This window comes from Flavobacterium pectinovorum, from assembly GCF_022802975.1.
GTDB lineage: Bacteria > Bacteroidota > Bacteroidia > Flavobacteriales > Flavobacteriaceae > Flavobacterium > Flavobacterium pectinovorum_B.
This window is the reverse complement of the sequence record NZ_JAFEVZ010000001.1, coordinates 230,686-288,356: the sequence shown is the minus strand read 5'-3', so window position 1 is coordinate 288,356 and position 57,671 is coordinate 230,686. Positions and strand designations below refer to the sequence as shown.

44 protein-coding genes (2 of these 44 only partly in view) are annotated in these 57,671 nt (G+C 34.3%); 23 read left to right on the top strand and 21 right to left on the bottom strand.

Features of this window, described 5'->3' with window-relative positions; genetic code table 11:
• Positions 1–260, top strand: the 3' end of a protein-coding gene (locus FLV_RS01195; protein ID WP_243230205.1) for a hypothetical protein. It extends 274 nt beyond the left edge of the window; only the last 260 of its 534 coding nucleotides appear in the window; its start codon lies beyond the left edge, outside the window; the stop codon is at positions 258–260.
• Positions 261–275: 15 nt separating this feature from the next.
• Here the strand turns inward: FLV_RS01195 and FLV_RS01190 are convergent, their stop codons facing one another.
• Positions 276–815 (bottom strand): hypothetical protein, encoded by a 540-nt coding sequence (locus tag FLV_RS01190; RefSeq protein WP_243230203.1) that lies wholly within the window; start codon positions 813–815, stop codon positions 276–278.
• 178 nt (positions 816–993) lie between these two features.
• On the opposite strand from FLV_RS01190, the gene FLV_RS01185 reads away from it, so the two are divergent.
• From FLV_RS01185 to FLV_RS01170, 4 genes are all read left to right on the top strand, one after another.
• Complete coding sequence (locus FLV_RS01185) at positions 994–1,407, top strand: helix-turn-helix domain-containing protein (RefSeq protein WP_243230202.1); 414 nt, start codon at positions 994–996, stop codon at positions 1,405–1,407.
• A 361-nt stretch (positions 1,408–1,768) separates the two neighbouring features.
• Positions 1,769–3,781, top strand: coding sequence for a histidinol-phosphatase (locus tag FLV_RS01180; RefSeq protein ID WP_243230201.1), 2,013 nt, complete (start codon positions 1,769–1,771; stop codon positions 3,779–3,781).
• On the top strand, positions 3,762–4,058 hold the full coding sequence (locus FLV_RS01175) for a hypothetical protein (protein WP_243230200.1): 297 nt from the start codon (positions 3,762–3,764) through the stop codon (positions 4,056–4,058). The genes FLV_RS01180 and FLV_RS01175 overlap by 20 nt, the downstream gene beginning before the upstream one ends.
• A gap of 541 nt (positions 4,059–4,599) precedes the next feature.
• On the top strand, positions 4,600–5,577 hold the full coding sequence (locus FLV_RS01170) for a helix-turn-helix transcriptional regulator (protein WP_243230199.1): 978 nt from the start codon (positions 4,600–4,602) through the stop codon (positions 5,575–5,577).
• A 6-nt stretch (positions 5,578–5,583) separates the two neighbouring features.
• On the opposite strand, the gene FLV_RS01165 is transcribed toward FLV_RS01170, so the two are convergent.
• Genes FLV_RS01165 through FLV_RS01155 form a run of 3 tightly spaced genes read right to left on the bottom strand, consistent with a single transcriptional unit; the run spans position 5,584 to position 9,335 of the window.
• On the bottom strand, positions 5,584–7,422 hold the full coding sequence (locus FLV_RS01165) for a heme ABC transporter ATP-binding protein (RefSeq protein WP_243230198.1): 1,839 nt from the start codon (positions 7,420–7,422) through the stop codon (positions 5,584–5,586).
• Between the two features lie 18 nt (positions 7,423–7,440).
• Positions 7,441–8,484 carry a FecCD family ABC transporter permease gene (locus FLV_RS01160; protein WP_243230197.1) on the bottom strand — a complete coding sequence of 348 codons (1,044 nt, stop codon included), beginning with the start codon at positions 8,482–8,484 and terminating at the stop codon, positions 7,441–7,443.
• Positions 8,484–9,335: a hemin ABC transporter substrate-binding protein gene (locus FLV_RS01155; protein WP_243230195.1), complete on the bottom strand. Its 852-nt coding sequence runs from the start codon at positions 9,333–9,335 to the stop codon at positions 8,484–8,486. The genes FLV_RS01160 and FLV_RS01155 overlap by 1 nt, the downstream gene beginning before the upstream one ends.
• Before the next feature lie 368 nt (positions 9,336–9,703).
• On the opposite strand from FLV_RS01155, the gene FLV_RS01150 reads away from it, so the two are divergent.
• The 10 genes from FLV_RS01150 (at position 9,704) to FLV_RS01105 (ending at position 20,002) form a co-directional block, all read left to right on the top strand.
• Positions 9,704–12,091, top strand: a complete 2,388-nt coding sequence (locus FLV_RS01150; protein ID WP_243230193.1) for a TonB-dependent receptor — start codon at positions 9,704–9,706, stop codon at positions 12,089–12,091.
• 131 nt (positions 12,092–12,222) lie between these two features.
• On the top strand, positions 12,223–12,936 hold the full coding sequence (locus FLV_RS01145) for an HmuY family protein (RefSeq protein WP_243230191.1): 714 nt from the start codon (positions 12,223–12,225) through the stop codon (positions 12,934–12,936).
• 9 nt (positions 12,937–12,945) lie between these two features.
• The gene (locus FLV_RS01140; protein ID WP_243230190.1) at positions 12,946–13,743 is read left to right on the top strand and encodes an HmuY family protein; all 798 of its coding nucleotides are present in this window, start codon (positions 12,946–12,948) and stop codon (positions 13,741–13,743) included.
• A gap of 145 nt (positions 13,744–13,888) precedes the next feature.
• Positions 13,889–14,563, top strand: a complete 675-nt coding sequence (locus FLV_RS01135) for a DUF5018 domain-containing protein (RefSeq protein ID WP_243230188.1) — start codon at positions 13,889–13,891, stop codon at positions 14,561–14,563.
• Positions 14,564–14,620: 57 nt separating this feature from the next.
• Positions 14,621–15,334 carry a hypothetical protein gene (locus FLV_RS01130; RefSeq protein ID WP_243230186.1) on the top strand — a complete coding sequence of 238 codons (714 nt, stop codon included), beginning with the start codon at positions 14,621–14,623 and terminating at the stop codon, positions 15,332–15,334.
• Positions 15,335–15,734: 400 nt separating this feature from the next.
• Entirely contained in the window at positions 15,735–16,667 is a 933-nt protein-coding gene (locus FLV_RS01125) for a hypothetical protein (RefSeq protein WP_243230185.1), read from the top strand.
• Positions 16,668–17,040: 373 nt separating this feature from the next.
• Complete coding sequence (locus tag FLV_RS01120) at positions 17,041–17,604, top strand: biliverdin-producing heme oxygenase (RefSeq protein WP_243230183.1); 564 nt, start codon at positions 17,041–17,043, stop codon at positions 17,602–17,604.
• A 103-nt stretch (positions 17,605–17,707) separates the two neighbouring features.
• On the top strand, positions 17,708–17,806 hold the full coding sequence (locus tag FLV_RS01115; RefSeq protein WP_243230181.1) for an IS1 family transposase: 99 nt from the start codon (positions 17,708–17,710) through the stop codon (positions 17,804–17,806).
• Between the two features lie 431 nt (positions 17,807–18,237).
• The gene (locus FLV_RS19990; RefSeq protein ID WP_243230180.1) at positions 18,238–19,374 is read left to right on the top strand and encodes a helix-turn-helix domain-containing protein; all 1,137 of its coding nucleotides are present in this window, start codon (positions 18,238–18,240) and stop codon (positions 19,372–19,374) included.
• Positions 19,375–19,462: 88 nt separating this feature from the next.
• Positions 19,463–20,002, top strand: coding sequence for a DUF3575 domain-containing protein (locus tag FLV_RS01105; RefSeq protein WP_243230179.1), 540 nt, complete (start codon positions 19,463–19,465; stop codon positions 20,000–20,002).
• 156 nt (positions 20,003–20,158) lie between these two features.
• Here the strand turns inward: FLV_RS01105 and FLV_RS01100 are convergent, their stop codons facing one another.
• Together FLV_RS01100 and FLV_RS01095 are read right to left on the bottom strand one after the other, a co-directional pair.
• Positions 20,159–20,695 carry a GNAT family N-acetyltransferase gene (locus FLV_RS01100; protein WP_243230178.1) on the bottom strand — a complete coding sequence of 179 codons (537 nt, stop codon included), beginning with the start codon at positions 20,693–20,695 and terminating at the stop codon, positions 20,159–20,161.
• Between the two features lie 479 nt (positions 20,696–21,174).
• Positions 21,175–21,555 (bottom strand): hypothetical protein, encoded by a 381-nt coding sequence (locus FLV_RS01095; protein WP_243230177.1) that lies wholly within the window; start codon positions 21,553–21,555, stop codon positions 21,175–21,177.
• Positions 21,556–21,607: 52 nt separating this feature from the next.
• Between FLV_RS01095 and FLV_RS01090 the strand changes: the two genes are divergently transcribed.
• Positions 21,608–23,110, top strand: a complete 1,503-nt coding sequence (locus tag FLV_RS01090; protein ID WP_243230176.1) for a S41 family peptidase — start codon at positions 21,608–21,610, stop codon at positions 23,108–23,110.
• Between the two features lie 444 nt (positions 23,111–23,554).
• Here FLV_RS01090 and FLV_RS01085 read toward each other — a convergent pair whose 3' ends face one another.
• The 8 genes from FLV_RS01085 to FLV_RS01050 form a co-directional block, all read right to left on the bottom strand.
• Entirely contained in the window at positions 23,555–23,803 is a 249-nt protein-coding gene (locus FLV_RS01085; protein ID WP_243230175.1) for a hypothetical protein, read from the bottom strand.
• 167 nt (positions 23,804–23,970) lie between these two features.
• On the bottom strand, positions 23,971–24,465 hold the full coding sequence (locus FLV_RS01080; protein WP_243230174.1) for a hypothetical protein: 495 nt from the start codon (positions 24,463–24,465) through the stop codon (positions 23,971–23,973).
• Between the two features lie 24 nt (positions 24,466–24,489).
• Positions 24,490–24,759, bottom strand: coding sequence for a hypothetical protein (locus FLV_RS01075; RefSeq protein ID WP_243230173.1), 270 nt, complete (start codon positions 24,757–24,759; stop codon positions 24,490–24,492).
• 436 nt (positions 24,760–25,195) lie between these two features.
• Positions 25,196–25,720: a hypothetical protein gene (locus FLV_RS01070; RefSeq protein ID WP_243230172.1), complete on the bottom strand. Its 525-nt coding sequence runs from the start codon at positions 25,718–25,720 to the stop codon at positions 25,196–25,198.
• A 39-nt stretch (positions 25,721–25,759) separates the two neighbouring features.
• Positions 25,760–26,176: a hypothetical protein gene (locus FLV_RS01065; protein ID WP_243230170.1), complete on the bottom strand. Its 417-nt coding sequence runs from the start codon at positions 26,174–26,176 to the stop codon at positions 25,760–25,762.
• A gap of 340 nt (positions 26,177–26,516) precedes the next feature.
• The gene (locus tag FLV_RS01060; RefSeq protein WP_243230168.1) at positions 26,517–27,422 is read right to left on the bottom strand and encodes a WG repeat-containing protein; all 906 of its coding nucleotides are present in this window, start codon (positions 27,420–27,422) and stop codon (positions 26,517–26,519) included.
• A gap of 17 nt (positions 27,423–27,439) precedes the next feature.
• Positions 27,440–28,621: a hypothetical protein gene (locus FLV_RS01055; RefSeq protein ID WP_243230166.1), complete on the bottom strand. Its 1,182-nt coding sequence runs from the start codon at positions 28,619–28,621 to the stop codon at positions 27,440–27,442.
• A gap of 98 nt (positions 28,622–28,719) precedes the next feature.
• Positions 28,720–29,475: a LuxR C-terminal-related transcriptional regulator gene (locus FLV_RS01050; RefSeq protein WP_243230165.1), complete on the bottom strand. Its 756-nt coding sequence runs from the start codon at positions 29,473–29,475 to the stop codon at positions 28,720–28,722.
• A gap of 486 nt (positions 29,476–29,961) precedes the next feature.
• Here FLV_RS01050 and FLV_RS01045 point away from each other — a divergent pair, with 486 nt between their 5' ends.
• The 7 genes from FLV_RS01045 to FLV_RS01015 are packed head-to-tail and all read left to right on the top strand — an operon-like array spanning position 29,962 to position 45,175.
• Complete coding sequence (locus FLV_RS01045) at positions 29,962–32,169, top strand: fasciclin domain-containing protein (protein ID WP_243230164.1); 2,208 nt, start codon at positions 29,962–29,964, stop codon at positions 32,167–32,169.
• 1 nt (position 32,170) lies between these two features.
• Complete coding sequence (locus FLV_RS01040) at positions 32,171–35,458, top strand: SusC/RagA family TonB-linked outer membrane protein (RefSeq protein ID WP_243230163.1); 3,288 nt, start codon at positions 32,171–32,173, stop codon at positions 35,456–35,458.
• Positions 35,459–35,474: 16 nt separating this feature from the next.
• Positions 35,475–36,974: a RagB/SusD family nutrient uptake outer membrane protein gene (locus FLV_RS01035; RefSeq protein WP_243230162.1), complete on the top strand. Its 1,500-nt coding sequence runs from the start codon at positions 35,475–35,477 to the stop codon at positions 36,972–36,974.
• Between the two features lie 13 nt (positions 36,975–36,987).
• Complete coding sequence (locus FLV_RS01030; RefSeq protein ID WP_243230161.1) at positions 36,988–38,679, top strand: fasciclin domain-containing protein; 1,692 nt, start codon at positions 36,988–36,990, stop codon at positions 38,677–38,679.
• 48 nt (positions 38,680–38,727) lie between these two features.
• Positions 38,728–40,200 carry a fasciclin domain-containing protein gene (locus FLV_RS01025; RefSeq protein ID WP_243230160.1) on the top strand — a complete coding sequence of 491 codons (1,473 nt, stop codon included), beginning with the start codon at positions 38,728–38,730 and terminating at the stop codon, positions 40,198–40,200.
• A 20-nt stretch (positions 40,201–40,220) separates the two neighbouring features.
• A complete protein-coding gene (locus tag FLV_RS01020) occupies positions 40,221–43,403 on the top strand; it encodes a SusC/RagA family TonB-linked outer membrane protein (RefSeq protein WP_243230158.1) in 3,183 nt (1,060 codons plus the stop codon).
• Positions 43,404–43,432: 29 nt separating this feature from the next.
• The gene (locus FLV_RS01015) at positions 43,433–45,175 is read left to right on the top strand and encodes a RagB/SusD family nutrient uptake outer membrane protein (protein WP_243230156.1); all 1,743 of its coding nucleotides are present in this window, start codon (positions 43,433–43,435) and stop codon (positions 45,173–45,175) included.
• 677 nt (positions 45,176–45,852) lie between these two features.
• Here FLV_RS01015 and FLV_RS01010 read toward each other — a convergent pair.
• The 7 genes from FLV_RS01010 to FLV_RS00980 form a co-directional block, all read right to left on the bottom strand.
• Positions 45,853–47,343, bottom strand: coding sequence for an aminotransferase class V-fold PLP-dependent enzyme (locus FLV_RS01010; RefSeq protein ID WP_410745945.1), 1,491 nt, complete (start codon positions 47,341–47,343; stop codon positions 45,853–45,855).
• 216 nt (positions 47,344–47,559) lie between these two features.
• Positions 47,560–49,563 carry a protein-disulfide reductase DsbD family protein gene (locus tag FLV_RS01005; RefSeq protein WP_243230154.1) on the bottom strand — a complete coding sequence of 668 codons (2,004 nt, stop codon included), beginning with the start codon at positions 49,561–49,563 and terminating at the stop codon, positions 47,560–47,562.
• Between the two features lie 349 nt (positions 49,564–49,912).
• Positions 49,913–52,702 carry a M16 family metallopeptidase gene (locus FLV_RS01000; protein ID WP_243230153.1) on the bottom strand — a complete coding sequence of 930 codons (2,790 nt, stop codon included), beginning with the start codon at positions 52,700–52,702 and terminating at the stop codon, positions 49,913–49,915.
• 209 nt (positions 52,703–52,911) lie between these two features.
• Entirely contained in the window at positions 52,912–54,045 is a 1,134-nt protein-coding gene (locus FLV_RS00995; protein ID WP_243230152.1) for a TlpA disulfide reductase family protein, read from the bottom strand.
• 118 nt (positions 54,046–54,163) lie between these two features.
• Entirely contained in the window at positions 54,164–55,357 is a 1,194-nt protein-coding gene (locus FLV_RS00990) for a TlpA disulfide reductase family protein (protein ID WP_243230151.1), read from the bottom strand.
• Positions 55,358–55,425: 68 nt separating this feature from the next.
• Complete coding sequence (locus FLV_RS00985; RefSeq protein WP_243230150.1) at positions 55,426–56,835, bottom strand: RagB/SusD family nutrient uptake outer membrane protein; 1,410 nt, start codon at positions 56,833–56,835, stop codon at positions 55,426–55,428.
• A 14-nt stretch (positions 56,836–56,849) separates the two neighbouring features.
• Positions 56,850–57,671 carry the 3' portion of a SusC/RagA family TonB-linked outer membrane protein gene (locus FLV_RS00980; RefSeq protein ID WP_243230149.1) on the bottom strand. It continues 2,757 nt past the right edge of the window, so the window shows 822 of its 3,579 coding nt (coding positions 2,758–3,579); the start codon falls outside the window, past its right edge — the gene reads right to left on this strand; the stop codon is at positions 56,850–56,852.

Sequence of the window (57,671 nt, the reverse complement as noted above, 5' to 3'; positions counted from 1 at the left end):
AAGCTGCATGTTTAGCAGTAGCTAAGCATACAAACGATTTTATCGCCAGCAGTAATCTGAAAGACATAAAAAACTATTGTGATTTACATGGAATTGTTTATTTAACAACAATGGATATCTTACTGCATGCCTTCACTTCTAATATTATGAGCGAACAACAATGTAATGAATTTATAAAGGAGGTAAAAGACAAAAAAAGTAAACTTATACATGATATAGACAGTATCACTGATTATCTCAGCTATAAAAATAAAAAGTAAAAAATCTTTTTCAGCCTAATCCGTTTTGCTGATTCTCTCAACACCTCTCTTTTTAATTAATTCACCGGCATCCAGCATTTTTATTAAATGAATGTAAGGTGTCACGAGGTCGGTTTCAGGATCGTTATTATAAGAAGAGAGCGAATACTCTATAATTTCACATAAGAAAAACTCAAACTGCTGTAGTGTTCTCTCTTCAAATGCATTTTGAAGTACCAAAAAAGGATTGTCGAATTCTTCCTTTGTCAGCGAAGAAAGATGAAATACGTCTTCTGATCGGGCTGACTGTTTTACTTTCCATTTTTTACTTTTTCCCTTTAAGGAATAGCAGACTTTGAGAAAAGAGCTGATGCCAGTATAAAAGACAAAAACATTGCTGGGATCCTCCTGCTTATAGACTTTGCTTTTATAACAGTGAAGCACCACTTCAGTTAAATACTGTTTATAATAATCGAGATGTGCAAAGTCAAAAAGAGCATCAAATGCCTCAAATGGATTTCCTGCCACAAACCCCGCCCAAAACCTTGTTTCAAAAGATATTTTATTCTTTTTCATAGTGGAAGATTTAAAATTGAAAAGCGAAGTTCTACTCTTATAAAAGGATAAACTATTCTAAAAGCAGATATACTATCTTACAAAAAGGATATTTTACAGATATTTTTTTATCTTTGAAATTCACACTTTTTAATGCAGATGGCTTTATCTTTGAGCCTTTAGAAAACTAACATTCATTATGGAACAGAAAATTCATCAGGGAAGAAACGTAAAACGTTTTAGAGAAATGCTTGGCATCAAACAGGAAGCACTGGCTTATGATCTGGGTGAAGACTGGAACCAGAAGAAAATTTCTATGCTGGAGCAGAAAGATGTTATTGAGGCTAGTTTGCTAAAACAGATTTCTAATTCTTTGAAAATTCCTGTTGAAGCATTTCAGAATTTTGATGAGGAGCAGGCTATAAATATTATTTCGAATACTTTTCATGAAGGAGCAATAGCTGTTGGTAACAATTCTGGACATGTCAGTTCTATTGTTAATCCAATTGATAAAATTGTACAGCTTCATGAAGAAAAAATTGCGTTGTATGAAAGGATGCTGAAAGAGAAGGATGAAATGATGGTTAGGCTTGAGAAATTGGTTAGTAAATAATCTCTTGTTTTAAAAGTATAATTTACTGACGTTGCTCATGCCTGAGAACTGCTTGGGCTCTACTTACAACAGTTAGGCATTTTATAAGTACACTAAAATAAATTTGATGTAATCAAAAAACCTCACAAATTGCGAGGTTTTACTTTTATATACTTTATAGAGTCTCTTTGTCGGCACGGAAAAAATTTCCGCGCTATCGTTGAGCATATCCGAGCAATCGGGTATTGTCAGACATAGTGGCAAGCTTTCAGACGACGACTATGGTATCAACAAAAATCAATATTTACGGATAACCGTAAAGTTTCGTATTTATAAAATACTAATTTCACTTATCTAATGAACAATAACTAATAAAGAGAAAATGAAAAAAATTGATTTGCATATTCACACTGTAGCTTCCATAAGCGATTATCCGTTTTTCTTTAGTTTAAATTCACTTAAAGAATATGTTGAGAAATTGGAAATTGATTGTATAGCAATTACTAACCATAATCTTTTTGATAAAACACAATTTGAAGAGATTTCCAAAGAAGTGTCTGCAAAAGTTTTTCCCGGAATCGAAATAGATTTGGAGTCTGGTCATATTCTCCTAATTTCTGAAAATGAAGAACTCGATGATTTCAATTCTAAATGTAAAAAAGTCACTGATTTAATCAAAACGAAAAATGATAGTATTACATATGAACAATTGATAGAAATTTTTCCTCTATTAAGTAAATATCTTTTAATTCCTCATTATGATAAGAAACCAAACATTAAAGAAGAAACATTAAAAAAACTAGGTGAAAATATTTTTGCAGGTGAAGTTACAAGTTTAAGAAAGTTCAAAGCATGTATTGCTGAAGTAGACAAACTAACTCCTGTAATTTTTAGTGATTGCCGTTTCGTTGAAGATATGTCAATTTATCCCACTAGACAAACCTATGTAGATGCAGAAGAATCAACGCTAAGGGCTATTAAAGGATGTTTATTCGACAAGTCAAAAGTATTTTTATCTAAAGAAGAAGGTAATAATTCATTTCAGGCAACTGATGATGGAGTTATTTTATCCACAGGTTTAAATGTCATAATTGGTGAACGCTCAACTGGCAAAACTTACACTTTAAATAAAATAAGTCACAGTTTCGATAATATCAAATATTTAAAACAATTCTCATTACTTCAAAACGATGAAGAAAAATTTAAAGAACTTGTAACAACAAGACACAGCCTTGTTTCCGAAAATTATCTAAAAGAGTTTAAAGATGTTGTATATGATATTAATGAAGTTGACATAAAAAGCAATAATATTAGCATTGAAAAATATGTAGATTCGCTCAAAAAATATGCATCAGAGAATGATAAATTAGATGCTTTTTCAAAATGTAAATTATATAACGAATCAAATTTAGAAATTGATGATTTAGAGAATTTAAAGAAGTTAATTAAGGCTGCTGAATTATTACTTGAAAATAAAGAATATAAAAATATTGTTAGCAAACATATTTCGGATGAAACATTAAAATCATTAATTCTTGAGTTAATTGAAAATCATAATGAAATCTATTTAAAAAACTTAAAGAAAAATTGGACTAATGATTTAGTTGAGCGTATTAAAGGTGATTTAAGGATTAGATCATCTACAACTGCAATAGAAGACGTAGATTTCACTAAGATTCAAATGGATAAAGTTAGAGCTTCAAAGTTTAAAACCTTGGTAAAAGCGTTGCAGAATGAAAAAGAAATTGACAGCAAAGAAATAAGAGGTTTTAGAGTGGTTGCTAGAACGAGAAAATATACCGGCGCTGGTCAAATGAAGACTAAAAGTAAAAGACAATTATCTTTTAGCGACGCATTTAATAATTATAACGAACCCTATAAATTTCTAATTGCGTTGAAAACCGTAGGACTTGAAGAAACTGAATACTATAAATATTTTGTTGATATTGAATATAAAACTTTGAACAAATATGGTTTTGAGGTGTCTGGAGGAGAGCGTTCTGAATTTAATCTTTTGCATGAAATAAGTGATGCTTTAAAACATGACATATTATTGATAGACGAGCCCGAATCATCATTTGACAATATATTTCTAAAAAATGAAGTAAATGAACTTATCAAAGAAATATCACGCGAAATACCTGTAATTGTTGTAACTCACAATAGTACAATTGGAGCATCTATCAAACCCGATTATTTATTATATACGCAGAAAATAATTAAGGATGGAAATGTAGAATATAAAATTTACTTTGGCCATCCATTGAGTAAGACATTAAAAAATATTGATGGAGAGCAAATTCAAAATTTGGATATTTTATTTAATTGCTTAGAAGCTGGGCAGGAAACTTATTACGAACGAAAAACTAGATCATATGAAATACTTAAAGATTGAAGATAACAAAGGTTATTTTATAAAAGATAAAAATCAAAATGAAGATTGGACAGAAATCGATCAAATCGAAAAAGATGATTTATTAAAACTTCTAGATTATGCTACTAATGAGGAATTTGAATTAGACATTTACAATGAGGGTTTGCTAGGCAATAAAGCGCACCAAATTATTTACAAGCATCTATCTGAAAAATTCACGAGTTTTTTACTCAATAAAGAAAGGTTTACCGATGAAGTTGAAACAGTGTATCGAGAAGCTATCGAGAAGTATCAATAACAAAGCCAGCCAATGACCGCCGTTTCGAGACATTACCGGTTTCTTGGTAGCCGGAAGTTGTAGTCATGAAAACATTATCTTTGGCAGAGAGAGCTCTGTCCGCTTTGACCAGCAACGTCGCGAAGCGACCTAACGTTCTTTTTAAAACTAAAATTTAGACAAAATATTTTCCGAATCACAAAAAAGCCTGAGAATATAGATTTTCAGGCTTTTCAATTTTTTCTAATAACCTTGATAGAAAATGAAACACTTGATTTATATTTTTAAGATGAGAATGCAAAAATTTCATAGTAATCTGCAATAAGGTAGTTAGATAATTAAATGCTTCTCGCTACAACGACAAAACTTTAGAGAAATCCGAAGTTTTTTTTATGTTTAGTTTATTTCTCCCGACAAATAACATGTTTCTAATTTTATACTATCAACATGGAATTGAGTAAGTCTTAAAAATAATTATCGTTAAAATTTTTCTTATTTAGAATATTTATAAATAAAGTAATACATTTGTCATTATCAGTATTATCATCATAATATAAAAATAATGTTAGTAAGGGCAAGAATCGAAAATTATAATGAGTGGCTTTTTCTGGAAGAAATTCCGGAGAAATATGTGGCGGGACATCGTTTATCTGAACGCCAGATACGTATTAAACATACTCCAATTGACATGAAAAATTATCAGTTGTCTACAAACGGTATGTTTTTATTGCATTCTGAAATGAGTTTTAGCGAAATCGTAAAAATAGAATCCGAAGTTGATGGGGATGCGATTGCCTGCCAGTTTATTTTTAGCAAAGAGAAAAATGGCACTGCAGTCAAAGCAAGTAGCTATGCGCACAGCCATCATAATATTCGTTACATTCCTTCCGGCAAAGAGTCGCATGAAATCAAACCTGAATTAGAATACATTTATTTTCTGGTAGTACTATCTAAGGATTATTATTTCAATTTAGTAGATGCTGCTTCTCCTTTACATGAGGATTTTATCCGGGAGATGGAAAAAGGGGTTAGTACTTCTTTTATGGAAGGCGATTTATACGTTACACCAGAAATGCGTCATTCCATCAACAGCATTAAGGAATGCAAACAGGAAGGCCCTCTAAAAAGAATGTTTATCGATACCCGAATTATGGAGCTGATTATGTATCAATTGGAGCAATTTGGTCAGTATCTTCAGAATGACAAAGAAGAACTACATGAAGAAGATGTCGAAAAACTGGAAGTCGTACGTGAATTGCTAGAAAGAGAATATGTGAATCCGCCAACGCAAAAAGAGTTAGCCAGAACAGCACTGATCAATGAATCTAAAATGCGAACCGGTTTTAAGAAATACTTTGGCACAACCATTTATGATTTCGTCACTAGGCTGCGAATGGTAGAAGCCCGACGATTAATTACCGAAGAAAAGAAAAATAACATGTACGAAGTAGGAACAATGGTTGGCTTTAAACATCAGGCCAGTTTTACCAATGCTTTTAAACGCTATTATGGATTGCCTCCAAGCGAGGTTAAAGTCTAACCTTTTTTAAACCTGATTATGTGTTACTGCTTTTTTCCAACTTTCTAATTCTGTTTTACCCGGTTTTCGTTCTCCAAAAAACTGCACCACCATATTACCATTTGCACCGTATAATTCCAGAGAATTTACATCTCCGTCTGCAGTAGGTTTCACAACATGCCATACACTATGTACGGCATCTTCATTCAGTTTCGTTTCTCCGCCGGACAATTCTGAAAAAGTCAACCATTCGCCATTACTAGTCACATTGGCTAATTGGCCTGTATTAATTTGTACACAGCCTTCATTAGCCGTAAACATCATAATAGGAATTTTAGCATTCGAACATTGTAAAATAGTCCGACGAAAAGACTCCAAACTTACTTGTCTTGCCCTATTTTGTGGCGCAAGTCGTAATGCCTGCATACGTGTTAATCCAAATCGTTTTACTAATCCAAAGAAGTCATGCGTATCCTGCATATTATTCCATGCCTGATGAAAATCACTGATATCAATTTCGGCATCCCTCCTTTCCTGCATCTGCTTTCGGATTGTTTTTTCTATTACCGGAACAGACTGGTCTTTTTGTTTAAACTCATTGACCAAATCAAGGTAGACTTGTCTGTAGCTTCCGCCTGTCAGGTAAATTTGATGTACGGCATTTCCATTGGTATCAAAAAACTGCAGGCTTTCTTTTCCTTTTTCTTCTACGGCCAAAGCAAATTTCCATCTTCCTGCAAAAATTCGAAGATCAATATCTTCTCCTAAAAAAAGCGTTGTATATTCTTCTTTTGAGAAGTTTCTGTAAACGCCAATTCGTTCTGTTTTGCAGTGTTCATTATACGTCACGCCTTTTACCAACCCTAAATCTTCTATTCGTGCTAATATAGTTTCCATCTCAGGACGCAACAAAATTACGTTTTCACCTAGCCCTAAAAATAACAATTCTGCTTCAGTCACTCCTAAAGTTTCTGCTATTTGTCCTAACGATTTGGCAGGATATTCATCACGGTACGAAACAAATCGTTCTTTAAGAGAACGTGTGTTATAATTCGCTGCCAAATTAGAGTTGAATACTGCTGCGTCAAACTTTAAGCCGTTTGGTACTACTTGCGTGATTAAAGTACGTGGATCCGTTTGTACTTGTGTATGAACGCCAAATGCAGTAAAGATATTCCGGCTGGTAAATACTTCTTCCGGAGCGCCATCCCACCACTTTCTGCCTCCTTTGAGCATAATTACACGATCAGCGTATTGTGCTGCCAGATTAATTTCGTGTAACACACACACTACCATAAAACCTTTTTTAGCCAATGCATTTGCTATTGCCAGAGTTTGGTGCTGGTATAACATATCCATATTCGAAACAGGTTCGTCTAATAATAATAGGGCATCCTTGTTATCCCACACCTGAGACAGCACTCTTGCCAGATGAACTCGTTGCTGTTCTCCTCCAGACAGCGTTAGCATGGATCGATCTGCCAGATGACTTATCCCGCAAATTTCCATAGTTTCTTTCAGCGCAAACTGATTGGCGAAATTAGTATTAGCTGTTTCTTTTCCATAACGCCCCATCAATACAATTTCCTCAACAGTAAATGCCAGACTTACTGTATTTTGCTGGTACAAAGTAGCTCGTTTACCCGCTAGTTCTTTTGCCGAATAATCGTTTAAATCCTTAGCATCAAAAACTACCCGTCCTTCTGAAGGCTGTTTTTCTCTACAAAGTATCTTCATCAGTGTAGATTTTCCGGCACCATTAGCACCTAATATAGCCACCATTTCTCCTTTTCGAATACTAAACGTAATGTCTTTTAGTAAATGTCTGTTATTGATTTTATAGCTAATAGATTCTACTCGTAACATAAATTTTATTTATTGTAATTATTGCAATATTTTCTTTTTGTCTTTGTACAATATGTACAGGAATACAGGCGCTCCCAAAAGTGCAGTAATTACGCCAATTGGCAATTCAACCGGAGCTACCACTACTCTTGCCAGCATATCTGACACGGTAAGTACCAATGCACCCAAAAGTGCAGACGCAGGCAATACCAATCGATGGTCTGCTCCTGCTATTAACCGAATAATATGCGGTACCAACAACCCTACAAAACCAATAATTCCTGTAACTGATACACAGGCTCCAACGGCTAACGTAGAAAGTATAACCACTCTGTTTTTAATTTTTCCGGGGTTCATGCCAATTTGCTCTGTCTGATGTTCACCAATCGCAAATAAATTCAGTCCTTTGCCATAAACAGGTAATACAAATACCGGAATTAAAATAAATGGAGTAATACCCATAATCATATCCCAATTGGCTCCGCCCAAACTTCCGAGCATCCAAAACGTAATAGTTCGAAGCTGCTGTTCATCTGCTGTATAAGTCAGTAATCCTGTCAATGCACCTGCCAGCGCATTTATTGCAATACCTGCCAGAAGCATTGTAGCCACGTTGGGTTTTCCTTCTGTTTTAGAAAATTGATATACCAGCATTGCAGCTAATCCTGCCCCCGCAAAAGCACCAAATGCAAGCAGGTAGAAGCCTAATAGTTCACTTAAAGAAACAAACAAAAGAGACTCCATTCCAATGATTAAAACTGCGAATAAGGAAGCTCCTGCTGAAATTCCGATTAAACCCGGTTCGGCTAATGGATTTCGAAAAATACCTTGTACCGCCGCACCCGATATTCCTAAAGCTGCACCCACCAATACTCCCAATACTATTCTGGGGAGACGTACATGCAGAAGCACATTTTCTGCCAGATCATCTTTAACTTTAAAGTCAATAATCCCTATTTTATTTGCCAGTATTGTGAGAACATCCAAAACAGAAATTTTCATTGCTCCTAAGCCTAATGAAAATACCACAACAATAAAAAGTCCCAGAGTTAAGCCTGTATAGAGTGTTTTTTTATTTGTCATTATTTAACTTTTATAAATTCTTTGTGCAGTGCCAATATTGCCTGATCTAACCTTGTTGAAAAATTGATCATTAAAGGTCCATCCATAGCTGCTATTCTTTTGTTTTTTCCGGCATTGGTGTACGCCACTCCCGGCATTTTAAGCAATCCACTGCTTCCGCCAAGACTTTCCATTCCAAAATCGAATAGAAACAATACATCAGGATTCGCATTTACGAGTGCTTCTGTACTATACGTTTTGTATCGGTTAAACTCCTGTATCGCATTGCGTCCTCCTGCAAGTGCAATCATCGCATCCATGTTGCTTCCTTTTCCGGCTACAGTCATTGTGCCTGTTCCCCTTGCATATATAAAGAGTACTTTAGGTTTCTTTTTATTGAGTTTTACTGTTTGTAATGCTTTATTGATTCGTTGTCCGGTTTCCAGAGCCAGTTTATTTCCCTTTTCTTTTACTCCAAGAGCGACACCCAATTCCCTAATAAACTGTAGGGCTCCTTTTACAGAGTATTCCTGTTTGATTGCAACAAATTTGATTCCTGCTCCTTTTAACGACTGAATAACTCCATAAGGAACATCTCCATGCGGAGCAATAATTAAATCAGGACGAAAAGCCATTAATCCTTCAGCAGATACGGAACGGTTCTTACTTACTTTAGGAAGTTTTTTTATGTTCTCAGAATGTTCGCTGGTAACATCCACAGCAACAATTTGTTTTTCAAAGCCCAGATCAGCAACCGTCTCGGTGATCGCACCTCCTAATGTAATGATACGTTTAGGCTGGCTGTAAACAAGTAATGAGCAAAAAAGAAATAGGCTTACAAATAATTGATTTTTGCAAATTTTAATCTTCATTCTATACGTTTTTTAACTGATTATTTAGCAAATCATTGATTCATTTCAGTGCAAAAGAACTATTTAATTAATCTAAATACAAATAAAAACATTTGTTAAAAAACGAATAGAACAAATTCATAATCCGCTAATTAGGACGAATAAAAACAACACAATAAACTGATTTACAATCAAAAAATCCCTTATTTATAAAATATTAATTCACTAAAATTTTCTGCTTTTGGTTAAATAAAAAACGGATTGAACAAAAATTAAAACAGATTGAACAAAAGAAAAAACGGATAGAACAAGACTCTTACCGACTCTTATGCCTAATATTGCAAAACAATTCTTGTTTAGAATCAATACAAATAACAAAATACTTAAAATTGAAAATTACACCCAAAAAGCATATTTATCTTTTACAACTATTATTACTATTTCCTATTATAACACAAGCCCAAATTGAAATGAGAGGTAGTCTTTCAGGAAAAATACTGGATAAAAACGGTTCGCCTGTTATTGGTGCCAACCTTGTTTTGCAACCTGATATGCATCAGGCAAGTACTGACAAAAAAGGAGACTTTTTGTTCAGGGATATTATTGCAGGAGAGTACACTATTGCTGTTTCTAACATTGGATTCAAAACATACCAAAATACTATTCTGATTGAAGCAGCTAAAAACAACACAATCAAAATTACTTTAGAAGAAGAAGAAAATGCATTGCAGCAAGTAATTGTTTATGGTAAGGAAACTAAAGTAGATAATTTACTTGATATTCAGCGTAGTGCCATGCCTGTTACTGTTATCACTAAAGAGACTATTGCCCAGATGGGAAGTCGTAGGCTGGATGAAATTCTAAAAGAACAGACAGGTATTGCTGTCGTTAATGAGATTGGCGGTGGTGCAAGAGCAGTAGGCGTTCAGATGCAGGGTTTTGGCAGCGATTATGTTATGATTCTTATCGACGGGCAGCCTATGGTGGGACGAAACAGCGGCAATTTTGATCTTTCCAGAATTAGTGTTAGTAATATCGAACGAATCGAAATCATCAAAGGAGCATCTTCCTGTCTTTTTGGAAGCGAAGCATTAGGAGGAGCAATTAATATTGTGACTCGCCACGGCGCATTTCAACCACAGGCTTTAGCATCCTTTCGTTATGGTTCACTAAATATCGCTGATGCAACATTAGAAGGGGAAACTCCTTTTCATCATCAACGCGGCTCTGCAAATATTTCTGCTAATTACTATCGAACGGATGGTTTCAATACTGATCCAAATTTCTTATCCGGAGGTACTACTGCCCCACCCTATGACGATTATACTTTACAAGGCCGGGTGCGATATCGCCTTACTGAAAACGGAACTTTAGGAGCTTCCGGCCGGTATGCACTTCGAAAATCTTTTATGAAGCAAATTTTTGGAAGTAACGAAAATCAAAACTCTGCAGGAGACAGTCAGGATATCACTGACATTAATCTTTCCGTTACCTATGATCATAATTTTAATAATGGTCTTAGAAGTATGAGCCGTTATTATTTGACCCGATACGTATCAGATATGAGTGTACTTTGGGAAGAAAGTGGTTCACAAGCCAGTGCCGAAAAATTTGCCCAGACTTTGCATCGGTTTGAACAGCAGTTTTCTTATTCTGCTACAGCTAATTTGAAATTTACCGGAGGATTAGGCGGCAATGTAGAACAAATGGACAATCGGGATTTTAACGTCCCGGGCGGACTGTGGAGTAGTTTTGGCTATTTGCAGGGCGACTGGAAAATAACCGATAAGTTTGAGGCTGTTGGCGGGGTTCGCTATGACCACAATAGCAATTACGGTGGAAAGTTCAATCCGAGCCTGGGATTGCAATATCATGTTATTCCAAAATTAACCCTAAAATTAGCCTTAGGAAGTGGTTTTAAAACTCCTGATTATCGTCAGCGCTATCAGGTATTTATGAATCCTGTTGCTAATTATCTCGTTATTGGTACAGAAGTTTTGCGAGGAACTCTGGAAGAAATGAAAAATAACGGTCAGATTAGTGAAGTAAGAGATTATTTAGTCAATCAGCTTGACAAAAACCTGCAGGCAGAGAAATCCCTTTCATTCAATGGTGGTTTTACTTACACCCCAAATAAGAATATCAAGCTTGATGTTAATGCATTTTATCATACTATTTCGAATCAAATTAACAGCATTCGCGTAGCTACAGGAACCAATATCAGAGATATTTATACTTACCAAAATTTACCAAAATCATTCAATACCGGAATAGAAATGTCTGCATCTGTAAAACCACTTTCGGGATTGGATCTTAGTGCGGGTTACCAGTATCTCGTAGCCAAGGACAGAGGTGTGATGGACAGCATCAGTAAAGGCACCGGAGCTTATGCCTCTATTCGTGACAATGCCACAGGTTTATTTAGAAAATCAAAATTATCCGATTATTTCGGCATAGAAAATCGTTCTCGCCATATGGCCAATCTTCGCTTAGCCTACAATTATTCACCTTGGGACCTTACCGCAAATGTTAGAGTGAATTACCGTGGAAAATATGGTTTTGTTGATAACAATAATAACCGTTTTCTGGATCAGTATGACATTTTTGTAGACGGACATTTTTTAGTCAATGCGGGAATCGAAAAAAAACTGATGAAACAGCGCTTAAGTATTCAGCTTACGGCGGATAACATTATGGACTATACAGACAGGCTCATGCCGGGACAACCGGGACGAGTTGTTTTACTGGGACTTAAATACCGATTTTATAAAGAGTAAATAGTGAGTGGTGAATAGTAAAAAGTGAATAGTTATAAATAATTGAATAACCGAATCAACAAATAACCGAATAATCAAATTAATAATCAGGTGGGAACACCATAAAACAGAGGAAAAATGAAATGAGAAAAATGAAAACAATTCTAAGTAAGTACAACTTATTGTTGGTACTACTGGTTTCGTTAGTTATTACTTCTTGTAGTAACAACGAAGATGGCGATACTTCGGCAGGGCTTGAAGATGGAAAAAGTACCGTAATCAGGGATTTGGCAGGAGATACTAACGGTTCGATGGGCGAAGGAGTAGATGGAAAAACAAAAAAAGGTTTTGATACTTTTCTTTTTCGCTTTAGCGATAAAAAGCAAATATGGATTCGCAATGCAGCCGATTCTACCCAATATTTAAAAACTAAAGACTGGGATATTGCTTTTACAGGACCGTATAACAGTGAGGTATATGTTAATAAAGGAAGTTATCAATACAATCCGGGATATGGCGGTTCTGCTACCAGTGCTGTAGTAAAAATAGACAATCCGTATGCAGAGGTTACCGAGGCACCATCTGACCAAGAATTTTCAGCCAGCGAAATCAATAAAATTGGTTGGGCATTTAGTGATGCTGCTAACGGATGGTTTTTCTACAGTCTTGATACCCATCTTATGATTCCTATTAAAAACAGAACTTATGTAATACACCTTCCTGACGGAAAATATGCAAAGTTGGAATTGATTAATGCCTATCAGGGAAATCCACCCACGGTTACTAATTTAAACTGGCCTGCACCCTATTTTACCTTTAGGTATTTTGTACAAAATGACGGAAGTAAAAATTTAAAAACTAAATAAATTATGAATATGAAAAACAATTTTAAAAAGAAGGTGCTGTTAAAGGCATTGCTGTTGTCTTTTCTCAGTGTGCTATTTTTAGCATCCTGCTCTAATGACGATGAGCCTGTTAAAGATGATGATGTCGAAATTATTGATGACACTCCTTCTTCAACCTCTAATTATTATAAAGTACTTAGGGCAGAAAACTTTGGCTATACCCTTGCTGATGGCAATGAGCTTGAAGACAAGGCGGTTTTATATTACAGTCTGGTAGATAATAAAGCGGTTGGAAGTGAGTATAGAAAAACCTCTAGATGGGATTTGGGTTTTAGCGGACTGTATAGTAGTTTTTTATCAGGGAATAATGGTGCTAATACAGGAAATTTAGGATCAGGAAATTCAGCAATAGGTGGAATTTATATTGTAGAACAAGCTTTTGATGAGGTTGTTAATGTTCCGAATGATGCTGTATTTAAAACTGGTGATCGAATATATGGTACAGATGATGCTGGTGATTTTGGAGGAGGAGTAGGCTGGTACTTATATGATTTTGACGGTATATTTGTACGAGATGGTGCTTATGATAATGCACATATTGCTTATGCTTTGGGAGAACCTTTGTTATTAAAAAGTGGTAATACGGTTCCAGCCCGTACCCTTATTGTTAAAACTGCCAAAGGCGATTATGCTAAAATTAAAATGATCTCGGTTTATAAAGATATTTTGAAGCGCGAAGATTATACAAGAAAATCACCTAAAATGTTTTTTACGTTTGAGTACGTATTGGTTCCTAAAGGAAGTACCAAATTTGAAATTAAAAAATAAATTGATTAAAATCCTTAAAATAGTAGACTTTATGTTTTTTTGAAAGATTATTAACTTTTCTTTTGGAGTATAAATATTATTTTTATCAAGTCTAAATAAAAACATGTAAATGAAAAAATTATTAAAATATTGCACATTCTTACTAATGGCTAATATATGCTTATTAAGCTGTACTAAAGAAGAAGACGTTACCGAAATAACGACCGACCAGACTAAAAACAAAATCATTAGTTATAGCATTACAAATCCAGGAAAAAAAGAGGCTATCTATAGCGCAGTAGATCATGAAGCTAAAACCATTACTGCTTATTTACCGGCTTATTACCAGCTAGGATTTATGGAAGTGGCTATAGAGTTACCTCAGGGTACTACTATTTCACCTTCTGCTGAAGAATTAGTACCGGTATTTAGCGAAAAACCATTGGAATATACGGTAAAAGCAGCCGATGGTACTAGCGCTAATTATACTCTAAAAGTGGTGATCCAGTATCCTGATATAACATTAAAGGAATTGGGGATAAATGCAAAAGGAGAAATCGTTGTGCCTAAAATAAATAATCTAATTACAGTTACAGGGAAGAATTTTTTTCCTTCAAGTGCCGTAACCAAGCTCTATCTTGTGGATAAAGAGGGTAACAAGGTATGGACAAATTATTCTATGATAGAGGAAAATAGTTCCAGTACGTCTTTATTATTTGTTACCGATCAAAAAGCGGAAACTTATATTGAGTTCATTAAAGACAAAACAACGGAATATTACTTTCAGTTAGAATCTTATGGTATCGTTAAAACCATGATGTATCCTGTAACTTTTAAATAAAAATTAACAACTATCGGGCGGCATTATTAATAATTGTTTGATTATAAATTTAAAATTATGAAAAAAATATTTTTAACATTATCATTAATGACTGCTATGTTCTTTGTTTCATGTGATCAAAACTCAGCAGATGATGAGGTACAGGGCAGTACCTTGTCTGCTCAAGCCACTCTAAACAGTCAGGCTAAATTAGCTTCAAATGCGTTAACAGAGGAGTTATGCGTTTCAGTATCAGACAGTGCAGTTGTTAATAAGGTTACGGCTGGTTCTTCAGGAAACTATTGTTTTTGGGGACAAACAACTAAATCAATAGGTGCTGTGAGTGTACAATTTGAAGGAATGTATGGTAGTGGTATTCGTCCGCTTACACCAGGCTGGTATATTGGGGTGGTAGATCCTAGCTATGCCTGTGAAGACGGTTGGGATACTATCGCTAGTGAAATTGCTGTTAAGAATGATACAATTTCAGATTATGTAGGTAATGCTCCTACTTGTACTCCTGTAATTGTTCCTCAAAATGTAGTAGGTGCTATTGGATCTGTTGGTACTTATGATTTTAAGCTAGGCTATTATACTTATGCGTCAACAGCTTTTAACATTACTAAGAAAATAGTAATCTGGAAAGATCCATCTGCTACATCAGCTACAGCTATTACAGATCCTGTTAATGCAACTGAAGCTTATCTTGTAGAAGTCACTAACATTGTACCTACATTTACGTCATCACCATTCTATGGTACAGTAAGTTATACCTATACTAAAATTAAATAGTATAAAAAAATGCCCGAACTGGCGGTTCGGGCAAAAATGTCTAATAAAAAACCGCTGTCCGATAGTTTAAAAAATAACAGGCTTTAGTTTGAGGCTGTAAAAATAATAAAAAAAGCCTGCCCTCTTTTTTTGAACAGATAATTTAGAACCGTTTTAAATTTAGATTACGGTTTAGTAAAAGCATATATAGTTTTTTTTAAACCATATAAGTCATATAAGATAAGATTAAAAAAACTTAAATGAACTTCTATTTTACTTTAGAATAAAAGGCAAAAAAAACTTATATGTCTTATATGTTAAAAAAATAAATAACTCTTTATAAAAAAATAAAATGAAACAGAATCAATATAAAAATAACTTTTTTTCCTTTATGACTGTAGCTATTACAGCCCTAGTATGTATGACCTCCTGCGATACCGAATACAATACCACCTATGTATCAGGCGATGCGGATATAAAAAGCTTCACCGTACAGGAATTTGAAGACCAGCAACCCATTCAGGCTGCCATAGTAAATGATACTATAAAGATTTTATGGGTAAGCTACCATGACATGCCCGAAACTATTACTCCAACGATCGTATTGTCAGACAAAGCGGCAATAAGCCCTAAAGCTGCTGTTGAAATCCCTTTTAAAACTGGTGAAAAATATACGGTAACTTCTGAGGCAGGGACTACTAAACAATATACCCTAGAGGTCGATTTTCGCCAGCCCCAGCCTAAAACAGCGATATTTTCTACAGGAGGAACTATAGGAGGATCTTCAGCATTTGTATATAGTATTGCCGGCTCAAGTATCGATAATCTATGGTTTAATTTAGAACAAACCCGGGTATATCTAGTTTCAGCAGCCGATAAAACTACTGAATACGATTGTGATATTGCCTATTTTGGTGATGGTAAAGGTTCAAATCCTTTTATGAATACTGGATTGTATTATTACCTTCCTACTAATGTACCCGTAGGTAAATACGACTTGCGTATTAAAAATGGTGAGTATATTGTAAGAAGTGCTACCGAAGCCAACTGGTTTAATTTTACAATTACTGAGCCTACAACAACGGCAATTTCTACTTATATTTATGGTTCAACTGCAACAATAGGTGGTAATTTTAACATCCGAGGTACAAAATTAGATACCCTTAAAGATTTCTTTATTTCAATAGGAAGTGCAGGTACACGTTATCAGTTGGAAGTTGTATCACGTACAGACTATTCAGTAACTTTAAAAGTGCCCGTAGGTACGCCAGCTGGAAATTACACTAGCGTCATTGCTTTAAAAGAAGACGCAACTCAAGTATCGAGGTCTACACTTATTATAGTTAAAGAATAAAAAAACAAGTTAAAAATAAAACCACTATTTTTTTAAGATAGTGGTTTTCTGTTATGTAAAACACAGAATAAAAAAGATTCGATTACTCATTAAGAGCCTTTTTGAATTTATAAGAAAAAGAAATTTTCTTTCCCCGTCCCTAAAGGGTGGAAAATTTCCTGAAAATTCATCAAAATTTCACCCTTTAGGGTTTGGGGAAATTAATTTTGATGAATTTAAACAAGCTCTAAATAAATTTGCATAATCCGCGATTAAAAAAACATAGATCACATAGATTTACACAGATAAATAAATCTTTAGAATCTTTTTAATCTGTGGCTAAAAAAAAATCCGCTCAGCGGTCTAGTTAAGAAACAAATTAAAATAAATCAATATGTTAAGCACACAAATTAAAGAGGCCACAAAAGAAGGTCATCAGGAAACGGAGAAAAAAGTTGTACTTCGTATTAAGAATATCAATGATAACGAAGATTATGTAGAATTACTAAAATGCTTTTATGCCTATTTTAATACGGTTGAAAAAGCAATCGCACCTTACATCAATACTGTATTACCGGATTATAACGAACGTCGTAATTCATCCTACATCAAAGCAGATATTGAAGAGCTCGGTGGCAGTATCGACAAATTGCCGGCAGCTACTGCAACAGAAATAAAAGATGCTATACAGGCAATGGGAGCTTTATATGTATTAGAAGGTTCCATTATGGGTGGACCGTACATTGTACAAATGCTACAAAAGAAAGGTATCGAAAAAGGATTTTCTTTCTTTAGTGGTTATGGTTCTGAATCCGGACTCAAATGGGCTTCGTTTACAGCAGCATTAAACATTCTTCCAAAAACAGAATCCGATATTGCAAAAGCGGTAGATGCCGCCAGAGAAACTTTTAAAAAATTTGGCGAAGTATTCGAAACAACTTCAACGGTACAGGCATAATAGCTAAAAGGATTAAATTTTTTATGGGTTATAGTGTTTATTATTGATAAAAACCACATAAATAAAAACGTTTTAACATCAATGATTATCAAAAGAAAAAAAATTGACACTTAGAACTTACCTGAAAAGGCTCAACCGGAAGACAATCTGCTTCAGTAAAAGTTTGGTCGTTCTTATTACTGGTTTGAGTTTGAGTTTTTAAAAACAATTATTTAAAAACTCCATTTAATAAATTAATCAATAAGATAACCCTATAAAACCTTGTCAGTCTTTTATTAAAAAAAACTATGATCCTATTTGAAGTTAAATTAAAACGCAAACGTAATAATCAATGATCATATAATAATCCTCAAAAAACTGGTTAGATATTTCGATGCTTCCCGCTACTAAGTAAAGCTTCAGAGAAATCTGGAGCTTTTTGTTTTACCAATTAACAACTCCCATCATACTTCTTCTTTTCATAAATCAAAAAACCATATAATTCTTTCATGATTTTAGTTAATCATTTCTTAATCTGTTGAGAAAATCATTTGTATTCCTATAAATTCGTCCTGTTATTTAGCATGAAATTAGCTATGTTTTAAAAATGGCTCATTAGAATTACATCCCAAAAACAACTTAGTAACAAAAAACGTGATTTATACCACACTTTTAAATATTGCTGTTTTTCAAGGAATAGTTTTAGGTTTCATTATTTTAAAATCTTCCTTATTCAATAGCAATTCAAATAAATATCTAGCATACTTACTATTTGCTCTTTCGATTATTTTACTAAATCATGTTTTCGAACTTCAAGATGTATTTAAATCCTATCCTTTATTAGTTTTTATAGACGCTTTCGATTGGGTATTTCTATTACCTGTTTTCACATTTCTGTTTATCATAAACCGCATTGATGATACAGTAAAAAACAGACAAAAAACTTATTTGTATTACATTCCATTTGTCTATAACAGTATTCTTACTGTTGGAGTCTATCTTGACATTGTAGCAGGAATTTATAAAATTCCTGAGTCCTACATGTATCTAATCAATATACTTAGGATGATTCAGTTTTTATTGGCCGTTATCATCGTCCTGTTTCTGCCTCTTTACTCCTATTTTATGATCAAATATTTAAAGGATCCTCAAGAAAAAAAATGGGTCATTACTTTATTGACTTTCATGTATATGCTGTTAGTTTTTTGGCTAACTACCTATATGGTTGGCTGGTTTTTCCAATTAGATGTTTCTTCTATTATGAGTGTTCTTGGTTTATCTGCAACATTTATAATTCATTGGACAGCTTATATTGGTATTTACAAATATAAATTGGCAAAAAACAAGGAAGCTATTTTCAATTTTTTAAACAATGATTTAGCTATTTCTTCTTCCCATCTACAAATTATAGAAAATAATAACGTAGAAGAATATCGACAATCAATAACGGCAGATAATCTCTATTTTCAAAAACTGGAACTTCTTTGCAAAGAGCAGCACATTTATACCGACAGTACATTAAACAGAGAAAAAGTAGCCGAAAAACTAAGTATAAGCCCAGGATATCTTTCGCAAATTATGAATGCCATAACAGGAGATAACTTTGCCAATTACATTAATCAATACCGAGTTGAAGCGGTTAAGGAAATGATCTCAAATACTGAATACGAAAACTATAATTTGCTGGCAATGGGACTCGAATCAGGCTTTACTTCAAAAGCGACTTTTTACAAAGCCTTTAAAAAACATACAGGACAAACACCTAATGAGTATAAAAACACTAGTAAATAGGTATTAATTTATCCATTTTTAAGCTTTTGAGACCTTTTCTAATTTTTCTTATATGAATTTTGGGCTTAAATAATTCAAATTAATTTTTATGAAAAAAAACTTTTTACTGCTTATTGTTTTGTTTATCTTTTATTCTGCTAAAGCACAAAATGAAACTGATCCTTATCAGAAAAATAATGAAATTAAGTTAAATGCTCTTGCTCCTTTATGGCAATCTTTTGAGGTTGGTTACGAAAGACATTTAAATCATAATTCATCTTTGGGACTCTCTTTTTACTATGTATTAGACAATACAAAAAATGAAAAGGATTTAAATTATTCAATATCTCCGTATTACAGAAGATATTTTGGTAAAAAATACGCATCAGGCTGGTTTGTTGAAGGATTTGGAATGCTGGCTTCAACAGATGGCAAAAAAATATACGCTTCAGAAGATCATTCCATATATACCGAGAATCCCGACGTTATTAATTTTGCTCTCGGAGCCGGCGGAGGCTGGAAATGGGTCAGTAAAAGCGGATTTCTTTTTGAAGCAAATGTTGGTTATGGCGGTATATTAATCAATGCAAATAAAACAGACCACACTATTGTAGCAAAATTTGGACTCAGTGCTGGATATAGATTTTAATAAAACTTATAATTCAATCTAAAAAAAACGTCAAATTCTTGCGACAACTTTATTAAAATCATTCATAAACTGGTTAGATATTTGAATGCTTCCCAATACCAAGTAAAGCTTCAGAGAAATCTGGAGCTTTTTACTTAATTTCTTACTCATGCTTTATTAGTTATCTTTTACTTTAGCATAAATATCAAGACTTATAAACTTGCCATTTTTAATTTCACAGTCTTTCATAGTTCCTTCGTATTGAAAGTCAAGTTTAGCCAATGCGTTTTTACAATTCTTATTTTCCGACTCAACAAATCCTTCAATTCTGTTAAGTCCTAAATTTTCAAATCCGTAATTACAAATTAACGGCATTGCTTCTTTCATAATTCCATTGCCCCAAAAATTTGAAAGCAACCAAAACCCAATTTCTGCTTTTTTATGTTCTTTACTTAAATTATTTAATCCGCCCGCTCCGTAGAATATTCTGTTGTCAGCCGAGCAAATCGCAAACCAAATTCCTGTATCGTTTTTTTCAAGGTCAGCAAAAAAAATCATTTGTTCTTTAGTTGCTTCCAATGTTTGAAAACTCACCCCATAATATTTAATAACTTCCGGATGTGAAAGTCCTTTGAAAACATTTTCAAGATCACTATCTACAAATTGCCGCAGTAAAAGCCTTTCGTTTTTTATAGTTGGAAATTGTCTCTTCATGATTTTTTTGTTTGTTTGGAATTATCAGTTTTAGACGTCAAGGACTGACTGCTAACTTATTTATTATACTTGACAAAGGCATCCAAATTTGGGTAGATATGTGTGATAAATTTCACATATAATTTACTTTCAAATATATTTTTTTTTCGAAACAAACTATTAACAAGGATTTGAAATTTGATTTGAAAGATTATTAGAAATGCAAAAAATCAGAGACCTTTGCGTAACTTTTCATAAGAAACTCCCAGTCTGGCGTGAGGGCAATGTCATTAAGTTAAGAGATTTTAGATTGAGGATTAACGATTTTTGATTTCAGATGTAAAAAACCTTTTAAAATCAACAATCTAAATATTTAGCCAAACCAAATCTGAAATCAAAAATCAGCAATCATTTTATCATTTAATCCTTAACTTAATGACATTGCGCTAACAGCAGCGGATTTACTTGTATTTATAAAAAAGTAATTTAACCTTTTTCAATTAGTCAGTGATTAATTTAAATTTTACAGGTTGAAAAAATATATTGGAATTTTTCTCAAAATAAATTCCATTTTCTTTTTCATCTAATTTTACCTTGTAATTATGAATTATGGTAGTTTCTGCAATCACATTTACCTGATAAGTATCTCCAATTTTGTTTTCTGTTGCTATATCCTGAACAATACCATTAATTACAACCGATTTAGGAACAACAGCAGCGTCATTTAATTTAAAACTAACTACATATCCTCTTTCACTATTCCTGTTATAACTTTTATACGTTTGGTTTTTAATGTCTAAAAGTTGTGCTGAACAGGAAAAAAGAAAAAAAAATCCGAAAGAAAACAATAAAAACACGGCTTTTGGAATACTATTTTTCATACTTTTGTCGTTTTATACCCACAAATTTAACTTAAAAACGATTGAAAAAACAATGAAATTAAAATATATTATTAAAACATTACTTGTAGGATTGGTTTTTACAGCTTGCAGCAAAGATTCTGATTCTGACACTAATGAAATCACACCTACCGAGCCAGACAAAATTAACAACTTTGTTTGGAAAGCAATGAATTCCTGGTACTACTGGCAACCCAACGTTGCCAATTTATCCGACAGCAAAATCACTTCTACCACAGCATATAACAATTTTATTAACGGAAAAACTCCCGATGCACTTTTTTATTCACTTCTATATCAAAGAGGAACTGTTGATAAATTTTCCTGGATTGAAAACAGTAATGAGATTGTGCAGGTTTCAAGAATTGCAGAAGTAGAAAAAAAAGGTGGTTTTGACTATGGAATTTATCCTAAAGATGCATCTCTTACAAATATGGTAGCTTTGATTAATTACGTAGTTCCTGGTTCGCCAGCAGCTTTGGCAGGATTGAAAAGAGGCGACGTTATTACAAAACTAAATGGAAGCCAGCTTACGTCAAGTAATTATGACCAACTAGAAAACACGCAATTCACCATTACTTTGGCAGCAAGCGTGGATATTAGAAACGGTAGTTTAGTAACCACAGACAAAGCAGGAACTGTAACTGTAACAAAAGCCGAAATTGACGAAAATCCGATTGCTTATTACGAAAAGAAAGTATATGGCGCAAAGAACATTGGTTATCTGGTTTTTAATGCTTTTAAATCAGATTATAATGACGAACTCAATGCGGCTTTCGCTAAAATGCAATTGGATGGAATTAACGAATTGGTTTTAGATTTAAGATACAATGGCGGCGGTTCATTAGAAACTGCAGTTGCTTTGGCGCAAATGATTAACGGAAGTTTTACCAATAAACCTTATATTTACTTAGACTTCAATAACAAGCACAATAATGAAGACGGCTATGAAAACCTTTCTGAAAAAGTAAGAATTTTTAACCTGGTTGAAAACGAACCCACTTTTCAAAGAGAAGAAAGTGTAAACAGCCTTGCTTTGACAAAAATATATGTGCTGGTAAGTTTTCAAACCGCTTCTGCCAGCGAGCTCACCATACAATGTCTAAAAAAATACATTAACGTAATCACAATAGGCGAAGAAACTGTAGGTAAATTTGTAGGATCTAACACACTATACGATTCTCCTGATCATAATTATATCTCCTATGCCAATCGAAGCACTGAACACAAATGGCAATTGCAACCTATTACCTTTTCATATTATAACAAAGATAAAGACGCAAATCCAACGAAAATTGAACCTGATCACGAAATAAATCCTTACAGTACTTTCTTAAATCTGGTTGAATTTGGAAACGTAAAAGATCCTTCTTTAAAGAAAGCTCTCGAATTAATTACAGGTCAAACCATGCGGACTACAGCAAAAACCACCAATCCTCCTTTGTCCTTAAGAATTGAAAATCTTGCTGCATTCAACCCTACAAATACGGCCAAAGGTTTGTATATCGAGGATTTTAAAAGATTGAAAAAACAATAAACAGCAACAAAATTAAATTTAGAAATTAAAATCATCAAACCCGCTCTCTGAAAGAGTTCCTTTCTAACGAAGCTGTCTGAAAAGGCAGCTTCGTTCTATTTTAACCCATTGGGTGAAATTGATTAAAATATTGATTTGATTATAAAAAGTATAAAAATTGGAAGTGAAACATCATTTATAACTTAAGAAATTGATGTCATCCTGAGCGGAGTCGAAGGCTTTTGAACACGAAAGGGCTTCACCTAAGTTTATACTGAGCAAAGCCGAACGGACTCAGCCTGACACTCATTTTTAATTTCACCCAACGGGTTCTATTTTATAAATTCCCAAACATCGAGGACTTATAGTTGGTTGATAAATTTACATTAAGAACACTTAGAATAATCCTAAAATTTTTGACAGATTTATCAAATTGTTTAGGATTTTAGTCACTAAACGTTAAAATCATTTGTACAGTGTTATCGTATCACTCAGGTTTTCTTTATTGATAAATGCTGTGATATATTCCTGAACTTCAGTAGTTGCTTCACTTGGTGTTTCAAATGAATTGATGTGAAATTCATCATCCTGATCCAGAATATGTATTATTTCTGTGTATCCTTTAGAGATTAAACTTCCTTTTAATCTAATTATATTCAACTGCTGCTGCCCATTTAACTCTTTACGAACTTTTAGTTTTATAGCTTTATCCATAGTAAATATTTTTAAATTAATAAACCGTTTAATTAATTCAAATGTAACTATTAATCACTTAAAAGCAATCATTAAAACAAGCTATAAAATATTATTTATCAACACATTAATAACATTTAAAAAAATATTAAAATCGTCATCTACGCCCAATAAGAATTAGATTTTTTTCATTCATAACTTTCATAATTGATATATAAAATACAATTTGGCAGTATTTCTTTCATAGTAATGACATGGTCTAAAAGATATTCTCTATCAGGATTTTCAGAAGTAACATGCAGCTCTTTTAAATTTTGAAGATTAGATAATCCCGGCAGATCTTCTAATTGTATTTTTGTTTTTAAAATATCTAAATATTCTAAATCAACCAATTTATTAAAATAAGGAATCGATTTATTGGTGATATTTTTATGATCTCTTAAAGTAAGCTGCTTTAATTTTTGAACAGTACTGATATACTTTACCCCTTCATCAGTAATGAGAGTGAATTTAAAATAGAACTGATTAATAACTGGAATTCTGGATGTTATGTAAAATAAAAATTCATCATCTGTATCATCATCAATACCTCTAAAACCTTCCGTTTCTAAAGGAATATCAGCCAGGCTGCCAATGTTGAAACGGTTTCGCCAAAAGTGTTTTTCTTTTCCTTTTAGATGCATAACGAGATAGGTTTAATTTATTTTTTAAAATTCAAATGGTTTTAAATCTTCAGTATCCCTGGCAATAGGAATACCTGCGGGATCCAGAATCATAGCTTCCTGAATATCTGTTTTATGAAGTGTAGCACCACTTGCAATCATTCTGTAGCCATTTTCATATTCGGTAAAATAGCCCGATGTAAAAGCATAATAACCGTTTGGCAAAAGTACTCTGGTTTCATGCTGAAATCCCCAGGAAATTACTCTTTGGTTGAGGATGTAGTTTTCAAAAGCTTCACTGAAGAGTTGTGTCATATTTCTATATTCTGTATTTTAAATTATTTTTTATTTAACCCGTTGGGTGAAATAAAAAATGAGTTTCAGGCTGAGTCCATTCGTCTTCACTCAGGATAAACTTAGTCGAAGCCCTTTCGTGTTCAAAAGCCTTCGACTCCGCTCAGGATGACATCAATTCCTTAAGTTACAAATGGTGTTTCACTCCCAATTTTTATACTTTTTATAATCAAATCAATCTTTTTAATCAATTTCACCCAACGGGTTTTTATTTATAAATTTAGCATAAGTGCCAAAATCTGGATTATAGATATAAATACTGTTAAAAACCTTCCTGTTTCCGTTTATTATAAACTCACACGAATAACTTTGTTGTGGGTAATTTATTGGTTTTTCTTTTCATAACATTTAAGTTTTTAAATGGACAACAGAAACTATAAATATAAAAAGATTAGTTTCATAAATACTTTTTAAAATCTACAAAAAAAGTACAGTTTGGAAAAATATCCTCGAGTACGATTAAATGTTCTAAAATACGCTCATTATCTAAGTCAGAAAATGAGCCGTCATCAGCTTTTATAGCTGAAGAAACATACAATTCTTTAAGGCTTTTTAATTGATCTAATGCAACCAAATCTTCCAATATAATTCCGGTGTCCCAAATATCCAGATACTCCAAATCAACAAGTTTGTTAAGATATGGTAAACTCGCTTTTGTGATTTTGGGATGTTTCATGAGCGTAAGATCTTTTAGTCCCTGCAATTTCGAAATATGCTTGACACCTTCATCAGTTATATAAGTTTCTTTGAGATATATAGAATTCATAATCCTTACTTTATCAGTAAGCATAGCAAAATAGTCATCATTGTATTCCGGATCATCAACCCCTGATATCCCAGATACTTCTGTAGGGATATCTTTTGAATCTTTGATTTGCCCAAAATGCCACCAAAATTGTTTTTCTATACCTTTGAGCTTCATATCAATTAGTTTTTTTTCGAATTGAAAAATAGTAATGCATCATGTTGATTTTTTTATGCAAATGTCTCTCAGTTTTTTAAAATACTCCAAAGCTTTAGTGTCATACTTTTTTAAAGGAATAATCTGATTTTTTTCATGAATTAAAGTACCTTCCTGATATTCTTTGATAATACTTTTTCTATCGGTGGTGAAAGTAATGGCATAAAATCCTTCTTTGGTTTTAGTCATCACAATATCTTGTATTCCTGAAAGCAGGATTCTTACTGTAAAACGTTCCGTCTTGTTTCCCTTTTTTATAAAAATGGGATAACTCATTGTACAGTCCTTAAATTCAATTTGATAAATACTTCTCTGAGATTCTTTTCCTGCTGTTTTATATTTTATGTGCTGATAGCTTAAAGTATTTGCTATGTGTTTTTGAAGCACTTCTTTTGACTGCGCTTGAACAATGGTCACAAAAATAATAAATATGTATCTTAAAAATCGTTGCATTATTACTATAAACTATTCTTTTAAAAGTTAAAAACCTGAGACACCTTGGTATTGCTTATCCTACAAGTTTTTTTCACCTCCTATCAATACTAATGATCGAATACCTACAAGATAAAAAAATCTTGCAGGAATATTAATCAACATCATTAATTTGCAAATCATTTTGTATTGGATTAATCGAACTCAGGTTAAAAATTAAGATTACTGATAATCCTTGCATTTTGACAACATTCCAATAAATACAAGTTTAACAACAGAGTACAGTTTCTTTGCCTGTAAATTTAAATATTTAATTACCTAAAAATTACTCAATTACATTTCCGTTTTTATCTATATAATAGGCATCCCCTAAATAAACATAAACTTTTGCTTTCCCATCCTTAAAATCATCAACCATATTATATTTTGGCGGAATAACTACAACTCCTTTTTTGTCAATAAAACCACAAATATCATTACCATAAGTGCCATAAATACTAATACGGGCAAGTCCTTCAGAGAATAAACTTGCAGAATTATACTTTAGTGGGATAATTAGCTTTCCGGATTTATCGATAAATCCCCATTTATTATTTTGTTGAACAGCCACAAGCCCTTCTGAAAAGCTCTTAGTTTCATCGTATATCGGCAGGATAATTTCTTTTCCTGTCTGATCGACAAAACCCCATTTACCATTCAGTCTAACCGCCGCAATCCCTTCTGAAAAGTCTTTGGAGTAACCATATTTTGGCGATATAATTTCCTTTCCGGACATATCGACATAACCATACTTATCATTGAGGCTAACTAAAATAATCCCTTCTGAAAAATCTCTGGAAAATGAATCATATTTTGGCGAGATAATTTCTTTTCCGGTTTGATCAATAAAGCCCCATTTACCATTTTGTTGAACAGCCACAAGCCCATTTTTATATTGCTGCGTAAAACCAATATTTTTAGTTTGATCATCATATTTTGGCGGGATAATTTCTTGTCCTGTCTTGTCTATAAAACCCCATTTATCATTAAGTTTAACAGCAATAAGCGCATTTTTGTAGTCTTCCGAATAATTAAGGGTGTGTTCGTAGGAATCATATTTTAGGGGAATAATTATTTTACCTCTCTGATCTTTGAAACCAAATTTACCTCTTTTAGTAAATACTTCTAAACCTTGTGCATTTACTACAAATATTGTTGCTATTAAAAAGCAAATCGTAATTAGTTTTTTCATGATTACATTGTTTTTGGTTATTGCTTATTTTTTAATTTTTCCTGTGCCGCTTTCATGGCTTCAATCTTTTTTAGATCCGGTTCTGTACATTTGTAATAATTGGCAATAGCTTGTATCTTATCTGCAGTTTGCTGATCTGGTTCAAAATCCAAACCATATAACTGTCCATCAGTTTTAGATATTAGCCAAATCGTTCTGCCTTCTAATACGATCTGGTAAGGATTCCATTTTGTTAAATCAACTTTTCGTAACAGTTTCTTATTTCTAAAATCGTAATGCAATAGATGATTTTGATAATTAAACCAAACACTTTCTGAATCAAATGCTAAAATATCGCAGTAAGCATCCTGATAAAAATCGTCAGTAGGAAACTCTTTTTCAAGATCTAACTGCAACACTTTCTTTTTGTTATTGCCTAATATCAAAAGTTGATTTTCTGTTAATACAAAAGTGTTGTTTTCATTCGTTTTAGTTTGAAAATCCGAATTTGACAGCTTGTTTTTCTTCAAAAAATCGGAAGTAATTTCTTTACTATCATGTGTTAGAAATTTATAGTTTTTTATAAAAACCTGAACGGTGTCAAGATAAGTATGCTTTTTAGATTTTGTCTTGGAAAAATTCCCATCATAATCTATTTCAAACCAGTTATCATCTTCGGCATTGGCAATCATTTTATCTTTTAAATAGACAGGCTGGATTTCTGCTCCAAATCGAATATTTTGCTGCCAGTTTAATTTATTTTCATCCAGATTATAGGCAATAAGCTGCCCTCCGTCAAAATGAACAGCGGCATACATAGTATCATTAATAAAATAAGGCTTGGCAGTTATAGATTCAAAAGGAAAGTCTTTAATTTTTTCGCCTGTATTCAGATTAAATTGTGCCGTTCTTAAAACTTCATTTTCATAAACTCCATAAAAGAAAGTGCTGCCATACAAATACGGAATCACTTCTGGTTTCACGCCTTTTATTTCCCAATTTATTCTTCTCTCTTTTTTATCAATTGAATAAACTTTTTGATTTGATGCATTGAAGAGAATAGCATCCTCTGCCATAATAATAAAACCTGAAAGTCTTTCCGATTTAAAATCATCAAATACAAAATCTGATTTATAAATCGCTGTCTGCGAAAAAGCATTACAGCAAGCAAAAAGCAGACAACATCTTAAAAAACAATAATAAATAAACTTTTTAATCATTTATGGTCTTTTTTAAGTTTGAGCCTCTCCGTATACAAAATTAGGTTATGTATAAAGCAAAAAAAATACTCCAAAATGAGTATTTTTAATAAAAAACATTAAATAAGCCCCTGAAGAATACAATTTTTTATAAGCTCTGCTGTATTTTTAGAATCTGATTTTGCTAATATATTATTTCGGTGTTTCTTAACCGTTAAAGGGCTAATGAAAAGTTTTTCGGCAATTTCAGTATTACTCAAGCCCTTCCCTATTAGTTTTATTATATCAATTTCTCTTTTAGAAAATTCTTTATTGGCTTTATTTGCTTCATCAAGACTTAGATTCATAAAAGAGGGTTCACCATTTAAGCCAATAAGAGATATTTTGTAGGTATTAAAATTGCTTAAATGATCTATTCGGGTGTGAATGTTTAATGATTTACCGTATCCTCCGCTTTCATCCATTGTAAGCATCAATGCCTGATGATTAAACAACACATAGTCTCCATTTTCTACCCGGGCTCTGTGACTGTAACTTATTTTATAGGTCAGTAATTTTTCACGTCCAATATTTTGAGAAAAAAACCGGGTAAGAAATGCCTCAGCTTTTACTACAAAATCGATGTCATCAGGATGAATAGCTCCTAAAATATCATTAAAAGTTAAAGTCTCCGGATCAAAGCCATGCATTTCATACAAAGAAGCACTCATGTGCGAAAGAGACATATCAAAAAAATCAATAATGTAAAAAGAAAATGGACCTGTACTAATAATTGAATTAGTAAGATCATCAAAAGATATTTGATTTGAAGATGTTGTTTCGACAGTTCTGTTATTCAGCCAAACATCATGCAGATTTTGTATTTCCGGAAGCATTCTGATTCAATTAAACTTTGCTAACAAATTTAACATAAAAAATGTTAAAATACTGTCATTCATACAATATCTAATACTACTTATCTCTAACCGGTATAAAACAGTCACTTCCCCTATCATTCGGGGTGTAAAATAATTCAGAATTTTCTTTAAAAAAGTGCTGTTTTAGTCAAAAAAGTGCTGTTTTCGCTATTCTTTTCCATGATTTTTCTAAAAAAAAATATTGTCTTTTAATCATACATTAAACATTAAATATTATATAAATCACGGCACAAACCCTTACAAAGCCTATATTTTCCAGATTTTTAAAATATTAACGTATAGATTATAGTATTACTATTTAATTGTACTTAAAAAAACATATACAAAAAAAAACAGGATAGTGCAGGATAGAATTAGCAACAGAACCCATTAGGTTTGACGTATCAGTATTTACTAAAAAAAAGTTAAAAAAATAGCCTTTACAATTATATAAATTAACCAAGAATGAAGAAAAAAATTCACCAACTACTTGTCTTTTCATTTTTAGTCCTTCTGTCAAGCTGCAGCAAGGATGCCTACGATGATTACTATGGGCGACCAGACTCTTTAGAACCACCTATCTACCAGCAACTGGAAGCACGCGGCAATTTTAAAAATCTTTTGGTTTTAATAGAAAAAGCAGGATACAAAGATATCTTAGGTAAAGCCGGTTATTGGACCATGCTTGCTCCTAATGATGAGGCCTTTGCTAAATATTTTCAAGAGCAGGGTATTACAGATGTAAACAAAATCGACGCTGAAACTGCCGGAAAAATTGTTCGATACGCTCTTATTTACAATGCTTTTAGAGAAGAAAAAATGTCAGATTACCAATCTGGAACAGGCTGGGTGATAGACAATGCTTTTAGAAGAAGAACAGCATATTATGATGGTTTTATATCTAAAACAATTAATGGACAGCCTAAAATATTTGTGAACGCTAACCGTAACGGCGGTTTTTATGCTATTGGAGATAATAATAACAAATACATCACTTATTTTACAGATGAGTATTTCACAGCAAAGGGTTTAAGTTCTGCCGACTTTAAATACTTCTATCCAAATGCTGAATATACAGGATTTAATGTTTTTGATTCGAAAGTTACTGAAGCTGACATTGTTGCTGAAAACGGAATCATTCATGAGGTTAATAAGATTAATCTTCCGTTAGTTACGCTGGATCAATATTTAGAGCAAAAACCACAATACAGTAAGTTTCGTGAATTACTGGAAAATTATGGACTTACCAGATATGTTTTTAGTCAGGATGCAACAAATGCTTACCGCAATTTTACAGGTAAATCAGAAAATGTTGAGATTAAACTTTATGACCCTCTTTTATCGTTTTCGCCAAATAACGAAAATTACTTAAAACAGGCTGATAATGACGGACAAAGTGACTTATACACTATGTTAGTACCAGAAAATCCTGCTTTAGAAAACTTTATCAACACGATTTTACTTAAAAACTACCCTTCTCTTAATGTGCTTCCACAATACATATTTAGAGATTTCATTAATGCTCACATGGTTCAAAATGCTGTTTGGCCATCAAAAGGACAAGCTTATAACAATGCTCTAAATGAAAATTTAAGATTTAATTTTAATAGTGATATTAAAGAAGCTAAAATCCTGAGTAACGGATTCTTTTATGGTACAAGCAAAGTTCAAAAATCGAATTTATTTTACAGCGTTTATACGTCGGCTTATTTAGATCCAAAATTCACTATGGCTACCCGATTGATGAATGACGGATCCGGGTTAAAGGAAATGATTAGCAATATCAATACAAGATACACCTTGTTTTTGCCATCGGATGCCAAGCTTATGGAGATGGGATTTGGATATAATTCTACCCTTTCATTATGGACCTATATTAATCCCGCAGTTGGGGGATCATCTGTTGCAAGTTCTGTTGCCAGAGCCCGTTTATTGCGTATCTTATACAATGGAATCGTATTAACTCCAAACGGTGAATTGAATGATTTGTCTGGTTCCGGAATTATTCGTTCCGGAGATATGGATCTTCCGGGTGAATACATTAAATGGAACAACAATAAATTATATGCTGCCGGAAATGAATTATCAGGTATTCCTGTTAATATTATTGGTCATGAAGATCAACAAAATGGAAGAACCTATTATGTTGATAATTTACTACAATTTAGTGAGGAAATGCAGGGATTAAAAATAAAACGTTTATCTGAAACACCCAATTCTGAGTATCTTTCCTTTTTTAACTATCTGAAAAACTCTAGTCTATATGATCCTGTTACAGGTAAAATTCAGGGAGTTGAGCTAGGGACATCTTACACTTTTATAATTCCTAATAATGCTGCAGTTGCGAAGGCAGTAGATGAGGAGGTTTTACCGAAATTAATCGCCCCAACTGCTCAAAATCAAAAGGATATGGTTGTAGACTTTATTCGTGCCCACATTTTAGTAAATAAAATAGCCTCAGATGACGGATTTACTACAGGAGAATTTGAAACACTAAGAAAAGATAGCTTTGATGAAAAAATATATGTGCTGGTTCAGAGTACTCCCGGTACTTTATCTTTCAGGGACTCATTTTTAAATTGGGCACATTACATCCCCTCTCAAAGTAAACACCTGGCAGACAGATCCTTGATTCATTTAGTAGATAATTATCTTACATATACGCAGCAATAAAATGAGACACAAAATTACAAATATATTTTACAGTTTTACTTTTGCCTTAGTTATAATGGCTGCTTTTCCAGCTCTGGCACAACAAGGAAATAAAACCTTTTTAGTTCGTGGTCAGGTTATTGACTCAAGTGATAAACTCAGTATTCCAGGGGCAACAATTGCCGAACAAGATTCTGAAAATCGTACCGTTTCTGGTGCAATAACAGATATTGACGGAAATTTTGCTATACGCGTTAAAGATCCAAATAACAAATTATTTATTTCTACAATTGGATATAAATCACAACGCATTGAAATTAAAGGTAGAGAATTCATTAAAATTGCACTTGTTTCTACTGTAGAGTCACTTACAGAGGTCGTTGTTAAAAGTACAAAAAAGTCTGACAATGGTTTAATGAAAATTGATGACAGAAACAGAACGACAAGTGCTGTTACTATAAATGCAGCAGAATTAGCTTATACACAAGCTCCTACTATCGATGAGGCCCTGCAAGGACGTTTGGCCGGTGTTGATATTACTTCTACAAGTGGTGATCCCGGAGCAGGAATGCAAATCAGAATTAGAGGAACTTCTTCTATTTCAGGATCTTCAGATCCTTTAATTGTAGTAGACGGGATGCCGTATGAAACATCAGTTCCGGATGATTTTAACTTTGGTACAGCCGATTCTGAAAGTTATTCTGCCTTATTAAATATTGCTCCTACAGATATTGAAAGCATTACCGTTTTAAAAGATGCTGCTGCTACTGCAATGTGGGGATCACGTGCTGCCAGTGGGGTTTTATTAATTACCACTAAACGTGGTGGAGTAAGCTCACCAAAAATTGCTTATACGTATAAAGCAACGATTTCTAAATTGCCTTCTACTATTCCGATGTTAACCGGGGATCAGTATTCTCAGTTGATTCCTGAAGAATTTATGAATAGAAACGGAGTGCCATTAAATACCTGGGCTGTTAAAGAATTTCAATATGATCCTCTGGACGTTTATAATTTTAATAATTACGGACAAAACACAAATTGGATAGATGCTATTTCGCAAACAGGTATAGCACATGAGCACAATCTTTCTTTACAAGGAGGAGGTGAAAAAGCCCGATATTTTAGTTCTGTTGGTTATTACACACAAAAAGGAGTAACTATAGGAACAGGTTTAGACAGAGTAAATGCCCGATTAAACTTAGATTATATCGTTTCTGACCGTATTAAATTCAGAACCGATATCGCTTATACTCATACTAAAACACTTCGTAACTATGTAAACAGTTTTGATGATAAGGACGGTGACAAACTGCGTGGTGTTGCTTTCATTAAAATGCCAAATATGAGTATTTATGAATATGACGAAATGGGAAATCTTACACCAAATTATTTTTCACCAGCCCAAAATATCCAGGGTACTTATTCCGGAACTTATAATCCGGTTGCAATGGCTGAATTTGCCTTTAATGATCAGATTCAGGATCGTATAACTCCCCATTTTAATGTAAATGTGGATATTATACCTAAAATATTTATTTCGACTTTTGACTTACAATTTGACTATAAAAGCACCAAAACGAAATCATTTTTACCACAAAATGCTACAGGACGTCCTTTTACCGAAACCACTGTAAACAGAGCTACGGATGTTGATAGTGATGAGTCTAATATTGTAACCAAAACAAACTTTATTTTTACGCCAAATATTGGAGAGAAACAAACTTTACAAACGTTACTATCATTGCAAACCAATGATTTTATGTACACCACTCATCGCGCAATGACATCCAATACAGCATCACCAGTATTAACAGATCCTTCAGTTCCTTCAAGAACTCAGAATTCAGATTTATTCTTATACACCAATAATGGCCAAGCCAGAAGTGTTGGTGCATTGATAAGCACCCAATATGGTTTACTGGATCGTTATATCCTTAATGTAGGGATACGTGCAGACGGAAATTCTAAATTTGGTCCAAAAAACAGATATGGCTATTTCCCTTCAGTATCTGGTCGTTGGAGAGTTTCAGGAGAACCGTTTATGAAAAATGTTACTTTTATTGATGACTTGAGTATTAGAGCCAGTTATGGACAATCCGGTAGAGCTCCAAAAGGGGACTATAATTATTTCAATACGTACTCAAACTTTAGTACTCAGTATTTAGGACTAAATGGAGTTATTCCTTCTAATATTGAATTGAGTAATTTGCGTTGGGAGACGTTAAAAGGTACAAACTTAGGTTTCAACTTACAGCTGTTTAAAAGCCGTGTTACATTAGATGTTGATTTGTATAAAAACGTCACTGAAGACTTGATTTTTGACAATCTTCAATTAAGTAGTATTTCTGGTTACAATAGTGTAGATCAAAACGTGGGAACACTGCAAAACAGAGGAATCGAAATAGCACTTAACACTACCCCTCTCAAGTCTAACAAATGGAAAATTGATTTCAATTTCAATATTTCAAGCAATGAAAACACTGTTACGAAAATTTCTGAATATTATCCAAGTGAAAGTGGAAATACCGACAAAAATGGAGAATACAAACGTTTCCTTCAGGTTAATAATCCTTTTGGTTCATTTTATGGATACCGTTTTAAAGGAGTTTATACAGATCTTGAGGCCACTAAAGCTAAAGATGCCAATGGAAACACAATTGTAGGGCCTAATGGACAAGAAGTATTTATGCGTTTCAATTATCCAATTACAAATTATGTATTCCAGCCCGGAGATGCTATTTATGAAGATGTGAATCATGATGGAAATATCGATAGCCGTGATGTGGTTTATTTAGGAAACAGTAATCCTAAATTTACAGGTGGTTTTGGCCCAACAATAAGCTTTAACAATCAATTTAGGCTATTACTTTATTTTACCTACAGAGTGGGTTATGAGGTAGTAAATGGTGCCGATATGAAAGCCACAAATATGTACGGTTACAGTAATCAAAGTACGGCTGTTTTATCCAGATGGCGTAATCCTGGAGATGTAACAGATATGCCCAGAGCTGTTTATCAATCCGGATACAACTGGTTAGGTTCTGACCGTTATGTTGAAGATGCTTCTTTTGCCCGTCTTCGTTCGGTTACTTTCAGTTATAACTTTAGCAAAAATTTAATCAAAAAATTAAAACTGGGAGACTTAAGCTGTTACATAACTGCTGATAACTTGATCACTTTTACTAATTATAGAGGTCAGGACCCTGAGGTAAGTATGAAATCCGGAGATCCTTTTGCTATCGCAACCGATAATTCAAGTACTCCCCCAACAAAACGTGTTACTATAGGAGCTTCAGTTCGTTTCTAATAATAAAATTTGAATTATGCAAACTAAAATAAAAACAATTCTTGCCATCTTCACTCTATTTATCGCTGCAACTTCCTGCGATGATTACTTAGATTTACGTCCGCAGGACGGAATTATCCGAGAAGAATTTTGGAAAACTAAAGAAGACATTCAGGCTGCTGTTATCGGTATGTATTCTTCTTTGTTAAATTCGCCCCCGGGAGTAAGTGATTTCCCAATGTCTCAATATCTATTCATGCACGGAGAATTAAGAGGCGATATGATTGCTCCTGGTTTAAATGCTACCGAGGATCAAAGAGATATTATGAACTCCAATATTATGGCTTCGAATGATTTGACCAATTGGGCTATATTTTACAGAACCATCAACTATTGTAATACAATCATTGATCTTGCCCCTGCGGTTAGAGAAAAAGATCCTACTTTAACTCAGGTTCAACTCAATCATTTTCTTTCAGAAGCTTTGGCAATAAGAGCATACCTGTATTTTACATTGGCTCGTACTTTTAAAGATGTACCCTTAAAATTAACAGCCACGCTTACCGATGAAGATAATTTTCAATTGCCTGTTTCTCCTCAAAAAGATGTATTTGCGCAGGTAATCAAAGATCTTAAGTTAGCTGAAGGATATGCTGTACAGGATTATGGTAATAATGACTCTAATAAAGGACGTATCACAGTTTATGCTATTAATGCAATGCTAACAGATGTTTACCTATGGAACGACAACTTTCAGGAAGCTTTTGATGCAGCTGACAAAGTAATTAAATCAGGAAAATTTGATTTAATCAAAGTTTCCAACAATACCTGGTTTAATACTGTTTATGCCAAAGGAAATTCAATTGAAAGTATTTTTGAATTTCAATACTCTAAAACAAATTTAGGGCCATTTTACAATATATTCTTTCAAAGACATCAGTTTTTGGCTTCAGCTACTGTTTTAGAGGATGTTTTCGGAGTTGACTTTACAAATCCGGCTAATAAAGATATTAGAGGTGATCGTACTTCTCTGGTAGCCGGAACCAATGAAATTTACAAATTTACAGGCGAAAATAACGATACCAGAAAAGAATTACAGGGCGCAGACACCCATTGGTTTGTATATCGCTATGCCGATGTATTACTAATGCAGGCTGAGGCACTTGCTGAATTAAACAGAGGATCAGAAGCTCTTACAATTATAGAAGAAGTTCGATTAAAACGTGAAGCAATCGACATGACTGCTGAGACGATTGCTACCGATAACAAAAAAGAAGTTATAGACTATATATTAGCAGAACGTTCGCGTGAATTAGCTTTTGAAGGCAAACGCTGGTTCGATATGCTTCGTAATGCCAGAAGAAACAATTATGCACGACTGGATATTTTAATTGATGGCGCTATTTTAAGTGCTCCTGCCGATCAACAGCAATCCATTATCGCAAAATTAAAAGACTCAAATAGCCATTATTTGCCTATTAATACTTACGAACTTTATACCAATAAAGCACTTGTACAAAATCCATTTTATAAATAAAAAAAATTAAGACATGAAAAGACTATTAAGATTACCTAGCCTCTTGAGATTTACTTTAGTGTTTTTGATCGCTTTAGTGTTTCAAAATTGCACTGAGCAAAAAATTAAGGAAAGTACAGACGAAACTCTTAACATTACCGATTATTTAAGAGATACGGAAGAATATTCTATGTTTTCAGAGCTTCTGGAAATTACCAATTATGCTCCATTCATGAATACCTATGGAACTTATACTTTATTTCTTCCTACTAATGATGCGATGAAAGAGTATTTAAAAGATGTAGGCGCTGCTTCATTAAAAGATGTTCCGGTGGCAGATTTACAGAATATTGTTAAACTTCACATCTTAAACCAAAAAATAAATACCACTGCTTTTACCGATGGAAAAATAGCTACTCCAAGTTTATATGGCCAGTTTTTAGTAACCGGAGCTACAAATAAAAACGGAGAATCAAGTACAACTGTTAATAAAACAGCCAGCATACTTAAATCTAATGTTGAAGTAGGAAATGGAGTAATTCATGTTATTGATAAAGTACTGCGTGTTGCAGATAAAACGTTAGCCCAGACTATTGAGCAGGACACAAGCCTTTCTTTGTTTACTGAAGCTTTAAAAATTACAGGGTGGTACGATGTACTTAATAAACCTATTGATTATACTACAAATGACATCGAAAGTTACCTTACTGTTTTAGCTCAAAATAATGATGCTTTTAAAGCAGCAGGTATTAATAATATTGAAGAATTAAAAGCAAAATACAGTCATTTGCATGAGCCTTTAAATCCAAAAGACAGCTTGAATTTATTTGTGAGCTACCGTATTTTACCAAAATTACAATATTTAGCAGACATCGCAATATCACCGGCTCTGGTTACTAAAGCTCCTCTTGAAGTTATTAGTGCAAAACTTGATAAGGATGTCATTTTGTTAAATGAAGAGGTTTTTAATGGCGTATTAGAAAAAGGTGTAGCTATTGTTAGAGAAAAAAGTGACTTAACAGCTTCAAACGGAGTATTACATTTTGCAGAGGCTAATTTTGCCATCAAAAAACGTTTACCGGCTCCTGTTTATTTTGATTTTTGTGATCAAAATGAATTTAGACAGTTAACTTCTGTTTTCAGAATACCAGGAGCAGCCCCTAAAACATCCTTAGCCAAATCTTTATTTAAAGATGTTACCTGGGATGGAAATGATCCTATTACTTATTTCAAAGATGCGGCCAGAGGTGGTACAGTAGGTTTTGGATGGCATGGTGATTGTCTGGAACTTCTTCAATTTCGCGATGGACGCGTTCAAAACATAGCCTTTAAAACTCCTGTAATTATTAAAGGAAAATACAAAGTATGGATTTCTTACAGAGCACAAACTACAAAAGTTGGGCTTGTAAAAGTATTTTTTGATGGTGTAGAATTACCCCGACAAATTAACTTTTTAGAATTTGTAAACACTTCTAGTATCCCTGAAAGAGTATTAGAGTCTCAAGGCTACAAACGCCATGTTCAGCCAACAAGCAGTAAAATGAATTGTAGATTAGTAGGTACAATTGATGTAACAGTTACCGGAAGACATACCTTAACATTACAATCTCAATCGGCATTTACAGGCCAAACCTGGTTGGATGTAGCAGAGTTCCGTCCTGTAGACATGGATCAGTTGTATCCAAAATTTGATTCTGGTGGAGACGGTTTTGCACCATTGCCATAATTCAAGAGTTAAACCAAAATCTAATTTCAAAACCTTAATTAAGTAAAAATGACTTTATTAAAATATAAAAAACTACTTTTTATCCTTCTCACCATAGGACTGGCTTCTTGCTCCAGTCCGTGGGATGATAAAGAGAATAATGGTGATACAAATTTAAATCAAACACTAAATGAAGCAATCAGTACTACATCAGAAACCGCTGAATTTGGTAAATTATTAACCCAAACCGGGTATGATAAAATATTAGCTGCTTCTAAAACCTATACTGTTTTTGTACCAACAAACGAGGCCCTGAAGGCTGTAAGCACAACAATATTAAATGACCCTGAAGCGCTAAAGAAATTTGTTGAAAACCATATTGCATTAACCTCTTTTTCATCTGTAAGAAATACAGAAGAAGACAGAATCAAAATGCTGAGTGATAAATATCTAACATTCAAGGGTGCTACAATAATTGGCGATGCAACTATAGTTACTGCAGATCACTATGCAGCCAATGGCGTCTATCATATTATTAATAAAGCACTTGCCCCAAAACTAAATATTTGGGAATATGTTAAGGCAAACGCCAGTACTTCGGCAATGAGTAATTATTTAACAAGTCTGACCGCTTTTAGTATTTACAAAAGTGATGCTGATGCAAAACTTACTGCTACTCCTGGATTTCTTGCAGATTCATTATCAAATTCGTATTTAAAAAATGTTTACAATCTTAACAACGAGAAAAATTCTTATACGCTTTTCTTAATGGAAGATGAAGGTTACGATGCCGAAGTAACCAAAATGAAACCCTATTTGATTAAGCCATCAAATGATCCTGCAATTGATTCAACTGCTATTTATTCTAAATATTTTACAGTACGAGACCTGGCTTTTCCAAAAGCTTATACAAAAGAGGAACTGCCTGCTAAATTAATATCACGATTTGGTGTTGAAGTTGATGTAGATAAAACACAAATTGTTGGCGAGCCAATTGTATTGAGCAACGGAATTGTTTACATCATGAAAAAAGCAAATGTTGATATTGCCAAACGTTTGGTTCCTACAATGATCGAAGGGCAGGATAATACCGGTTTTTATAATGGGCTTCGTAACAGGATACTTTATCGTGATAAAAAAGACCCTATAGGAGGTTTTTTATACAAAGATATTATGGTACAAAAACCTGGTGTTGCTTTGTTTACTTTATCTTATGCAACTAAAGATTTATACAGCACAAAATACCACGTATATTGGCGTGCTATAAACGATATGCAGGCTGTTGCTTTTAAACAAAGTTTGTCGCTTTATGGAAAATCTGAAAAAAAAGGTGATATAACAACTGGTGCTGATCTAATTAAATCATTTGGATATATCGACGTACCACTTAATGAATACAAAGAAATCTATATAGGTGAGTTTACATTAGATCAGGCTCGTGATTTAAATTTTATATTACTGCAAGCTGCCAATTCAACGGCAGATTTCGTTAACACTCTTAGTCTTGATTATTTAAAATTCGTTCCTGTCCCTAAAAATTAATATTTTATAAAAAGTTAATTATGTTAAAAATTATAAAACTAACCTGCCTTGTAAGCCTCTTTTTTGCTGGTAGCCTTGAATCTCAATTATATGCTCAGGAAGCTCAGGATTCAACCGCAACAGCTCCTCAGAAAAAAGTACAGGGAATTTTAGTACAAGGTGTTGTTAAAAGTGCAAAAACAAATATAGGCTTATCAGGAATCAACATTGCTGTCGAAGGATTTTCGGCAGCCATTACAAAGGATGACGGTAGTTTTGAAATTCAGGTGCCAAATTTAGGCGCAATACTAACTATTAGTGCACAGGATTTTCAAACCAAAGTGTACGCCATCAAAAACAGAAAATCAGGTTTAGAGATATTCTTAAATGAGGCCAACTACTCTACTACCTATCAAATAGCAAATTTACCATCCGGAGATATCATGCAGTATAATAATACAAATGCTGCCAATGTGGTTAACTTCAAAAAAGATCAGTGGTCAAGTTCTGTAACAGAATCTGTAGCAGGGTTTCTTCAGGGCAGAACAACCGGATTAAACAGTATCAGAAATTCGGGTGCACCAAATGCAGGAAGCTATTTAACTTTAAGAGGTTTCAACTCATTATATGCAAGCAACCGCCCTTTAATTGTTGTAGACGGAATGATTTATGATGATGAAGATTACGGTTCCGGAATCATACAAAACAACAGCTCTTCTCCTTTAACAAATATTGATGTTAAGGATATTGAAGATGTAACCATTATTAAAGACGGTACTTCGTTATACGGAACCAAAGGAGCTAATGGAGTAATCAATATTACAACAACCAGAGCGAGCGAGTTATCAACTAAAATTGACTTCACAATGTATGGAGGAGTTAATCAGACTCCTGATGAAATACCATTACTTGGCGCTGATGCATACCGTACGCACATCACTCAGTTAGAATCAAGCCGTGGACTATCCCAACAACAAATTGCTGATTTGCCTTACATGAATGATCAGGTTGGCTCTGTTGGATATTACAAATATCATAACCAAACCAATTGGCAGGATCAGGTTTTTAAATCCAGTTATAATCAAAATTACTTCCTTAAAGTTCGCGGAGGTGATGATATTGCAAAGTTTGGTTTGTCTGTTGGGTACTTAGACAGCCAGGGAGTTGTTAAAGGCACAAATTCAAAACGTTATAGTGTACGCTTAAATGCTGCTCTGCGACTTACAGAAAAACTAAGTGTAGATGCTAATCTTTCTTTTATTGATAACCAGCAAAATCAATGGAACCAAGGTTTAGCCTATAAAACAAGTCCGTTGTATTTAGCCTTGACAAAATCTCCTTTTTTAACATATTACGATGTTAGTGACGCCGGAGAAGTTTCGCCTAACTTTGCTGATACAGACTATTTTAATGTAAGTAACCCAAATGCTATTTTGGCCAATGGATTTGCTAAAAATAACAACTACCGCTTTTTTGGTAACCTAAAATTCAATTACGCTTTAAGCAAAGCCTGGAACATTACATCAATTGCAGGTTTGAATTATAATAAAGAAAGAGAGACTTTTTTCCTTCCGGATTACGGAGTTGCTGACCTTATTTTACCTACTGCTATTGGTAAAAACCAATCAGGAAGTGAAGTTCAGATTTACAATGGCCTGTATACCGATACTTTTGCCAGTTACCTTAAAAACTTTTCTAACGACCACAATGTAGATGTTCGTTTCGGATTCAGGGCTCAAACCAGTAAAACAGAAAGTGATTTAGGTTTAGGATACAATTCTTCAACTGATGATTTTACAAGTGTAGGTGCAGGTTCTAATTTATTGCGTCAGGTTGGAGGAGCATTAGGCGAATCACATTGGCTGAATATCTATGCTAATGGAAACTATAATTTCCGTAATAAATATTTCTTAACGGCAAGTTATGCTGTAGATGGTTCAAGCCGTTTTGGAGATGATGCCTCAACAGGAAAAAGTAAATATGCATTGATGTCTTCAATTTCTGGTGGCTGGATGCTTTCTTCTGAAAACTTTATGAAGGATATAAAAGCTATCGATTATCTTAAGCTTAGAGTTGGTATTGGTACCAGCGGAAACGATGATATTGGTAATTATACTGCACAAACTTATTATGTTTCTCAAAATTTACTTGGAATGCAAGGTTTGGTTCGAGGCAATATTGGAAATCCTGATTTGCAATGGGAAACGGTTACAAAAAAGAATTTGGGAATAGATTTAAGTATGTTTAAAGAAAGAATCAATCTATCTGTTGATTACTTTAGAAATAAAACATCCAACATGATTACGTATGAAACAATCACTGCCGAAAGCGGGTTTGATTACGTAGTTTCTAACGGTGGCGCAATGCGCACAGTTGGAGCAGAACTTTCTTTGAATGCACGTGTTATTAATACTCCGGATTTTATTTTCGACTTTGGATTTAATGTTAGTCATTATAAAAATAAAGTGCACGGTTTACCAAGCGGTGATATTCTTACACAATTTGGAGGTGCAACTTATATAACTTCAATAGGTCAGGATGCCAACTTATTTTACGGGTTAAATAGTAATGGAGTGTACAGCACAACAGCTGAAGCCAATGCTGAAGGATTATCAAGACGTTTAACAAATGGAAACTTAGTTCCTTTTAGCGGTGGAGACATGCGTTTTACAGACACTAACGGAGATAAAGTTATTGATGATAAAGACCGTATGGTTATTGGCAACCCAAATCCGGATGTAATAGGAAGCTTTAGTACTAATTTTACGTACAAACGATTTAGCCTGCAAGCCTTGTTTAATTTCTCTGTAGGTAATGATCTTTATAATGGTGTTCGCTACAATCTTGAAAAAATGAGCGGATACGAAAATCAAAGTATTGCAGTCGCAAACCGATGGAGAGCCGAAGGACAACAAACCAATATGCCAAAAGCAACCTGGGGAGATCCGATGGGTAATGCAGAATTCTCAGACAGATGGATTGAAGACGGTTCTTACTTAAGATTGAAAACCTTGGTACTGGGATACAATCTTCCAATGAATGATAGTAAATACATCAAATACATTCAACTGTATGCTACTGCCAACAATTTGGTAACTTTTACCAAATATCTTGGATACGATCCTGAATTCAGTGCTACTTCATCTATATTTGGTCAGGGTGCAGATGTAGGTCTGACTCCTCAGTTTACAAACTATCAACTTGGATTACGCTTAGGATTTTAAAATTATTTTACAATATAGAGAACAGACCAATGACAACAATAAGAACAAAAACAAAAAAATCTGCCAAAGCCTTGTTATGGATGTCAGTACTATTACTTAGCCTAAACTCTTGTGAGCAATACCTGGATGTAGAACCTCAGGACAAAGTTGCCGAAGAGCAAATGTATCGTAACGTATATGACGCCGATGCAGCAGTCATAGGGATTTATGGCAAATTTATGGGACTCGCTAAGAAATATGTTATCCTTAATGAAATGCGTGCAGATTTGATGACAACAACAAACAATTCTGATCCCTATCTAAAAGAACTTTCAGAACAAAATGTTTCTGCCGAAAATCCATACGTAAATCCAAAAGATTTCTATCTGGTTATTCAAAACTGTAACGATGCCCTGAAAAATTTCGATATTATGGTTGCCGAAAAGAAATTTACCCAATCGCAATACGAACAGCGCTATGCAGATGTTGCCTGTATCCGTTCCTGGATTTATTTACAATTAGGAATTCAATACGGAACCGTACCTTACATTACAGAACCTATCGCAAACGTAGAAGACGTTAAAAATATTAGTAAGTTTCCAAGACTTTCTTTTAATGAACTTATTGATGAACTGGTAAAGTTTACAGAAGGATTAAAGTATAAAAAAATATACGAATCAGGCAGCAGTTTATTAGTAACAGTAGACGGCTATAATACCGAGAAGTTTTTTATCAATAAAGAATGCTTATTGGGTGATTTACAACTTTGGAAAGGAAACTATCTGGAAGCAGCGATGCATTATAAAAATGTAATGGAAACTGGTACTCCAAGAAACGATGTTGACATGTACAGAGTAAAATTTGCTGAAGTTGTTACAAATAATGATTTAGCAGTTGGTTATTTAAGATATTATGAACAGGATGCTACAACATTGGTAGATAATAACACTCAGGGATGGAGATCCATTTTTGGAAGAGACAGAGATGTATTATGGAACACCGAATGGATTTGGTCATTGCCTTTCGACAGTGATTTTGCACCTAAAAACCCATTTATAGAAATTTTTTCAAAAACAGGCGGAAAATATTTAGCTAAACCATCTCAACGCGCCATTGATCTTTGGCAGAGTAATACGCAAAGTAATGGTTTTCCTTATGATGCACGTGGACAAAAATTTACTTATAAAGTGGTAGGTGGAGAAAATGTAATTATGAAATACATTTATAAATATGAAAATGCTGGCAATGCTTTTAAAACAGATGGTGACTGGTTTTTATACCGTGCAGCCAAATTACATTTGCGTTATGCAGAAGCAGCCAACAGAGATCATAAACATAGAGTTGCTGATGCCATTTTAAATTTCGGAATAAAAAATGCCTATATGCCTGCGGGTTATAATGAGGCAACAGGAGATGCTACAAATATTGAGCAAACCAAACTGCCTTTCCCGTATGATTTTGATGCACGTATGGGTGATTTTCCAACATTCAGAGCAATCTGGCACCGTGGAGCCGGTATTCGTGGCCGTGCCAGACTTCAAAGAGCTGCAGTTGTTGGAGACAGTTTAACTTCTATTGAAAACAATATTATTAATGAAGCTGCATTAGAATTAGCTTATGAAGGAAACCGCTGGGAAGATCTGGTACGTGTTTCTTTACGCCGAAACGACCCTGCCTTTTTAGCTGATAAAGTCTATGAAAAATTAAGCAAAGACGGAAACGGAAAAGCAGACGAAGTACGTTCTAAACTAATGAATGTTAACAATTGGTATTTGCCTTTTACATGGAAATAGCATTATAAACTAAATAAATAGTTTCAAACTATTACAAGCAAAAAGACCCTAGTAGTAAACAAATTCTACTAAGGTCTTTTTTATTTTCAGGAGCTACTCCAGCCATCCACTATATCTTTGCCTGCTTAAAGAAAGCAGGCAAAGGATGCCGTTCCTGTCTGGGCTAGGGCATCTGTTTTCAAAAGAGAGTTAATCTTAGAGAATTATGTTTAAAATTCTAAAGCAAATTCCCTAAAAAATCATTTTTTTAACCCGTTGGGTGAAATTGATTAAAAAGATTGATTTGATTATAAAAAGTATAAAAATTGAGAGTGAAACATCATTTATAACTTAAGGAATTGATGTCATCCTGAGCGGAGTCGAAGGCTTTTGAATACAAAAGGGCTTCGACTAAATTTATCCTGAGCAAAGCCGAACGGACTCAGCCTGACACTCATTTTTAATTTCACCAACTGTTTTTTTATCCAAAAAATATCTACAGCTTATTTTTACTACCCTGAGTTCGATTAATCCAATACAAAATTATTTACAAATTAATGATGTTGCTTAATATTCCTGCAAGGTCTTTTTCGAGACCTTGTAGAAATTCTATCATTAGTATTGATACCTACAAGGTTAATAAAACCTTGCAGGATAAGCAATATAAGGTGTTTTTTTGAATAATCGAACTCAGGTTACTAGTCTAAGCAAAACCATTCCTTCACCTCTTCCTCAATAGTTTCTTCTATCAAAACATTTTCAAACTCATTAGTAGAGGGATTATATAGGTAGGCTTTTTGCCATTCTTCATAATGAAAAGCTACTTGTTGTATCGCTTCACAAATAAACAAAAGCTCTTCAGTAGCCATTGTGGGATGCAGGGATAAGCGAACCCAGCCCGGTTTATTACTCAGGTTTTTCTGAAGAAGTTCACTGGTCATCATTTTAGACTTTTCCTCATCAAAGCCAAACAAATAATGTGCATACGTACTCGCACAGGACCAGCCACCGCGAACCTGAATTCCGAAACGGTCATTTAAAAGCCTTACGATTAAATTGTAATGGATATTTTCTATCGTAAAAGAAACACAGCCAATTCGCTCACTTTTTAAATCGCCCAAAATAGACAAACCATCTGCTTTTTGAAGTTCCGAATAACAAAAATCCAACAACTCTTTCTCTCGGTTTTGGATGTTCTCTACTCCCATTTGCTCTTTAAGTTCCAGACATAAAGCCGCACGCATCACCTGAAGAAAACCAGGAGTTCCGCCATCTTCTTTTACTTCAATCGCATCACTGTAATGATAACCGCCCCAGGGATCCGTACATTTTACATTTCCTCCGCCCGGATTATCGGGAAAATCAGCTTTGTATAATTTTTCATTAAAAACCAAAACGCCACAGGTTCCGGGTCCGCCCAAAAATTTGTGCGGCGAAAAGAAAATCGCATCCAACTGCTCTTCGGGATTTTCAGGATGCATGTCGATTTTAACATAAGGAGCCGAAGCGGCAAAATCTACAAAACACAAACCTCCGTGCTGATGCATGATTTTTGCCAGTTCATGATACGGTGTAATAATTCCGGTAACGTTGGAACAGGCCGTAAAAGAACCAATTTTTAAAGCTCGGTTTTTGTATTTTTTAAGTTCTCCCGAAAGTATTTTCGGGTCAACCAGATTGTTTTCGCCAGCAGGCAAAACCACTACATCTGCAATGGTTTCGTACCACGGAACCTGATTAGAATGATGCTCCATGTGCGTGATAAAAACCACCGGTCTTTCATCATCAAAGTTCAGTTTTACATTGTAAATATTATCGGCAGACCGCAATCCCATGATACGCTGTAACTTGTTCAAAGCAGCTGTCATTCCGGTTCCGGTGGTAACCAAAACATCTGATTTATTAGCGTTTACGTGCTTTTTTATCAGCTGTCTTGCATACTGATACGCATAAGTTGATGCTTTACCCGTTTCACTTGAAAAAGAATGTGTATTGGCAATCATCGGACCTATTTTATTGAGCATAATATCCTCAATCGGAATGTACAATCTTCCGCTGGCAATCCAGTCTGCGTAATATAATTTTTGTATCCCGTAAACCGATTCGAAAGTATGGTTCACTCCTATTATATTTCCTCTAAACTCCGAAAAATGCTGTTCTAATTCGGTTGTTCTTAAAGTAACTTCCATTTTCATTTATTATTTTAACCCATTAGGTACAATTAGTTTTTGATGATAATTTTTCGTCAGTTCGAGTGATCCCGATTTTTCATTGGGATTGTATCGAGAACAAAAAATTATCATTAAAAAAAGTTCTCGATATATTTTTTGTTCCGTTTCTCTACACAAAAAACACTCGAACTGACGATTTTAATAATTACAACTAACGGGTTATTTTAAAAATATTTACTTTTTAAAGTTTTTAATTCCCGACTGCAGCCAACCGTAATATTCCTCAATATCCGGATTGTAAGCAGAAGGCTCAGTAAGATTAGCACTGTTATGATCTACGATTACATAAAAAGGCTGTGCATTGGCTTTATACGTTTTAATTTGAAGATCACTCCATTTATTACCAATCGTTTTGATTTTTTTTCCTGTTGTTTCAGAAACATACTGCTCGCTTTCCGGCAATTCTTTTTTATCATCGACATACAATGAAATCAGCACGATATCATTTTTTAAAACCCCTAAAACTTTTGAATCAGACCAAACCAGCTCTTCCATTTTTCTGCAATTCACGCAGGCATATCCTGTAAAATCCAATAAAACCGGTTTTCCTGCTTTTTTGGCAAATTCCATTCCTGTATCATAATCATGAAACGTAATGATATTGTGCGGGCCAAATTCTGCTCCTTCAGGCAATGTTTCTTTGCTGGCTGTTTCTGTCTTTCCACCGCCAATACCGTTTGGTGATTCACTGTAATGCATGGCAGGAGGAAATCCGCTAATTAGTTTCAAAGGTGCTCCCCAAAGTCCCGGAATCAGGTAAATCACAAAAGTTAAAACGATTAATCCTAAACTCAGTCTTCCTACTGAAATATGCTGTAGCGGAGAATCGTGCGGCAACGTAATTTTTCCGAATAAATAAAGTGCCAAAACGCCAAAAACAGCAATCCAGATAGCAAGAAAAACTTCTCTTTCCAGCCAGTGCAATTGTAAAACCAAATCGGCATTAGATAAAAATTTAAAAGCCAGGGCCAATTCTAAAAATCCTAAAACCACTTTTACGGTATTTAACCAGCCGCCCGACTTTGGCAAAGCATTCAGCCAGCCCGGAAAAGCAGCGAATAGTGAAAAAGGAAGCGCAATGGCAATCGAGAATCCTAACATCCCGACAATTGGAGCGATTCCTCCCTTTGAAGCCGCTTCAACCAACAGCGTCCCTACAATTGGACCTGTACAGGAGAATGACACAATCGCTAACGCCAAAGCCATAAAGAAAATCCCGATCAATCCTCCCCTGTCTGCCTGCGAATCGACTTTGTTTGCCAACGCATTTGGCAGCATAATTTCGAAAGCACCCAAAAATGAAATTGCAAAAACCACCAATAAAACAAAGAAAATCAGGTTGAACCAAACGTTTGTAGAAAGCGCATTCAATGAATCGGCACCAAAAATTGCAGTTACAATCGAACCTAATAAAACATAAATAATTACGATTGAAAATCCGTAAATCAAAGCATTTCTGATTCCGGCAGCTTTGGTTTTACTCTGTTTGGTAAAATAACTTACCGTCATCGGGATCATCGGAAAAACACAAGGCGTCAATAAAGCTGCAAAACCAGATAAAAAAGCAATGATAAAAATGCTTAAAAATCCTTTTGATTCCTGCTTTTTAACCGGATCAGCAACCGCTTTTGAAACTGCTTTTTCTGCTTCGACAATTGTTTTATCTTCTGTAACTGCAGTATCATTTTTAACTACGGCAGACTCTTCGGCTGCAGCCAATTTTGTTACATTCGGAATCTTAAACGCTAATTCTTCCGAAGACGGAGGCAGGCAGTTGCTGTCATCGCAGACCATAAATTCAACTTCGGCAGCGATATTGGAAACCTCATCAGAAGTAAATTTTATCTTTTGTGTAAAAAGCGCTTTGTCTTCAAAATATTTAATTTTCATGTCGAAAATTTTATCCTGAACCTCATGCCCTTTTTCTTCGGTAGTTTTTCCGATTAATTCGAAATTTTTCTTTGGATTTTTAAAACTAAAAGCAGTTCTAGATGGTCCTCCTTCTTCTATATATTGTCCGTATAAATGCCAGCCGGATTGTATTACGGCCTGAGCCTTTAAAACATATTCCTTATCTGAGATTTTCTCTACAGACGTACTCCATTTTACCGGATTGTACATTTGCCCAAACATGCCCGCACTAAGCAGCAGCATGAAGGTTATGATGCTATTTTTCATTGATTTTTTGATATTTTAATACGATTCGTATATTTTTTTAAACACACTTCGACTCCGCTCAGTGCAAGCTAGGATCATAGTTCTCAAATTCTTCAAAGGCATTTCATTTTCCTAAATTCACATAGCTATGTGTGCAAATCCAAATTTATTATTGATCTTCTTTTACAATTAAATCTATGTGCCTGTGTGTTTGTTTTTTTTCTCGCAGATTCAGCAGATTCAGCAGATTTTCACTAACCTTTTATCTGTGTTATTTAAAAAAAAGAGCTGTCCGAAAACAGCTCTTTAGGCCTTTCAACAAAATAATTAACTAACCATGATTTTGTAAAAATGAAAGACTAAGTATAAATTACTTCAAAGGATTACCGTCTTTATCCAGCGAACCAGATTTAATGATAATCATTTTATCTAACTGAATGTATTTTTTAATGGCATCATTCACCTGTTGCAAAGTTACTTTCTCAATATCTTTTGGATATTGATCGATGTAATTTGGCTCTAAACCTCTCTCAACAAAGCCTAAAATAGTTCTTGCCATTCCGTTTGTGGTAGACATTCCAACTTTAAAACTTCCGATTAAATTAGTCTTCTTATTTTCTAATTCTGTTGCAGTAATACCATCTTTTACCCATTTATTCACCTGAACCATAGTCGCATCCAATCCTTTTTGAAATAAAGACGGGTTGAAAGAAGCATTCACCATCCAATATCCTCCAGTGGTAATATTTCCTCCCATTCCTGAAGAAATACTATACGTTAATCCATCATTATCACGGACTGTCTGCATTAAGCGACCTGCAAAACCGGCTCCTAAGGTATAATTTGCAATGTAAAACGGAATATAATCTGCATCGGCTCTTTTTAAACCTGTGTATTGTCCAATGTACAATTCGGCACTTGGTTTTTCAGCAATGGTAATCACTTCTGTTTTTGATGCAGTTTTTACGGCATCTTCAAATTTTAAAATTTCTGAAACACCTCCATTCCAGTTTTTGAATGATTTTTTCAAAGAAGCATTCAAATTGGCTCCTTCTGTATCTCCAACAATTACCAAATGCATCGAAGCAGGACCGAAATATTTTTTATGAAATGCCTTTACTTCTTCTAAAGTTGCATTTTTGATGTTCGCTAAATCTTCTTCGACACTTAGACTGTAATTTGGATTTCCTTTTGGATAAATTGCCTGAGAAAGCGCAATATCACCTCTTTCGCCCGGATCATTCAAATTTTGCTGAACGTTTCCTGTAAACTGCTGTTTCAGATTTTCAAATTCTTTTGTATCAAATAAAGGATTGCGAATTTCTTCTGCCAATAAAGCAATTACCTGATCTAAATCTTTTTTAAGACATTTAAAACCAATATTTATTTTGGTCGTTGAAGCGCTTACATTTAAATTCACGCCTAACTTTTGAAGTTTTTCAGAGAATTTAAATTTATCATTCAGCGTAGTTCCTTTTGACAACATAGAAGCTGCCAAAGATGAAACCATCGGGTTTTTAGTCTCATTAACGAAATTCCCTAACGAAATACTCGCTGCAACAGTCACAAAATCTTTAGCCGAGGTTTTTACCGAAACTACATCAATTCCGGCCACTTTTTCTCTTTTGAAAGCCGAAGCTGTTTTTTCGATTACACTTGCGTCTAAAGCAATTTCTGCCGGATTATTATTTTGTATTGAAATTTCAGAAGAAGTTTCTTCATGCGAATGTCCGTCTTCCGGATGTCTGTAATAAAAAGGACCGTTTTCTGGCATGAAATTATTCGCCTGAGCCGCATCCTGACCTTGTGTTCCACTTTGTTTCGGAATAAAATAGCCTGTTGTACTTTGATCTTCAACCAAATATTGCTGAGCTACACGTAAAATATCCGCCGGTGTTACTTTTTTCAATCGGTCAACTCCCGTTACAAAGTCTGTCCAGTCGCCTGAGGCAATAGCTTCGTTTAATTCAGATGCGATAACACCTGAACCATCACGGGCTAAAATAGTCTGTGCACTGATTTTGGCCACCACACGATTTACCTCATCCTGACTTACACCATCTTTCTGAATTTTGGCTATTACTTCACTTATTTTAGCATCGATATCTTCGTGTTTTGATGTTGTTGGAAAACCAACCCCGATCGTAAAAAGACCAACTTCTTTAAAATTCGTAGCACTCGCATAGGCATAGATTCCCATACCAGTATCCACAAAGGTTTTGTTTAAAATCGCCGAAGGGCCAGCACCGATAATTTCACCTAAAATGTTCAAAGCAGGCAAATCTTTATGCAAAGCTCCCGGAATTTTATACGCTTTATTTACAACACCCAGTTCTCCTGGTTTCGAAACCACAATTTTACGTGCTCCGTATTGCTGTGGCTCTTCGGTATAAGGCTGTGGAAGTGCGTGAGGCGCTTTGGTAATTCCACCGAAATATTTTTCGATCAATTCAAAAACATTTTCCTTTTTGAAATCACCTATTATCGTTAAAGTCGCATTATCCGGCCAGTAATACGTATTGTAGAAATTACGCAAAACCTCTATTGGTGCTTTTTCAATGTCCGATTTCCATCCGATTGTTGAATGATGATACGGATGCGCAATATAAGCCGAAGCCCATATTTCTTTATCCAGTAAACTGTTTGGATCATTTTCGCCACGTTCAAATTCATTACGCACAACAGTCATTTCAGCATCCTTGTCTTCTTTAGTCAATAAAGAATTACGCATTCTGTCGGCTTCAATTTGCAATGCTAATCCAATTTTGTCACTTGGCAATGTTTCAAAATAATTGGTTCGGTCGTACCAGGTTGTAGCATTCAATTGTGCTCCTGTGTTTTGTAAAACGTCGGTAATAGTATTACCATTCTTTTTGTTAAAAGTTGGCGTTCCTTTAAACATTAAATGCTCTAAAAGATGTGTTGATCCTGTGTTTCCTAATACTTCATGTTTAGAACCTACACGATATACGATTTGTACCGTTGCTACCGGCGAAGCATTGTCTTGTAACAGCAAAACATTCATTCCGTTTGGCTGGTACAAATATTCTTCGATTCCGCCTAATTCTTTTATTTTCTTAAAATTATCCGATTTGCCTTGTGCAGAAACAAGCGTGCAGAATGCCAGTGAGCAATAGCCCAGAAAGATGTATTTTTTCATTTGTGTTTGATATTTTTATGAAGAAATTTATAATTCGTTATTTTGTTTTAAACACATAGAAACATCGTTTTTGTAACCGTGAAAAGACGTTTCACTTATTCAAAAAAAACATAGTTATGTTTGAGAAATGTATTTCTCTTTTATATTCTTTTTGAAAAGAAATAAATCTATGTTTCTATGTGTTTAATTTTTTTGAATTATAAGTCAATTTATGATTTACTGAAAATTTCTTTCAGTTTTGACTGAAGTTCAGCTTCTCTAAGGTTTTTAGCTACGATTTTTCCATCAGGACCAACAAGATAATTCGTTGGTACTAATTTTACACCATACAAAACAGCCGCTTCATTTTTCCAGCCTTTAAGATCTGAAACATGTGTCCAGGTTAAACCATCTTTTTCGATTGCTTTTTCCCAAAGGTTCTTTTTATCATCTAATGAAACTCCCAACACATCAAATCCTTTATCATGGTATGTTTTGTATGCCAAAACCACATTTGGATTTTCTTTTCGGCATGGACCGCACCAGCTAGCCCAAAAATCTACTAATACATATTTTCCTTTGTAATCAGATAATTTTACGATTTTTCCGTTTACATCCGTTTGAGAAAATTGTGGAGCTGCAACACCTATAGCCGTTTTATTATTCAGTTCGATTCCTTCTTTTATCTTTTTACCAAAAAATGATTTTTGGATTTCCGGACTTAAAACAGCAAAATATTCTTTTACCTGTTCCGGTGTTCCGTACGTTACCAAACGGTCATCTAAAACCAATGCGCCTGCAACCTGATCTTTATGTGATTTGATAAATGTAAATGTCAGGTTATCTGCCTGAGTCTGCAAATCTTTCCATTTTTTATCCATCATCGCCTGCTGCTCTGCGGTAAGTTTTACTTTTCCGTTTTGGCTTAAGGAATCAGATAACTTATAAAGTGGTCCCGCAACATTTTGAATCTTTTTAAACTCGTTTTTGTAATACGAAGAATAAATAGAATCCTGAATTGCTCCGGACAATTTTGCATTGTAAATAGTGTCTTTATGAGCTGTAAATCCAATAGTTTCATTAGCCAAAACAAAGGCTTTTCCGTATTCCTGACCTTTTAACTTAATGCTGTATCTCAAAGGCTCTTCCACTTTTCCTGTAAAACTAAATTTACCGTCAACGATTTTGGCAGAATCCTTAACTACGGTTTGATCCCCATCCTGGAACTCTAAATAAACCATTCCGTCTTTTTGTCCCGGAATATTTCCGTTAATGGTAAAACCTTCTTCTTTTTTAGAGCAGGAAGTAATTGCAGTTACCAGCGCCAACGCTAATAAACCTGATTTTGAGATTATACTTTTCATGTTGATATTTTTTTATTTGTAAATGCTTTTTGTTTATTTTTTCTCGCAGATTTAGGAGATTCAGCAGATTTTTTAATCTTTCAATATGTGGCTGATTTAAAAAAAATTAAAAACCAGATTAAGATTTCAAAAGTTCTTTTAATTTTTCTTCCAATGCTGCACCTCTTAAGTTATCACTGATGATAACACCTTTGCTATCTACTAAATAAGTTGCCGGAATTGTTTTTACATTAAAAACATTACTCACTTTATTGTCGTCCAAAAGATTGTACCACTGCATATTTTCCTGACCTAATGCTTTTTGCCACGCTTTTTCATCTTTATCGATTGAAATGCTTAAAATCTCAAATCCTTTATCTGAATAGGCAGAATAAGCCGTTTTTAAATTGGGGATTTCTTTACGGCAAGGTGCGCACCATGATGCCCAAAAATCAATTAAAATGTATTTTTTTCCGGCAACAATTTCTTTAACATTGTATGCTTTTCCGTCTTTATCTTTCAATTCAAAATTAGCAACACTTGTTCCTACTAATGACTTCGGATTTATCTCTTTATCTACTAATTGTCCGTAGTAACTTTTTTTAGCTGTTTCAGAAAATTGTGCAAAAACCGGCTTTTGTTCTGGTGTTAGATAACTGTATTGCGTCATCATGAAAAAAGGTCCCCACCAATTTGCTTTGTGTTTAGCGATCAAATTCTCTGAACTCGATTGTACTTTAGCAAAAAAAGCTTTTTCTTTGGCTTCAAACGCTTTCCATTCCGGAGAATTTCCAATAGAATCCATCAATTTTTTATTTCCTGAAGTTCTGGCTTTACCATAAGCATTTGTAACTTCCTCACTTCCTTTATGATATTCTACGTAATCCTTTTCAAGATCAGCTCTAAAAGCCGTTTCTTTTTTAAAATAATCATTGGCTTTTGATCCCACAATTACTTCATTTTTAAAGTCGATTCTTTGATCTTCTTTTTTAGAAACTTCTGCATCAGCTGTTAGTTTTATTTTAGAATTTTCAACTAAAACCGGAATAAATCCTTTGTCTTTTCCAAACACTACATAAAAGAAACGAGGCTCTTTTAACTTTCCTGTAAAAGTAAATTGCCCATCTTTAAGCGTTGTTTCTGCAACTGCCGGTTCAGAAGAATGTGTTGCTCCCGGAACCATTTTTATTACTGTTCCATCTTCAAGACCTTTTATAGTTCCCTGCAAAGTATATGATGCAGGAGGTGTTTTTTTAGTTTGTGCATGGTTGCTAAATGAGAGCATTGATAAACCTATACACAATCCGTATAATTTGTATTTAATTGTGTTCATTTTTTGATTGATATTTTATAAGAAGCTCCCCTTTCGGAATACCTACTCAGGAAGCTTTGGGATTTTTATTATTTTGGTACGTTTTGAGTAATCGTTCCGTTACCCGGATTTCTTGTTGCCCCCTGTGGGAAAGGCATCGTCCATAAATGAGACGTTGATGATAAAGTGTAAGTTGTTCCTGCATTTACTTTTGAAAAACTCACTTTATAAGTGCCCTCTGCGTTTAAACGGCGGGCATCTGCAAAAGGAATAATCGTTAAAATAAGTTCGTTATTTTTAGTTCTAAAAATAGCGTTTAGAGCAGTTGTTTTATCTGTAGTTACAATATCCTGATAAGACGATGGCTGAATACGTGTTTTTCGCACTGTATTTAAAACATCCAACGCCTCACTGATTTGATTGGCACGGGCCAGACATTCTGCTTTAATCAGATATACTTCAACAGTTGTGATTCCGCCGTAATTAAACATTCCCGACAAAGTTCTTCTGTAGTACGTATCTGCACCAACAGTTCTGAGTTCCCAACGTGATCTAAAACGGACATCGCCAGTTTCAAAACGTTGCGCACGCTCTACCGGAATACTATATTCTACAGATAAATAAGTTCTTTCACCATGGCGAAACGTGTAATTTTCAACATAATTATATCCCATTGGAGAGGGTGTATTCGTATAATCATTTGGAATATCAATTACAGCTTTATTCGCAATATAATAAGCATTCCAATCGTATAGTTTATTATTTTCGGCCAAAGCCAGATCAGCGTACTTCAAGGCTTCTGTATAATTACTCATTTGCAGATACACGCGAGAATAAAAAGCATACCCAGCTCCTAAAGTAGGATGCAATGCTGTTTGGCCTACTTTTGGCAGGTAAGGCAAGGCTTCTTTTACATCGTTCGAAATAAAATCATACAGTTCCTGAATGGTTACTTGTCTACTTGGTGCATTGATATCAGCACTTGTAATTAAAGGCACGGATAATTTTGTACCTGCTGTTGAAGCCAAATAGGTATCTGCATAAAAATTAACCAGATTATAATAGGACATGGCACGCAAAATTTTTGCCTGCGCCCAAACGGCTCTTTTTTCTTCCTCAGTCGCCTCAGTTGTTGTTAAAGCATTGGCAATAATTAAATTGAAGGTTGAAATTCCTTTATATTGCATATAATAGGTGCTTTCATCTTCTTGATTTAACTGGATACGATCTGCCGTTTCATCCCACATGTAATTTGCCTTTGTCAAACGCTCAGCTCCAAGAGTAGCTATATCTATAAACTTATCGTTCATCAGGTTTAATGCTTGTGCAACATTTACGCTTTGATTAGCATATTCATCACGAATAAAAGCTTCGTAATCTGATAGTGTCGTTGGGATTTTAGAGCCTTTTGGTGCATCATCCAGATAACTTTCGCAAGAGGCTAAAACCAATCCTAATGCAAAAATGCACAGTATCTTTTTATATATATTTTTCATCATGTAGTCTTTTTAAATTAGAAGTTAATGTTTACACCAAAAACTAAACTTGGAGATTGATAACCATTTAAAAGGTATTTAGCGTCTCTGTTTTTGGCAAAAGTGTAGACATTTTCTGCATTCAGATTGAAACGCACATCTTGTAATTTTACTTTTTCGATAAACACTTTTGGCAATTGGTACGCCAACGAAATATTGCTTAATCTCACATTCGAAGCATCCAGAATATTGATATTCGCATAACGATAAATGTCACGGGAATCTGAAGTAAAATCAGCTTCATATTCGTATACCGCACGAGGTATATTTGTAAAAGCTTCGTCTCCGGGCTGCTGCCAACGGTTTACGATATTTTTATTTACAGTTGTAATATTGCTTACATAACCACCCAGTGCACCATTATAATCATTCTCTAACATTGGTAAAAATGTATTTCTTATTTTATGTCCTAACTCATAAATAAACAATGCCGAAAGTGAGAAATTCTTGTAGCTTACCGCTGTATGAAAAGATCCACTGTGCGTTGGTACAATTGAACCATAATCATGAATGGCATCTAAATCGTACGGATTGAAAATTACTTTATCTCCGGCTGCATTATAGATCTGAGGCAAACCTTTTTCACTTAAACCTGCCCATGCATAACCGTAAATCGTATTGTAGTCATTCCCTACTCTTGGATAAGCATAAGGAACATCTAACAGCAGGTAAGCTGCCGGTGCTTCTACTTTTACGAAATCGACTTTATTTTTATTATAAGCATATAAAACTGAGGCATCCCAGGAGAAAGAAGGTGTTTTGATGATAGTTCCTCTTAAACTGGTTTCGATCCCTTTGTT

Coding starts and splice junctions, on each gene's coding strand:
- FLV_RS00990 (WP_243230151.1), bottom strand. CDS start 55,357: ATGAACACAATTAAATACAAATTATACGGATTGTGTATAGGTTTATCA.
- FLV_RS01190 (WP_243230203.1), bottom strand. CDS start 815: ATGAAAAAGAATAAAATATCTTTTGAAACAAGGTTTTGGGCGGGGTTT.
- FLV_RS01045 (WP_243230164.1), top strand. CDS start 29,962: ATGAAGAAAAAAATTCACCAACTACTTGTCTTTTCATTTTTAGTCCTT.
- FLV_RS01070 (WP_243230172.1), bottom strand. CDS start 25,720: ATGAAGCTCAAAGGTATAGAAAAACAATTTTGGTGGCATTTTGGGCAA.
- FLV_RS00985 (WP_243230150.1), bottom strand. CDS start 56,835: ATGATGAAAAATATATATAAAAAGATACTGTGCATTTTTGCATTAGGA.
- FLV_RS01180 (WP_243230201.1), top strand. CDS start 1,769: ATGAAAAAAATTGATTTGCATATTCACACTGTAGCTTCCATAAGCGAT.
- FLV_RS01015 (WP_243230156.1), top strand. CDS start 43,433: ATGACAACAATAAGAACAAAAACAAAAAAATCTGCCAAAGCCTTGTTA.
- FLV_RS01120 (WP_243230183.1), top strand. CDS start 17,041: ATGTTAAGCACACAAATTAAAGAGGCCACAAAAGAAGGTCATCAGGAA.
- FLV_RS01140 (WP_243230190.1), top strand. CDS start 12,946: ATGAAAAACAATTTTAAAAAGAAGGTGCTGTTAAAGGCATTGCTGTTG.
- FLV_RS01135 (WP_243230188.1), top strand. CDS start 13,889: ATGGCTAATATATGCTTATTAAGCTGTACTAAAGAAGAAGACGTTACC.
- FLV_RS01145 (WP_243230191.1), top strand. CDS start 12,223: ATGAAAACAATTCTAAGTAAGTACAACTTATTGTTGGTACTACTGGTT.
- FLV_RS01040 (WP_243230163.1), top strand. CDS start 32,171: ATGAGACACAAAATTACAAATATATTTTACAGTTTTACTTTTGCCTTA.
- FLV_RS01170 (WP_243230199.1), top strand. CDS start 4,600: ATGTTAGTAAGGGCAAGAATCGAAAATTATAATGAGTGGCTTTTTCTG.
- FLV_RS01165 (WP_243230198.1), bottom strand. CDS start 7,422: ATGTTACGAGTAGAATCTATTAGCTATAAAATCAATAACAGACATTTA.
- FLV_RS01005 (WP_243230154.1), bottom strand. CDS start 49,563: ATGAAAAATAGCATCATAACCTTCATGCTGCTGCTTAGTGCGGGCATG.
- FLV_RS01010 (WP_410745945.1), bottom strand. CDS start 47,343: ATGGAAGTTACTTTAAGAACAACCGAATTAGAACAGCATTTTTCGGAG.
- FLV_RS01060 (WP_243230168.1), bottom strand. CDS start 27,422: ATGAAAAAACTAATTACGATTTGCTTTTTAATAGCAACAATATTTGTA.
- FLV_RS01130 (WP_243230186.1), top strand. CDS start 14,621: ATGAAAAAAATATTTTTAACATTATCATTAATGACTGCTATGTTCTTT.
- FLV_RS01105 (WP_243230179.1), top strand. CDS start 19,463: ATGAAAAAAAACTTTTTACTGCTTATTGTTTTGTTTATCTTTTATTCT.
- FLV_RS01055 (WP_243230166.1), bottom strand. CDS start 28,621: ATGATTAAAAAGTTTATTTATTATTGTTTTTTAAGATGTTGTCTGCTT.
- FLV_RS01125 (WP_243230185.1), top strand. CDS start 15,735: ATGACCTCCTGCGATACCGAATACAATACCACCTATGTATCAGGCGAT.
- FLV_RS01050 (WP_243230165.1), bottom strand. CDS start 29,475: ATGCTTCCGGAAATACAAAATCTGCATGATGTTTGGCTGAATAACAGA.
- FLV_RS01090 (WP_243230176.1), top strand. CDS start 21,608: ATGAAATTAAAATATATTATTAAAACATTACTTGTAGGATTGGTTTTT.
- FLV_RS01020 (WP_243230158.1), top strand. CDS start 40,221: ATGTTAAAAATTATAAAACTAACCTGCCTTGTAAGCCTCTTTTTTGCT.
- FLV_RS01175 (WP_243230200.1), top strand. CDS start 3,762: ATGAAATACTTAAAGATTGAAGATAACAAAGGTTATTTTATAAAAGAT.
- FLV_RS01035 (WP_243230162.1), top strand. CDS start 35,475: ATGCAAACTAAAATAAAAACAATTCTTGCCATCTTCACTCTATTTATC.
- FLV_RS01025 (WP_243230160.1), top strand. CDS start 38,728: ATGACTTTATTAAAATATAAAAAACTACTTTTTATCCTTCTCACCATA.
- FLV_RS00995 (WP_243230152.1), bottom strand. CDS start 54,045: ATGAAAAGTATAATCTCAAAATCAGGTTTATTAGCGTTGGCGCTGGTA.
- FLV_RS01030 (WP_243230161.1), top strand. CDS start 36,988: ATGAAAAGACTATTAAGATTACCTAGCCTCTTGAGATTTACTTTAGTG.
- FLV_RS01075 (WP_243230173.1), bottom strand. CDS start 24,759: ATGACACAACTCTTCAGTGAAGCTTTTGAAAACTACATCCTCAACCAA.
- FLV_RS01085 (WP_243230175.1), bottom strand. CDS start 23,803: ATGGATAAAGCTATAAAACTAAAAGTTCGTAAAGAGTTAAATGGGCAG.
- FLV_RS01155 (WP_243230195.1), bottom strand. CDS start 9,335: ATGAAGATTAAAATTTGCAAAAATCAATTATTTGTAAGCCTATTTCTT.
- FLV_RS01185 (WP_243230202.1), top strand. CDS start 994: ATGGAACAGAAAATTCATCAGGGAAGAAACGTAAAACGTTTTAGAGAA.
- FLV_RS01095 (WP_243230177.1), bottom strand. CDS start 21,555: ATGAAAAATAGTATTCCAAAAGCCGTGTTTTTATTGTTTTCTTTCGGA.
- FLV_RS01080 (WP_243230174.1), bottom strand. CDS start 24,465: ATGCATCTAAAAGGAAAAGAAAAACACTTTTGGCGAAACCGTTTCAAC.
- FLV_RS01000 (WP_243230153.1), bottom strand. CDS start 52,702: ATGAAAAAATACATCTTTCTGGGCTATTGCTCACTGGCATTCTGCACG.
- FLV_RS01160 (WP_243230197.1), bottom strand. CDS start 8,484: ATGACAAATAAAAAAACACTCTATACAGGCTTAACTCTGGGACTTTTT.
- FLV_RS01100 (WP_243230178.1), bottom strand. CDS start 20,695: ATGAAGAGACAATTTCCAACTATAAAAAACGAAAGGCTTTTACTGCGG.